Source organism: Emticicia sp. MM (assembly GCF_001649495.1).
Genome location: NZ_LXHX01000113.1, coordinates 57672 through 115342 on the forward strand (window position 1 = coordinate 57672; position 57671 = coordinate 115342).

47 protein-coding genes and 1 pseudogene (1 of these 48 only partly in view) are annotated in these 57671 nt (G+C 36.7%); 19 read left to right on the forward strand and 29 right to left on the reverse strand.

Going from position 1 to position 57671, the window contains the following annotated elements; all coding sequences use genetic code 11:
• The 3 genes from A6M55_RS15230 to ppk1 all read left to right on the forward strand — a co-directional run.
• Positions 1 to 1041 carry the 3' portion of a kelch repeat-containing protein gene (locus tag A6M55_RS15230; protein ID WP_064198383.1) on the forward strand. The gene continues 753 nt to the left of window position 1, outside the view, so 1041 of the gene's 1794 nt are visible here — the last part of the coding sequence; its start codon lies beyond the left edge, outside the window; its stop codon occupies positions 1039 to 1041.
• A 12-nt stretch (positions 1042 to 1053) separates the two neighbouring features.
• A complete protein-coding gene (locus A6M55_RS15235) occupies positions 1054 to 1872 on the forward strand; it encodes a leucine-rich repeat domain-containing protein (protein ID WP_156511081.1) in 819 nt (272 codons plus the stop codon).
• A 124-nt stretch (positions 1873 to 1996) separates the two neighbouring features.
• Positions 1997 to 4291 (forward strand): polyphosphate kinase 1, encoded by a 2295-nt coding sequence (gene ppk1, locus A6M55_RS15240; protein WP_064198385.1) that lies wholly within the window; start codon positions 1997 to 1999, stop codon positions 4289 to 4291.
• 67 nt (positions 4292 to 4358) lie between these two features.
• Here ppk1 and A6M55_RS15245 read toward each other — a convergent pair whose 3' ends face one another.
• Positions 4359 to 5369, reverse strand: a complete 1011-nt coding sequence (locus A6M55_RS15245; RefSeq protein WP_064198452.1) for a LacI family DNA-binding transcriptional regulator — start codon at positions 5367 to 5369, stop codon at positions 4359 to 4361.
• A gap of 407 nt (positions 5370 to 5776) precedes the next feature.
• Between A6M55_RS15245 and A6M55_RS15250 the strand changes: the two genes are divergently transcribed.
• The 6 genes from A6M55_RS15250 (at position 5777) to A6M55_RS15275 (ending at position 18213) form a co-directional block, all read left to right on the forward strand.
• Positions 5777 to 8968: a TonB-dependent receptor gene (locus tag A6M55_RS15250; protein ID WP_064198453.1), complete on the forward strand. Its 3192-nt coding sequence runs from the start codon at positions 5777 to 5779 to the stop codon at positions 8966 to 8968.
• An 11-nt stretch (positions 8969 to 8979) separates the two neighbouring features.
• Complete coding sequence (locus A6M55_RS15255) at positions 8980 to 10836, forward strand: RagB/SusD family nutrient uptake outer membrane protein (RefSeq protein ID WP_064198386.1); 1857 nt, start codon at positions 8980 to 8982, stop codon at positions 10834 to 10836.
• A gap of 179 nt (positions 10837 to 11015) precedes the next feature.
• On the forward strand, positions 11016 to 14360 hold the full coding sequence (locus A6M55_RS15260; RefSeq protein WP_064198387.1) for a VCBS repeat-containing protein: 3345 nt from the start codon (positions 11016 to 11018) through the stop codon (positions 14358 to 14360).
• 339 nt (positions 14361 to 14699) lie between these two features.
• Positions 14700 to 15875, forward strand: coding sequence for a galactokinase (locus A6M55_RS15265; RefSeq protein WP_064198388.1), 1176 nt, complete (start codon positions 14700 to 14702; stop codon positions 15873 to 15875).
• 470 nt (positions 15876 to 16345) lie between these two features.
• Positions 16346 to 16543: a Uma2 family endonuclease gene (locus A6M55_RS17605; protein WP_229235549.1), complete on the forward strand. Its 198-nt coding sequence runs from the start codon at positions 16346 to 16348 to the stop codon at positions 16541 to 16543.
• Between the two features lie 47 nt (positions 16544 to 16590).
• On the forward strand, positions 16591 to 18213 hold the full coding sequence (locus A6M55_RS15275) for a glycerol-3-phosphate dehydrogenase/oxidase (protein ID WP_064198389.1): 1623 nt from the start codon (positions 16591 to 16593) through the stop codon (positions 18211 to 18213).
• A gap of 215 nt (positions 18214 to 18428) precedes the next feature.
• Here A6M55_RS15275 and A6M55_RS15280 read toward each other — a convergent pair whose 3' ends face one another.
• Together A6M55_RS15280 and A6M55_RS15285 are read right to left on the reverse strand one after the other, a co-directional pair.
• Positions 18429 to 18944, reverse strand: coding sequence for a hypothetical protein (locus A6M55_RS15280; protein ID WP_064198390.1), 516 nt, complete (start codon positions 18942 to 18944; stop codon positions 18429 to 18431).
• A gap of 262 nt (positions 18945 to 19206) precedes the next feature.
• Positions 19207 to 21351 (reverse strand): 3-hydroxyacyl-CoA dehydrogenase NAD-binding domain-containing protein, encoded by a 2145-nt coding sequence (locus A6M55_RS15285; protein WP_064198391.1) that lies wholly within the window; start codon positions 21349 to 21351, stop codon positions 19207 to 19209.
• A 119-nt stretch (positions 21352 to 21470) separates the two neighbouring features.
• On the opposite strand from A6M55_RS15285, the gene A6M55_RS15290 reads away from it, so the two are divergent.
• Positions 21471 to 22082: a Uma2 family endonuclease gene (locus tag A6M55_RS15290; protein WP_082893052.1), complete on the forward strand. Its 612-nt coding sequence runs from the start codon at positions 21471 to 21473 to the stop codon at positions 22080 to 22082.
• 105 nt (positions 22083 to 22187) lie between these two features.
• On the opposite strand, the gene A6M55_RS15295 is transcribed toward A6M55_RS15290, so the two are convergent.
• The 10 genes from A6M55_RS15295 to nusB all read right to left on the reverse strand — a co-directional run bounded on the left by A6M55_RS15295 (position 22188) and on the right by nusB (position 29756).
• Positions 22188 to 23024, reverse strand: coding sequence for a pirin family protein (locus A6M55_RS15295; RefSeq protein ID WP_064198392.1), 837 nt, complete (start codon positions 23022 to 23024; stop codon positions 22188 to 22190).
• 92 nt (positions 23025 to 23116) lie between these two features.
• Positions 23117 to 23971, reverse strand: a complete 855-nt coding sequence (locus tag A6M55_RS15300; protein WP_064198393.1) for an AraC family transcriptional regulator — start codon at positions 23969 to 23971, stop codon at positions 23117 to 23119.
• Between the two features lie 110 nt (positions 23972 to 24081).
• Positions 24082 to 24999 carry an LD-carboxypeptidase gene (locus A6M55_RS15305; protein ID WP_064198394.1) on the reverse strand — a complete coding sequence of 306 codons (918 nt, stop codon included), beginning with the start codon at positions 24997 to 24999 and terminating at the stop codon, positions 24082 to 24084.
• A gap of 92 nt (positions 25000 to 25091) precedes the next feature.
• Positions 25092 to 26051, reverse strand: a complete 960-nt coding sequence (locus tag A6M55_RS15310) for an ion channel (RefSeq protein ID WP_064198395.1) — start codon at positions 26049 to 26051, stop codon at positions 25092 to 25094.
• A gap of 88 nt (positions 26052 to 26139) precedes the next feature.
• Positions 26140 to 26445: a DUF721 domain-containing protein gene (locus A6M55_RS15315; RefSeq protein WP_064198396.1), complete on the reverse strand. Its 306-nt coding sequence runs from the start codon at positions 26443 to 26445 to the stop codon at positions 26140 to 26142.
• A gap of 107 nt (positions 26446 to 26552) precedes the next feature.
• The gene (locus A6M55_RS15320) at positions 26553 to 27206 is read right to left on the reverse strand and encodes a hypothetical protein (RefSeq protein ID WP_064198397.1); all 654 of its coding nucleotides are present in this window, start codon (positions 27204 to 27206) and stop codon (positions 26553 to 26555) included.
• A gap of 82 nt (positions 27207 to 27288) precedes the next feature.
• Positions 27289 to 27567, reverse strand: coding sequence for a preprotein translocase subunit YajC (gene yajC / locus A6M55_RS15325; protein WP_064198398.1), 279 nt, complete (start codon positions 27565 to 27567; stop codon positions 27289 to 27291).
• A gap of 57 nt (positions 27568 to 27624) precedes the next feature.
• Positions 27625 to 28095 carry a DUF1573 domain-containing protein gene (locus tag A6M55_RS15330; protein ID WP_082893053.1) on the reverse strand — a complete coding sequence of 157 codons (471 nt, stop codon included), beginning with the start codon at positions 28093 to 28095 and terminating at the stop codon, positions 27625 to 27627.
• Positions 28096 to 28206: 111 nt separating this feature from the next.
• On the reverse strand, positions 28207 to 28527 hold the full coding sequence (locus tag A6M55_RS15335; protein ID WP_064198399.1) for a YtxH domain-containing protein: 321 nt from the start codon (positions 28525 to 28527) through the stop codon (positions 28207 to 28209).
• Positions 28528 to 28619: 92 nt separating this feature from the next.
• The gene (nusB, locus tag A6M55_RS15340; protein ID WP_082893054.1) at positions 28620 to 29756 is read right to left on the reverse strand and encodes a transcription antitermination factor NusB; all 1137 of its coding nucleotides are present in this window, start codon (positions 29754 to 29756) and stop codon (positions 28620 to 28622) included.
• A gap of 166 nt (positions 29757 to 29922) precedes the next feature.
• Between nusB and A6M55_RS15345 the strand changes: the two genes are divergently transcribed.
• Both A6M55_RS15345 and A6M55_RS15350 read left to right on the forward strand, forming a co-directional pair.
• A complete protein-coding gene (locus A6M55_RS15345) occupies positions 29923 to 31434 on the forward strand; it encodes a S41 family peptidase (protein WP_064198401.1) in 1512 nt (503 codons plus the stop codon).
• 100 nt (positions 31435 to 31534) lie between these two features.
• Complete coding sequence (locus tag A6M55_RS15350) at positions 31535 to 32992, forward strand: S41 family peptidase (RefSeq protein ID WP_064198402.1); 1458 nt, start codon at positions 31535 to 31537, stop codon at positions 32990 to 32992.
• A 45-nt stretch (positions 32993 to 33037) separates the two neighbouring features.
• Here the strand turns inward: A6M55_RS15350 and A6M55_RS15355 are convergent, their stop codons facing one another.
• Genes A6M55_RS15355 through A6M55_RS15370 form a run of 4 tightly spaced genes read right to left on the reverse strand, consistent with a single transcriptional unit; the run spans position 33038 to position 36021 of the window.
• Positions 33038 to 33397, reverse strand: coding sequence for a VanZ family protein (locus tag A6M55_RS15355; protein WP_064198403.1), 360 nt, complete (start codon positions 33395 to 33397; stop codon positions 33038 to 33040).
• Positions 33357 to 34778 carry an aminotransferase class I/II-fold pyridoxal phosphate-dependent enzyme gene (locus tag A6M55_RS15360; protein WP_064198404.1) on the reverse strand — a complete coding sequence of 474 codons (1422 nt, stop codon included), beginning with the start codon at positions 34776 to 34778 and terminating at the stop codon, positions 33357 to 33359. The genes A6M55_RS15355 and A6M55_RS15360 overlap by 41 nt, the downstream gene beginning before the upstream one ends.
• 3 nt (positions 34779 to 34781) lie before the next feature.
• Positions 34782 to 35528, reverse strand: a complete 747-nt coding sequence (locus tag A6M55_RS15365) for a hypothetical protein (protein WP_064198405.1) — start codon at positions 35526 to 35528, stop codon at positions 34782 to 34784.
• 55 nt (positions 35529 to 35583) lie between these two features.
• Positions 35584 to 36021 carry a GNAT family N-acetyltransferase gene (locus A6M55_RS15370; RefSeq protein WP_064198456.1) on the reverse strand — a complete coding sequence of 146 codons (438 nt, stop codon included), beginning with the start codon at positions 36019 to 36021 and terminating at the stop codon, positions 35584 to 35586.
• 110 nt (positions 36022 to 36131) lie between these two features.
• Between A6M55_RS15370 and A6M55_RS15375 the strand changes: the two genes are divergently transcribed.
• A complete protein-coding gene (locus A6M55_RS15375; protein WP_064198406.1) occupies positions 36132 to 37013 on the forward strand; it encodes a LysR family transcriptional regulator in 882 nt (293 codons plus the stop codon).
• Between the two features lie 25 nt (positions 37014 to 37038).
• Here the strand turns inward: A6M55_RS15375 and A6M55_RS15380 are convergent, their stop codons facing one another.
• Together A6M55_RS15380 and hisC are read right to left on the reverse strand one after the other, a co-directional pair.
• Complete coding sequence (locus A6M55_RS15380; protein ID WP_197491719.1) at positions 37039 to 40080, reverse strand: FG-GAP-like repeat-containing protein; 3042 nt, start codon at positions 40078 to 40080, stop codon at positions 37039 to 37041.
• 128 nt (positions 40081 to 40208) lie between these two features.
• Entirely contained in the window at positions 40209 to 41255 is a 1047-nt protein-coding gene (hisC, locus tag A6M55_RS15385; RefSeq protein WP_064198408.1) for a histidinol-phosphate transaminase, read from the reverse strand.
• A gap of 224 nt (positions 41256 to 41479) precedes the next feature.
• Here hisC and hemF point away from each other — a divergent pair, with 224 nt between their 5' ends.
• Positions 41480 to 42376 carry an oxygen-dependent coproporphyrinogen oxidase gene (gene hemF, locus A6M55_RS15390; RefSeq protein ID WP_064198409.1) on the forward strand — a complete coding sequence of 299 codons (897 nt, stop codon included), beginning with the start codon at positions 41480 to 41482 and terminating at the stop codon, positions 42374 to 42376.
• A gap of 78 nt (positions 42377 to 42454) precedes the next feature.
• Here the strand turns inward: hemF and A6M55_RS15395 are convergent, their stop codons facing one another.
• Genes A6M55_RS15395 through A6M55_RS15405 form a run of 3 tightly spaced genes read right to left on the reverse strand, consistent with a single transcriptional unit; the run spans position 42455 to position 46342 of the window.
• A complete protein-coding gene (locus A6M55_RS15395) occupies positions 42455 to 43324 on the reverse strand; it encodes a family 16 glycosylhydrolase (RefSeq protein WP_064198410.1) in 870 nt (289 codons plus the stop codon).
• 22 nt (positions 43325 to 43346) lie between these two features.
• Positions 43347 to 45230, reverse strand: a complete 1884-nt coding sequence (locus tag A6M55_RS15400) for a TlpA disulfide reductase family protein (RefSeq protein ID WP_064198411.1) — start codon at positions 45228 to 45230, stop codon at positions 43347 to 43349.
• Positions 45231 to 45286: 56 nt separating this feature from the next.
• Positions 45287 to 46342: a LacI family DNA-binding transcriptional regulator gene (locus A6M55_RS15405; RefSeq protein WP_229235550.1), complete on the reverse strand. Its 1056-nt coding sequence runs from the start codon at positions 46340 to 46342 to the stop codon at positions 45287 to 45289.
• Positions 46343 to 46467: 125 nt separating this feature from the next.
• Between A6M55_RS15405 and A6M55_RS15410 the strand changes: the two genes are divergently transcribed.
• Positions 46468 to 47511, forward strand: a complete 1044-nt coding sequence (locus A6M55_RS15410; RefSeq protein WP_064198412.1) for a DUF4249 domain-containing protein — start codon at positions 46468 to 46470, stop codon at positions 47509 to 47511.
• Positions 47512 to 47611: 100 nt separating this feature from the next.
• Here A6M55_RS15410 and A6M55_RS15415 read toward each other — a convergent pair whose 3' ends face one another.
• Positions 47612 to 48193, reverse strand: a complete 582-nt coding sequence (locus A6M55_RS15415; protein WP_064198413.1) for a hypothetical protein — start codon at positions 48191 to 48193, stop codon at positions 47612 to 47614.
• A gap of 331 nt (positions 48194 to 48524) precedes the next feature.
• Here A6M55_RS15415 and htpG point away from each other — a divergent pair, with 331 nt between their 5' ends.
• The gene (htpG, locus tag A6M55_RS15420) at positions 48525 to 50333 is read left to right on the forward strand and encodes a molecular chaperone HtpG (protein WP_064198414.1); all 1809 of its coding nucleotides are present in this window, start codon (positions 48525 to 48527) and stop codon (positions 50331 to 50333) included.
• Positions 50334 to 50624: 291 nt separating this feature from the next.
• Here the strand turns inward: htpG and A6M55_RS15425 are convergent, their stop codons facing one another.
• The 3 genes and pseudogenes from A6M55_RS15425 to A6M55_RS15435 form a co-directional block, all read right to left on the reverse strand.
• The gene (locus A6M55_RS15425; RefSeq protein ID WP_064198415.1) at positions 50625 to 51347 is read right to left on the reverse strand and encodes a hypothetical protein; all 723 of its coding nucleotides are present in this window, start codon (positions 51345 to 51347) and stop codon (positions 50625 to 50627) included.
• Positions 51348 to 51700: 353 nt separating this feature from the next.
• A pseudogene (locus A6M55_RS17715) lies at positions 51701 to 51850 on the reverse strand (IS3 family transposase); the annotation flags it as partial.
• A 153-nt stretch (positions 51851 to 52003) separates the two neighbouring features.
• Complete coding sequence (locus tag A6M55_RS15435) at positions 52004 to 52192, reverse strand: transposase (RefSeq protein ID WP_156511083.1); 189 nt, start codon at positions 52190 to 52192, stop codon at positions 52004 to 52006.
• 727 nt (positions 52193 to 52919) lie between these two features.
• On the opposite strand from A6M55_RS15435, the gene A6M55_RS15445 reads away from it, so the two are divergent.
• Positions 52920 to 54296: a site-specific integrase gene (locus A6M55_RS15445; RefSeq protein ID WP_064198418.1), complete on the forward strand. Its 1377-nt coding sequence runs from the start codon at positions 52920 to 52922 to the stop codon at positions 54294 to 54296.
• A 48-nt stretch (positions 54297 to 54344) separates the two neighbouring features.
• Here A6M55_RS15445 and A6M55_RS15450 read toward each other — a convergent pair whose 3' ends face one another.
• The 3 genes from A6M55_RS15450 to A6M55_RS15465 all read right to left on the reverse strand — a co-directional run bounded on the left by A6M55_RS15450 (position 54345) and on the right by A6M55_RS15465 (position 56884).
• Positions 54345 to 54887 carry an antirestriction protein ArdA gene (locus A6M55_RS15450; protein ID WP_064198419.1) on the reverse strand — a complete coding sequence of 181 codons (543 nt, stop codon included), beginning with the start codon at positions 54885 to 54887 and terminating at the stop codon, positions 54345 to 54347.
• 779 nt (positions 54888 to 55666) lie between these two features.
• Positions 55667 to 56392 (reverse strand): DUF6088 family protein, encoded by a 726-nt coding sequence (locus tag A6M55_RS15460; RefSeq protein ID WP_064198421.1) that lies wholly within the window; start codon positions 56390 to 56392, stop codon positions 55667 to 55669.
• A gap of 126 nt (positions 56393 to 56518) precedes the next feature.
• Positions 56519 to 56884: a helix-turn-helix domain-containing protein gene (locus tag A6M55_RS15465; RefSeq protein ID WP_064198422.1), complete on the reverse strand. Its 366-nt coding sequence runs from the start codon at positions 56882 to 56884 to the stop codon at positions 56519 to 56521.
• A gap of 173 nt (positions 56885 to 57057) precedes the next feature.
• On the opposite strand from A6M55_RS15465, the gene A6M55_RS15470 reads away from it, so the two are divergent.
• Entirely contained in the window at positions 57058 to 57339 is a 282-nt protein-coding gene (locus tag A6M55_RS15470; RefSeq protein ID WP_064198423.1) for a hypothetical protein, read from the forward strand.
• Between the two features lie 17 nt (positions 57340 to 57356).
• Positions 57357 to 57632: a helix-turn-helix domain-containing protein gene (locus tag A6M55_RS15475; protein WP_064198424.1), complete on the forward strand. Its 276-nt coding sequence runs from the start codon at positions 57357 to 57359 to the stop codon at positions 57630 to 57632.
• Positions 57633 to 57671: the final 39 nt, after the last annotated feature.

Genomic DNA, 57671 nt, shown 5'->3' on the forward strand with positions numbered 1-57671 from the left:
AATAGCGGTAATTTCTGGATTTATGGTGGCTATGCCGAATCTCATGGAGTAGATGAATACGGTGACCTCTGGAAGTTTAGCCCTACCACCAACGAATGGACGTTAATCTCAGGAAATGAAGCCTTAAATCCTCCACAAACTGCCACAAATCCTGGTTCGAGAAATGCACCTTATTGCTGGGTAGGGAGCGATAGTAAATTGTATATGACTGGTGGTCTAAGACAATACTCATCTTTTTTGAGAGATATTTGGCGAATAAACCCCACTACAGGCAATTGGGAGGCAGTAAAAGTAGATAATATGATTAATAATACTCCCGTATCAGCAGGACTTAAAGTCGAAAGTACAACTAATATACCTGGTGCATCGGTCAATACACTTAATCATATCACAACAGGCTCACATACATATATGTTTAGTGGTTATGGTATGGGGTCAAACAATCTTTTAGGCTTTACGGGTGCTATGTGGCGGTATTCTTTGGATGGGTACGATGCCAACTTAGTACCTATTGCCACCCCAGACTCACTCGTTTTACCTTATAGAGATTCTATTGCATGCAATGTTAAAGCAAATGATTTACCCAAAGCAGCTTTCAATAATTTAACTTTCGATTTAAACATAAATCTTGCGGGTATCCAGAGCAGCTACACAACTCCAAATGGAAAATTCTCGGTTGATAGTACTGGTATAATATGGTTTAAACCTACCTCTCAAAATTTTCTTGGAACCGACTCTCTAAAATACACTTATCAAAATTCGGCAAAGTATGTTTCAAATACAGCCCGATTAAAATTGAAAATCTATAAATGTAATACTACAGTCTTGAGTCTTACATCGCCAGATAATGATATTAGTAGTGGCATTTACCAATATAATAATAATGAATCAGCTAAATTATCCAACAAAATAAACCCTGTTGGAGAAAATCACACAACCATTAAAGTGAATGCTGCCACTTCGATTTTATTTCTCCCAGGTCTTTCAATCAATTCTAATAGTGGTTCAACTTTTGAAGCCATGATAAATGGCTGCAATTAAAATAGTATGACAATGAAAAAATATTTTTATTCTTGTTTGGTAGCCTTTGGCTTCGTGATGGCTTGTAGTTCTCGCACTATCAAAATCGACCCAAATATCATTCTTATCAAAGACAGCAATTTTGAGAAAGCATTAATTGCTCAAAAAATTGACTCTGATAGCACCATTAATGGACAAATAAAAAAAACAGACGCCGAAGACATTAAGGTTTTGAGTTTACCAAATCTTCAAATCAAATCTTTGATTGGCATTGAAGGCTTTAAATCATTGACATACTTAGATTGTTCACTAAATCAAATTGATAATCTTGATGTAACTCAAAATAGTGCCTTAGAATCGCTTGATTGCTCTTCTAACCTTCTAACAAGCATTGATTTGAGTCGAAACCTGAATTTAGCCGCTCTAAATTGTGTGAATAACCAATTAAAAGATTTAAGCATTCAAAGCAAACAATTATATGCACTTAATGCGAGCAATAATTTACTCGTTACGATTTCTGTTGATGCAGCTACAAGACTCTCAATACTTTATTTATCGAAAAACCAACTTAAATCACTTAATCTTGTGAATAACTTAGCCTTAATGGAATTAAAGTGCGACAATAATAAACTGACCAGCATTGATCTAAGTAAAAACACTAAATTACGCATTTTAGATGTTTCAAACAATACGCTATCAGCCCTTGATTTATGCAATAATTCTGAAATACTCAAGCTAACTTGTTCTTCAAACAACATTGCCAAGATTACGATTCCTAAAAGAATTCAGTCAATTTTCGTAAATAATACTGCTGTAATTGATAGCAAAACAACATACTCTACGTGCGATTAACGGATAATTTCAGCCACCATTAAAATACCATTAGAATTGATCGTCTAACGTTAAATTATTATTAAATTCTTGAATTTTACACCATTTTTGACTTACTTCGCAGAACACATTTTGTTGTCGAGCGATGGAAGAAAATATAAAAAACGCACCCAATGACAAAGGCTCGAAAAGTAGCCTTTTTTCATTTTTAAATGGGTTAGTACCCAGTAGTAAAAATAGCGAAACAAAAGGTATTGCCGAAGATTCAAAAATCAATCGCTATGCCGATAGTATTGAACAATCGAATTATTTGAGCCGTGATCTAAGTTGGCTGAAATTCAACGAGCGTGTACTTGACCAAACTCGTGAAAAAGACCTTAACTTATTTGAACGATTAAAATTTTTGGCCATTACAGCCTCAAATCTTGACGAGTTTTTTACGGTTCGATTGGGTAGCCTCTACAATTATCTTGATTTCAACAAAGAACGTATTGATTATTCTGGTTTACGTGAAATTCCTTTCCGAAAAGCCCTTATGCTTTCGGTGAAACAATTTTGCCAAGAACAAGACCGTATTTTTAAGGAAGAGCTAAAGCCATTATTTTCGGAATACAAGTTTAGGATTGTAAAAATCAGTGAACTTTCTCCGAACGAATTAGAAGAAACCATTGCGTATTTCGATAACACCGTTTATCCAATGCTTACGCCAATGCTCTTCGACCACACACACGCTTTTCCTGTTTTGATTGCCAAAACCTTGATTTTTGGCGTTGTGACCGATGCTAACCGCTCAACGCTTTTCCCTGATGATAGCGAAAATAAGAAAATTTCGTTTGTACAAATCCCGAGCAATCTACCGAGATTTTTTCCGATTGAGCGTGGTGAGGAAATTTTGTTTTTACCAATCGAAGAAATTGTTCGTCATGAGATAAAAAAACTTTATCGAAACATCGAAATTCAATCGGTCAATTTGTTCCGAATTGTACGGAACGGAGATTTTACGCTCGAAGAGTCCGATGATATTGAAGCCGATTTTGTGGACGAAATCAAGCAAAAAATCAAAAGTCGTCGATTGGGCCGAGTGGTTCACATGGAAATTGAACCAAATCCAAACGAATGGATGCTTACGATGCTCCAAAAACGCTTCGAAATTGACAAGTATAACATCTTTTTCGATGAATGTTTGATAGACTACACTTGTTTGTGGCAAATTATCCGCCATCCCGAATTTCAAGAAGACATCAAGCCCGTGCATCCCCCAATTACACATCCAAGATTAAGAGATAAAAACGCTGACATTTTTGAGATAATTCGTGAAAAAGACTTGTTGTTGCACCATCCGTATAACAATTTTGAGCCTGTGCTTCAACTCATCGAAAAAGCAGCCGAAGACCCTGATGTTCTGGCTATTAAATTAACGATTTACAGACTTGCCAAGAAATCTCGTGTTACTCAGGCCCTTCTGAAAGCGGCCGAAAATGGTAAACACGTATCAGTTTTGTTTGAAATCAAAGCACGTTTTGATGAAGAAAATAATATTCGTGAAGCTGATCGACTTCAACGTGCGGGCTGCTTCGTAATTTATGGCATTGGTTGGTATAAAACCCACACCAAACTCATGCTTATTGTACGAAAAGAAGGTAATAAAGTAACCCAATACGCTCACTTGGCCAGTGGAAATTATAATGAAGACACGGCAAGACTCTACACAGACATTGGCTTGCTAACGAGCAATCCTACTTATACGAAAGATATTTCGGAGTTTTTTAATGTAATCACAGGACATTCACAACCCGCCGATTATCATAATCTGATTACATCGCCTCGTGATATGCGTAATAAACTCATTGAAATGATACGCAATGAGGCAACCAATGCCCAAAATGGCTTACCGAGTGGCATTTGTATCAAACTCAATTCGTTGGAAGACCAGTACGTAATCAATGAACTTTACAAGGCGTCACAAGCTGGAGTAAAAATCAAACTGATTGTGCGTGGAATCTGCTGTTTACGCCCTGGACGTAAGGGCTTGAGCGAAAATATTACGGTACGCTCAATCGTTGGTCTTTTCCTCGAACACGCTCGCATTTTCTATTTTCATAATAATACTCATCCGAAACTGTACGGTGGCAGTGCTGATATTATGGTAAGAAGTTTTGATAAACGTATCGAATCATTGTTTGAAATTGTTGATGAAGATGTTAAACGTCAAGTCATGCACATTTTGGATTTTAACCTCAGAGACAACGTAAATGCCTATGAACTTCAAGAAGATGGAACTTACAAAAGAGTAGTATGTTCACTTTCTTCCGAAGAATCAGCATTTGATATTCACCAACGATTCTTCGAAATAACGGAGCAGCAATATGAGCCTATATCGTTATTTTCTAATGAAGTGGAAGTTATTGAAGAAACATCCGAGATTGAATTAGAAAGTTAATCGCATGAAATAATTTTCGATAACTAAGCACATGTATTAAAAAAGGTTGAGTTTTATTCAACCTTTTTTAATGCACTATCAATTTTGTATTCATCAAAATCTCCCTATAAGGTGGCATTTCTTCTGCTGGATTTTCGATGATATTTATTAATAACTCAGTGGCCTTTATACCCATATTGTAAGCAAACTGCTCGACCGACGCCAGTGGAGGATTATCTAAGTAAAATGTCATCGGTAGATTAGCAAAACTTACAAACAAAATATCTTTATTAGGCACAATACCCTTCTGTTTGCATACCTGCATAGCATAAAGTGCTACATAATCATTAAAAGTCAGAATTGCTTCGGGTGGTTCGTCCAAAGCCAATAATTCTTCCATTTTTACAATACTATCATCTTTTGATAAATCAGTAGCTTTGATGTATTTGGGCGATGTTTCCAGATTAAATTTCTTGATTGCTGTCAGATAACCATTTAAACGCTCATCGCATACTTCTAGATTCGATGGACCATTCATTAAAGCAATTCGCTTGACGCCTTTACTTATCAAAAATTCAATGGCTTCAAAAGCTCCATCCGTGATACTACAACGTACTTTATTGGCATTAAGGTTTCGAGGCACACGATCGAAAAACACCAATGGTGTACCAAAGTTTTCGACTTCCTTGAAGTGGCTATAATTATTGGTTTCAGCAGCTACTGAAGCAATTACGCCATCAACTCGGCTACTTAGAAACGATTTCAGTGCTTTTTCTTCTCTCTCAAACTTATCTCTTGACTGGCTCACCACTACATTGTAGCCTTTCTCCAAAGCCACATCTTCAATACCTGAAATCGCCATTGAAAAAAACTCTTCTTGTAGGTAAGGCAGTAAAACTCCGATAGTATATGTGCGATTCTTTTTCAGAAAAATAGCGGCTGGATTCGGCACGTAGTGCATTGATTTTGCCAATTCCCAAACTCTTTCTCTCGTTCTTAAGCCGATACGAGTATTATTTTGTAAAGCTCTCGAAACAGTCGAAATAGAAACGCCCAATTTTTGGGCAATTTCCTTGATTGTAGCTTGATGTCTTTGCATTGTATAGATTTTAATAGGTTGAGTATATTCTCGCAAGTTAAATAAAAAAGTGATTTTAAAAAATTTTAAAATCATTCCCTTCAAAACCTAATGACGTATATAGATTGCACAACTTACTAATGTTAACATTGAAAAGAATTGTTTCAAATGGGTCATTATAATCAGAAACCTAAATAGCATTCTTTATGCTAAGAATAAGGCAAATAATCAACGGAATATTATCATTTTGTGCAAACGATTGCAAAATATGAATAATATAGATATGAGTCTTTAATAAGCATTTTTCTTAGAAAAATACATCTTTCTCTACATAAAACATTATTTTACCTATACTTATTAAAAGATTTTAATTTAACTTTAGGCGATGTTTAATCAAAATGTTTATTAACCTTAATCAAAAAATTTCTATGAAAAAATTTACTCTGCGGGCATTAGTAGTACTACTTCTCGGAGCGGTAGGAGCATTGTCTGCTCCGAATGCTTTTGCCAAAGCTGGTTCGGGCAAATTTCTTGAGCAAAAAGTTTCGGGAAAAGTAACCGATGCTGAAAAAGGAGAAGCTCTTCCAGGAGTAAGCATTCTCATCAAAGGCACTCAAAAAGGTACAACAACTGATGCGAATGGTGAGTATTCTATTGCGGTGGCTGATAGTAAAGCGGTGTTAGTGTTTAGCATCGTTGGCTATGAGCCTCAAGAAATTGTCGTTGGAAATCGTGCAACAATCAATGTGGGTATGGCAACTGACACAAAAACGCTCGGTGAAGTTGTTGTGGTAGGTTATGGTGTACAGAAAAAAGAAACCATTACTGGTTCGGTAGCATCGGTAAAAGGTTCGGAGCTAATCAAGTCACCAACAGTAAACTTGAGTAACTCAATCGCAGGTCGTATGGCGGGCGTTGTGGCAGTAAACCGTAGTGGTGAGCCAGGTGCTGACGGTTCGGCAATCCGTATTCGTGGTTCGAACACACTCAACAATGGTGATGCCCTTATTGTAGTTGATGGAATTCCGAATCGTGCAGGTGGACTTGACCGTATCAATCCAAATGACATCGAAAGTGTTTCAGTTTTGAAAGATGCTTCGGCGGCCATTTATGGTTCTCGTGCGGCGAATGGTGTAATCTTGATTACTACCAAACGTGGAAAAACTGGTAAACCAGTAGTTTCATACTCAGCAAACCAAGGTTTTTCCCAACCAACAGTAATCCCTAAATTGACAGATGCAGCTCAGTATGTGAGTATGCTTAATGACCTTGATATTTATGGTTTACCCGTAAGCGAATGGTCAGCAGCTAATGCGGCTTACAAATCGACTGGTTCTTTTACACGTCCTAATGGAACAATTAGAAAAGCTCCGTTTTCACCAACAGATATTCAAAAATATTCTGATGGTTCTGACCCTTGGCTATACCCGAATACAGATTGGTATAAAGCCACTTTGAAAACTTGGTCACCACAAACGCAACATAACTTACAGATTTCAGGCGGAACTGAAAACGTAAAATACTTAGCATCACTTGGTTACCAAAATCAAGATGGTTTCTATAAAAATTCGGCTACTGCTTACCAACAATATGATATTCGTTTGAATTTAGATGCTAAAATTAACAAGTATATCAACTTAAATGTTGGTATTTTAGGTCGTGAAGAAGCACGTAACTATCCTACTCGTTCGGCAGGTGCTATCTTCAGAATGCAGATGCGTGGAAAACCACAACAACAAGCCTACTGGCCAAATGGTCTTCCAGGCCCTGACATCGAAAATGGTGAAAACCCAGTTGTAATCACTACTGACTTGTCTGGTTATGACCGTCAAAAACAAGATTATATTCAAACAAATGGCTCACTTGATATTCAAATTCCTTGGGTGAAAGGCTTGAAAATTACAGGAACAGCAGCGATTGACAAAAGACTCGGCACAAGAAAATTATGGCAAATTCCATGGACACTTTACCAACAAGGTTCTGGATTTGAAGCAGATGGCACAACCCCTAAGCTTGTTGCAAGTAAAAGAGGTCCAGCCGAACCAAACTTGAACCAATCTTATGACGACCAATTGAATATCTTGTTGGGTACTGTTGCTACTTACGAACGTACATTCGGCAATCATGGTCTTACTGTGTTAGCAGGAACAAATACTGAAACTATCGAAGGAAATAACTTTAATGCTTTCCGTCGTTATTTCATCTCACCAGCTCTCGACCAAATGTTTGCAGGTGGTGACTTGGAGAGAAACAACGGTGGTGGTGGTTATGAAACTGCTCGTATCAACTATTTTGGTCGTGTGGCTTATAACTTCAAAGAGAAATATTTAGCTGAGTTTTTGTGGAGATACGATGGCTCTGACCGTTTCCCTAAAGCAACACGCTATGGTTTCTTCCCTGGTGTAATGGCAGGTTGGGTAATGTCAGAAGAGAAATTCATGAAAAGCCTTTCATTTATTAGCTTCTTGAAATTGAGAGGTTCGTGGGGACAATTGGGTAATGACCAAGTAAACCTTCCTAACTCTAATACGCCTGCTACTTATCAGTATTTGTCAACTTACGGTTTCCGTAGCTATATCTTGGGTGATGCCGAGCAAAAAACGTTGTTTGAAACTCGTCTTCCAAACGAAAACATTACTTGGGAGGTTGCCTCTAATTCAAACTTTGGTTTAGAAGGACAATTATTCAACGGTAAAATCAGTTTTGAAATGGACTATTTTGTGAATAAGCGTTCAAAAATCCTTTGGTTCAAAAATGCTTCAGTGCCGCAATCAACTGGTATTACGCTTCCTGCACAAAACTTTGGTGAAGTATCTAACCGTGGTTTCGACTTTAATGTTGGCTACCGTGGCCAAACTGGTGAATTTAAGTATAATGTAAGCGTAAACGGTGGTTATGCTAAAAACAGAATTGATTTCTGGGATGAAGCTCCTGGTGCTCCTGAATGGCAACGTACTACTGGTCGCCCAATGAATACTTTCATGGCTTACCTTTACGATGGTGTATTTAAAGACCAAGCAGCTATTGATGCTCGTGGCATTGACTACTCAGCAATCGTAAAAGAACTTCGCCCTGGAGATATGAAGTACAAAGATTATAATGGCGATGGTAAAATCACTCCAGATGACCAAGTAAGAACCGATAATACAACGCTTCCTCTCTTCCAAGGTGGTATCAACTTGGGTGGTCAATACAAAAACTTCGACTTAACAATCTTGATTCAGGGTGCTGCTGGTGCAAAACAATACGTAAGTGCAGGTGAAATGGGTAATATCGGTAACTATTTACTTGATATTTATCAAAACCGTTGGACAATTGACAATCCAAGTGATGTACACCCACGTATCGCTAACCGCTCTGACCAATACTATTCAAATAATAACACTTATTGGTTAAGAAGTTCAGATTATATGCGTCTGAAAAACTTTGAGTTAGGTTATACAATTCCTGAGTCAATTGGCAAAAAAGTTGGTTTTAGCAGTATGAGAATTTATACAAGTGGTGTCAACTTGTTTACGATTGACAAATTGAAAGTATTTGACCCAGAAACAGCAAGTACAACTGGTCAGTACTATCCTCAATCAAGAGTTATAAACTTAGGCTTAAATGTTAAATTTTAATTAATAGAAAAATGAAAATGTATAAAAAATTAATTTTGTCATTCTTTGCAGTTTCGTTTTTTACGATTAGTTGTAATGATGACTTTGTAGATACCAAACCACTCGACCAGTTATCTGAAAATGTAGTTTGGGGCGATGCGGCTTTAGCAGAAGCTTTTGTAAGCGAACTTTATGGTGGCCTAGGAGTTGGTGGTTTTAATGAGCAAATGCTCGCTTCACTAACTGATGAAACTATTTTCACACACCCTGGTAGAGGTATAACAACCATTACCGAAGGTAGAACTAATCCTGCTGACCCAGGTTGGATTAATGGTACTTTGAGTTGGGTAAATATGTATTCACGTATCAGAGCCTGTAATCTTGCATTGAGAAATTTAGCAAACCCACAATTCCCAAATACCAACAAGATTGTTGAACGTTTGCAGGGAGAAGCTAAATTTATGAGAGCTTATTACTACCACCAATTAGTTCGCTACTACGGTGGTGTACCAATCGTAGATAAGGCATTCTCTCTATCAGATACAGATTTCTTGTCTGCCCGTAATACTTTTGAAGAGTGTTTAAACTTTATCGTGAAAGACCTCGACGAAGCGGCAGTATTGCTTGATGGAAAATCACTTCAAAAAGGCCGTGCAACGAAGGCATCTGCTTTGGCTCTAAAATCTCGTATGTTGATTTATGCTGCCAGTGATTTGTATGATGTACCAACTGCCAAAGCAAAATCGAAAGCAATGGCTGCTTTCGGAAAACCAGAATTGATGGGTTTTCCAAGTGGCAACCGCACTGAACGTTGGCAAAAAGCTAAAGCTGCCGCAAAAGCAGTGTTAGATTTACCAGGATTTGGATTCCAATTAGGACTTACTGCTCCTGTTTCAGCCGATGTTGCAGCAACCAACTATATGAATCAATCTTTGGCAAGAAATGGTGGGCAAAACGAAATCATCTTTGGACGCTACTTTATCCAAAGTAAAAACGAAGATGGTGGACGTGTTGGTCTTTTCAACGGACCAAATGGTTATAACAACTGGGCTGGAAATACGCCAATCCAAGAGTTGATTGATGATTATGAAATGATGGATGGCTCGAAATTCGACTGGAACAAGCCTGAACACGCAAAAGCTCCTTACGATAACCGTGACCCACGTATGAAATCAACTATCTTGTATGAAGGTTCACCTTGGAAACCACGTTCGGCAAGTGCAGCCCCACTTGACCCTGCCAACCAAATCCAAACTGGTGAATATGAAGTTGTTTCTGGTGGTGCTAAAAAAGTTCACTTCGGTTTAGATACTCGTAAAAGTAGCATCGAAGACTGGAATGGTAGCTACACTGGCTATTATATGCGTAAGTTTACAGACCCAAATCCAGGTTTAGTTGACCAAAACTCTTGGCAACAAATTCCTTGGCCGTTTTTACGCTATACTGAGGCAATTTTCAACTACGTTGAGGCTTGTATCGAACTTGGCGAAGACCTTGAGGCTCAAAAATGGTTAAATCAAATTCGTTTCCGTGCAGGTATGCCAGCAATTACAGAAACTGGCGACGCTCTACGCCAACGTTACCGCAACGAACGTCGTATCGAAATGGTATTTGAAGAACAACGCTACCACGATGCTCGTCGTTGGATGATTGCACCAACAACACTCGGACGAAAAGCAAGTATTATTGTAGTGAAAGGTACATTAAAAGCAGGTAAAAACGTTTCCACTTACAAATACGACCCAACTAACTACGATTATTCTTATACTGTCGGTAAAATTGACCCAGGTAAAGAAAATCGTAACTGGGATGATAAAATTTATTTCTTACCAATTCATCGTGACGAAATGAACCGTAACAGCAAATTAATCCAAAACCCTGGATACTAATCTTTTGTTATAAGACAATCGGGTAGTCAGAAGTATTAAAACTTTTGGCTACCCTTTTTTTATTCAAATAACTTCCCTAAAGTTTAAAACTTTCGGGAAGTTATGCACAACTTTGTATATTTGTTCTATAATCTCAAGCTTACATATTTTTATCTCAATCGGAGATTTATAACCTAAAAATGAAAATTTCTACCATCACATACCTATTATCAATAAGTCTATTCTTTTCTTCCTGTAAAAACTCTCCATCTGAAGAAAATACAAACGAAGAACAAGATAAACAAGAACCAATCTTTACCCTACTTTTCCCAGATAAAACTAATATTGACTTTCAGAATGTCATTAACGAAGGCCTAAATACCAATGTATTGATGTACGAATATTTCTATAATGGTGGCGGAGTAGCAGTTGGTGATGTAAACGGTGATGGACTTGAAGACCTTTACTTTACAAGTAATATGCAGCAAAATAAATTGTATCTGAATAAAGGGACGATGCAATTTCAAGATATTACCACTAAAGCAGGTGTAGCAGGTAGAGAAGGCCCATGGAAAACTGGCACAACGATGGCAGATATTAATGCCGATGGGAAACTGGATATTTATGTGTGTCATTCAGGAAATCTACAATCCGAAAAGAAAGCAAACGAACTGTTCATCAATCAAGGTAACGATGCCCATGGAATTCCAACTTTTGTAGAACAAGCAGCAAAATTTGGACTTGATAGCCCTGCCTCAAGCACAAACGCCTATTTCTTCGATGCCGATAAAGATGGAGACTTAGATATGTTCTTGCTCAATCATAACATAAAATCCCTGCCAGTTCTTGATGAAACCCGTACGGCAGCCCTCACTAAAGTTGACGATGCAGTGAGTGGTTCGAGGTTTTACCGCAATGATAATGGATTTTTCAAAGATATAACTCGCCAAGCAGGCATTCAAAGTTCGGCACTATCTTATGGTTTGGGAGCAGGAATTGCTGATATTAACCAAGATGGCTGGCCAGATATTTATGTAAGTAATGATTATGCTGTGCCTGACCGCCTGTACATCAATAATCAAAAAGGAGGATTCAGAGAAGTAAGCCACGAACAAATCGGACATACTTCTAATTTTTCGATGGGAAATGATGTTGCCGATATAAACAACGACCAACTACCTGATATTTTTACGCTTGATATGCTTCCCGAAGATAATCGTCGTCAGAAATTATTGATGTCGCCTGATAATTATGATAAATTTGATTTGGGCGTAAGGTCTGGTTTTCATTACCAGTATATGCGAAATATGCTCCAACTCAACAACGGAAATGGCACTTTTAGCGAAATTGGACAGGTTTCAGGAATTTCGAACACCGACTGGAGCTGGGCGGCACTTTTTGCCGATTATGACAACGATGGTTGGAAAGACCTATACATCACCAACGGCTATCTGCACGACTATACGAATCTTGATTTCTTGAAATACATGGATGACTTCATGGCAACCAAACAAGGTGGTTTTCAACGAACCGATGTACTTGAATTAGTGCAAAAAATGCCTTCATCGAATGTAAAAAACTATATTTTCAGAAATAATGGGAAGCTAAACTTTAAAGACCAAACCACAAATTGGGGAATGGGTGAGCAATCGAATAGTAGTGGGGCGGCTTATGCTGATTTAGATAATGATGGAGATTTAGATTTGGTTGTAAATAACATCAATTCGCCCGCATTTATTTATCAAAATGAAGCGAATACCAAGCTTGGCAATCAGTTTTTGAAGGTAAAACTCAATGGTGAAAACGGCAACAAAATGGGAATTGGAGCAAAAGTTTATCTTTATGCCCAAGGAAATACTCAATACCAAGAACAAATGCCTACTCGTGGTTATCAGTCAAATGTGAGTTTTGTGATGAATTTTGGTTTGGGCAAAAATACCAAAATAGATTCGGTAAAAGTAGTTTGGAATTCGGATAAAAGTCAAGTTTTGAAAAACGTTCAGGCGAATCAAACTTTGGTTTTGGAAGAAAAAAATACTTCTGCAAAACTAAATCCAAACATTCACAACAACACGTTTTTTGCAGAAATAACTTCACCAATCGTTTCAGTTCAAAACAAAACCACGCATAATGACTTTAAAAGACAACCTCTATTGACTAATTCTCAGTCATTTATTAGTCCAATTATGGTCAAAGGTGATGTAAATAAAGATGGCCTCGAAGATATATTTATAGGCGGAAGCTACGGAAAAGGTAGCGAACTTTACATTCAATCGAATGGTACTTCTTTACAATTCATAAAGAAACCTTTCCCTTCTAACCCCAATGCAGATGTAAGTGATGCTGTTTTCTTCGATGCAAATGGCGACGGTTTCCAAGATATTTATGTGGCTTATGGTGGCTACGGAAATTTCACCGAAAGCGACCCTAATTTACAAGACCAATTATTTTTGAATAACGGAAAAGGCGATTTTCAACTTAGCCCTTCTGCCCTACCCGCTATGCTCACAAGTACTGGTTGTGTACGAGTAGCCGACATCAACGGAGACTCAAAACCAGACCTTTTTGTGGGCGGGCGAGTTTCTATCGGTAAATATCCAAACATTCCTCGCAGTTATGTGTTGATTAATGAAGGCAAAGGGAACGGGGCGTCGCCACTATTTAAAGAAAACACACCCGAAAATATAAAAAATATCGGCATGGTTACGGATGCTGCTTTTGTTGATTTAAACAAAGATAAAAAGCAAGAATTGATAATAGTTGGCGAATGGATGCCTATAACGGTTTTTGAAAATGAAAATGGAAAACTAACTGATAAAACCGAAAATTATTTTGACCGAAAACTATCTGGCTGGTGGAATAAACTTGTAGTAGAAGACCTCAACAGCGATGGTGCACCCGATTTATTGGTCGGAAATTTAGGTTTAAATAGCCAAGCCAAAGCAAGCGATAAACAGCCTGTAGAACTATATTATAAAGATTTTGATGATAATGGTAGCATCGACCCTATTTTGTGTACATATATTCAAGCACAAAGCTATCCGTATCTAACTCGTGACGAATTATTAGAGCAAGTGCCAACCAAACGCCCCAAATTTACGTCTTACGATAGTTATTCAAATGCAACTTTAACCGATATTTTCGGTGAAGACGAACTAAAAGACGCTAAAAAACTCGAAGCTAATTATCTAAAAACAGCACTTTTAGTTCAAAATCAAGCAGGACAGTTTGAAGAAAAACCCTTGCCAATCGAAGCACAATTTGCTCCAATATTTACGATAACAATCTTAGATTACGACAAAGATGGAAACAAAGACCTTATTTTAGCTGGTAATTTGAATAAATCACGCTTAAAATTTGGCAAGTATGATGCCAACTATGGCCTATTGCTGAGAGGGGATGGTAAAGGAGAGTTTGCAAGCATTCCGCAACGTCGATCGGGCTTTAATTTACAAGGAGATGTACGCTCATCATTATCAATAAAAAACAATATATTTTTTGGTATCAACCAGCAAAACATTCGAGCATTTAAAATAAATTATTAAGATTCAACAAAAACATCATACATTTTCTTGAAATCATACAAAAACAAATTATGTGCAATGCTTTGCAATGTTATGAATTAATCAAAATATTGATAGTCAAACGATTGCACACCAAAGGCTATACGTGATATCTAAAACTATTTATACAGAACATTAAAAAAAACACTATTTTTGATAACAGTAGAAAAAAAGTGATTAAGTTAACAAAACATTCGTAGAAGCCCCTAAGTTTCTTGGGGCTTTCTTTTTTCCAAACGTTTGAAAGGTTAGTATTTTGGAGTATTTTTCATAAAATTCTAAACCTTTGAATCAAACTGCCATTATCTCTATTATAACATTATGACAAACGCTATTTTAACCAAAAAATTTAAAGAATATTTCAACACAAACCCTACACTTTCAGTTAGAGCTCCAGGCCGCATTAATCTCATAGGTGAACATACGGATTATAATAATGGATTCGTGTTGCCTGCTGCAATCGACAAAGCCATTTATTTTGCTATTTCACCTCGAAACGACCAAAAATGTGTAGTTTATGCTTATGATTTAGATGATTTGTACGAATTTTCATTAGATAATCTCCAAAAATCAGAAAAAGGATGGGCTAATTTTTTAATTGGAGTTTTGGCAGAAATCACCTCTAAAGGCAAACAAATCAATACAGGATTTAACGTGGTCTTTGGTGGAGATGTTCCACTTGGTGCTGGCTTGTCATCATCTGCAGCAGTTGAAAGTGGCATTGGTTTTGCCCTCAATGAGCTATATAATTTAGAATTTTCTAAACTTGATTTGGCACTAATTGCCCAACAAGCCGAACATAAATACGCAGGCGTAAATTGTGGAATAATGGACATGTTTGCTTCGATTCATGGCAAAGAAAATGCAGTAATCAAACTTGACTGTCAAGACCTTAGTTTTGAATATTTCCCATTCGATTTCCCCGATTACACCCTTGTTTTATGCAACACAGGAGTAAAACACAACCTCGGTGACAGTGAATATAATCAACGCCGAGCCGAATGTGAAGAAGGTATAAAAATACTTCAAAGTGCGTTTCCTCAGGTCGATAGTCTGCGAGATGTAACGATGCAAATGCTAAGTAGTCAAGCCGATAAACTGTCGCCGATAGTTTACAAACGTTGCAAGTATGTTGTTGAAGAAATTGAACGAGTAAGTATTGCCTGTAAAGCTCTCGAAAATGGTAATTTAAGCATCTTTGGGCAAAAAATGTTCGAAACTCACGAAGGATTAAGCAAAGAATATGAAGTCAGCTGTCCCGAATTAGACTTTTTGGTTGAGCAAAGCCAAGATTTTGAAGCAGTGGTAGGAGCAAGAATGATGGGTGGTGGCTTTGGTGGTTGTACTATAAATTTAATAAAGGCCGATGCAGTTGATGAATTCATTAAAAAAATGAGTTTTGCATATCATCAAGCTTTTAATATTCAGCTACAAACATACATTGTAAATATCTCAAATGGTGTTGAAGCCATAGAAAAAGAGCTGGTGATGAATTAATTTTTTGAGAGAAAAATGCTTAAATTGCAAAATATAATGAAATTAAGATACTCGTAAATCATAATTTCAAAAGCTAAACGCAATAAAACTATGACTCTCGAACAAATTGATTTAAACAAAACATATACTTATGCCGATTACTCAAATGGAATTTTAAGGTAAGTGGTATTCCGCAACGTATAGAATTGATAAAAGGAAAAATCTTCAAGATGTCGCCCGCACCAGCACGGAATCATCACGAAAGTCTTCGATTTATTTTCAGTAAATTAGATAGATTTTGGGATAAGAGTCCTTGCCGATTGATGTTCGTCTGACGCCTCGCAAAGACGCTAAACGCAATAAAGTTCATACTATCGTTCAGCCCGACTTATGTGTGATTTGTGATTTAGACAAATTATTATGATGATGGCTGTGTTGGAGTTCCTGACCTAATCGTAGAAATTCTTTCGCCAGGCAATAGCCGCAAAAAAATGAAAGAAAAATTTGAAGTATATGAAGAAAACGGCGGAAAAGAATACTGGCTCATCTATCCTTTCGATGAATACGTAATGGTTCATACTTTAAACAAAAAAGTTAAATTTATTGGCAGCAAACTTTTGGTTGAAGGTAAACTTATCCAATCTACTGTACTGCCAGGCATTGAAATTGAAGAAGTTTTTAAATACTAACTTTCGCTAAAATCCGCTTTTCATAAAAATACTTACAAAATTATTGCATGAACAGAGTAAAAAACCTCGAAAAATTACAAAACGAAGAATTTGATATTTGCATCATTGGTGGGGGTGCGAGCGGTGCAGGCTGTGCCTTAGACGCAGTTCTACGAGGCTTCAAAGTAGCTCTGATTGAAAAACAAGATTTTGCTGCTGAAACTTCGTCTAAATCAACTAAACTGATTCATGGCGGTGTACGATACTTAGAACAAGCGTTCAAAAACCTTGATTTTGCTCAACTCCGTCAGGTAAAACATGGTCTCGAAGAACGCCACACAGTTATCCGAAATGCCCCACATTTGGCTCATCCTTTGGCGTTGATTACCCCTGTCTTTAGTTGGTTTGAGGGTTTTTACTTCAAAATTGGACTTACAATCTATGGTTTTTTCGCAAAAAATGATTCAATGCCCAAAGCTGAATGGCTCAATAAAAAAGAAACATTTGAGCATATTCCTACGCTAACACCCAAACTCCATAGCTCGGTTATGTACTACGATGGCCAGCTTGATGATGCTCGCTATTGTTTGGCTCTCGCCCACTCAGCCGACGAAGCAGGAGCAGTTGTAGTCAATCATGCCTCAATTACAGGTTTTGAAAAAGATACTCAAGGAAAACTGAAAACAGCTATCGTTACAGATAATTTATCTGAAAAAAATATCACTGTAAAAGCCAAGCTGTTCATCAATTGCACTGGCCCACACGGAGATAGCATCAGACTTTTGGCAAATCCTGACCAAGAAAAACGCTTACGTCCAAGCAAAGGTGTACATATTATGCTTCCGCACGAAGTTTTACGTAGCCAAGATGCAATGTTGATTCCAAAAACCAAAGATGGACGAGTAATTTTTGTGATTCCGTTTGAAAGAGAAGTAATGGTAGGAACAACCGATGACGAATACCGTGATTTAGAAAAAGAGCCTATCTTAGTTGAACAAGAAATCGACTTTTTACTCGATACGCTTCGCCCATATTTGGCTAAAGTTCCCGAAAAATCAGCAATAAAATCAGGCTTTGGTGGTTTACGTCCGCTCATTGCTTCTTCTGGCTCTAAAGCTACCAAAAAACTCGTGCGTGACCATGAAGTGGAATATGACGAAAAATCTAACTTATTGAGTTTACTGGGTGGAAAATGGACGACCTACCGCTTAATGGCAAAAGATACCATTGACGAGGCCTGTAAACTTTTGAATAACGAAACTGAATGTAGAACTGAGCAACACTACTTGATTGGCGGAGAAAATTATACTTTTGAAGAATGGAAAAATATTCAGGAAAAGTATAAGCTCGACGAAGATATTTGTCAGCATTTAGTGAAAAAATATGGGACTAAGGCTAATGATGTGCTGGAAAACTCCAATCAAACTGACCGAATTCATCAAAACTATCCTTTCATCAAAGCCGAAGTTATTTATACAATCCGAGAAGAAATGGTAGGTAGTTTGAGAGATTTTTTTGCTCGCCGTACTCGAATGGAATTAATGGATTGGCAGGCAACATTTAGTTCGGTTGATAACGTTGCCGAAATCATGGCTGTTGAATTAGCTTGGTCAGAAACTCAAAAACAAGTAAACATTACTGAATACAAAAAGCTTCTGAAAAATTTTATGCAAACGGCAAATATTCATTAAAAGTAGTTGAATATCAAATCGAATGTCCTAAACTCAACCCTGCCCCAAATCTGAAATGATTTTCGACATATATTGGTGTCAAATGAATTTTATAGAAAAAACATCCGACTTCCCCACTTAACAAACTGCTTTCTAATTCCATGAATGGGAGTAAGATAAATTTTCCGTTTCACTCAAAATCAGTTGGGTGGTTCGTAATTACAAATATAGGAATCTTAAAGAGAAACCCCCAAGCTAACACCTCCACGAAGTTCATATTTACCGAATGAATAAGAAGGAGTTACATTTACCCTCAAAAAAACTACTCTGGGGTGTGGAGGAATATCAAAAATAACTTGTTGTCGCAACCCCAAAATCCCAAATATGTAGCTACGAGTTTCAGCACTTCTATACGCAACGGGCGTTAAGCCAGTACCCATTTCAACAAACCATTCTGCCGCAATTTTCGATGGTGCTGATTTGCACCTTACACTCACTCTTTTGTTGATACCTTTACGAAGATTATTAATCAAATAATTATAGGTAACCGACGTTGGAATCGAAACACCTCCACCATTGGCAACCTGACCAACCCCAGTAGATTGGCCACCGGGCAAAAAACCAATTCCTGTACGTAATGCTAAAAAACTGTTTTGCCACCTAACCGGCAGATATTCTACATTTATCGAGCCCAATGGACTAATCGCAAAAGACTCCGCCATGATAGCTGTACGATATCGTGTACGATACATTATCTGAGCATTAGTTGTCTCGAACAATGTGATTAAAATAATGAGGGTTAGAAAATACTTCACTCGATTATAGGATTACGTCAATTAAAGTAAGATAAAAACGTGCCAAAATATATACATTGAAATAATATTTTTGTGTTTTTCTAACCATTAGAATGCTTTAAAAACGAATTTTAAGTGTAAAAAATTACAAATTCAAATCATTATACATAAAAAAGACGGGACAGCCCGTCTTTTTTATGTATAATGTATCAAAAGTTTCTTACAAATTCTTCACCAATTCCTTTTGTTTTGCAGTTAATCTAAACCTTTCGCCATAAGTATCTGCCAAGCGTTCTACCTCATTCAAAAAAGTTTCTGTTCCTACAAAATCAGGAAAATTGAGCGTTCCACCCGCATATGGAGGAAATCCCCAGGCCAAAATCGAACCGATATTGCCATCTAATTTTGTCATTAAAACACCTTCATCCATACAACGAATCGACTCAACCACTTGGCGGTAGAGTAAGCGTTTTTTTACTTCCTCAACATCAGGTTGAATTTCTGAAACTGGAAAATATTCAGCCAAGCCTTCCCACAAATGCTTCTTCCCTCCTTCTGGATACTCGTAAAAACCTTTCTTGTTTTTCTTACCAAAACGCCCTAAATCTTCAACCATCATTCGGGTCACTTGATATGCTCCATCTTCTTCAGTCAGTGCTCCATCGGCAATACTTTGCTTCGATATTTTCAAGGCTAAATCTAAAGCCACTTCATCCGAAACTGCCAAAGCACCGACTGGCATTCCTGCATTTTTTCCTGCGTTCTCGATCAAAACAGGGTCAACACCATCTTTTAATAAGGCAATTCCTTCGGTGGTGTAAGTACTAAAACAACGAGAAGTGTAAAACCCACGAGAATCATTGACCACAATTGGCGTTTTGCGAATTTTCTTCACGAAATCAACCGCTAAAGCCACTGCATAATCAGATGTTTCTTTGCCACGAATCAGCTCAACGAGCATCATTTTATCAACTGGAGAGAAGAAGTGAATACCGATAAAATTTTCTGGTTTTGCCGAAGCCTTTGCCAAACCTGTAATCGGAATTGTGGAAGTATTTGAGCCAAACACACCGCTCTCAATTAACATTGGCTCTGCTTCTTTGGTAACTGTTGCTTTCAAATCACGGTTTTCAAAAACAGCCTCAATAATCAAATCACAACCTTTCAAATCGGCCACATCGGCCGTTGGCTTTATCAAACTCAATAGTTTTTCACCTTTATCAGCTGTGGTTTTACCTCTTTCAATACCTTTCTGCACCAAGCCTCTCGAATAATCTTTCCCTTTTTCGGCCGCTTCGATACTTACATCCTTCAAAACAACTTCAATCCCCGCCATTGCCGATACATACGCAATACCTGCACCCATAAATCCAGCACCCAAAATACCAAGTTTTTTGACATCAGTAACAGGTATATTTTTGGGACGACTGGCACCTTTATCGGCTTCGTTTTTGCCCAAAAACATTACTCCGATTAAATTCTTAGCTTCACGAGAAGTAGCAACTTTTACAAAATAGCGAGCCTCAATTGGAATCGCTCTATCCATATTTACTTGTAAGCCTTCATAAACGCACGAAAGAATCGCAATCGGTGCAGGATAATTTCCTTTAGTTTTATCCATAATCATGGCCGTTCCGCCCGCAAAGGTTCTCATTCCTGTTGGCGACTGAACGTTTCCGCCTGGTACTTTATAATTTTCACGAGCCTTGATTGCTCCTGTTTTCTTATCAAATTCATCCCACGGTTGAATAGCTTTCGGGTTAGCCAAAATCCATTTCATGGCTTTTTCCATCATTTCTTCACGAGTAACCGCAATATCATTGACCATGCCGTAGCCCAATGCTTCTTTTGGCGAAATACGTTTTCCTTCAACCATCAACATCAAGGCAGCTTCCATACCAATAATACGTGGCAAACGTTGAGTTCCGCCGCCCCCAGGAAGCAAACCAAGCTGCACTTCGGGCAAGCCAATAACAGCTTTGGGATTATCAAGAGCAATGCGGTAATGACACGACAAACAAACTTCGTAACCTCCGCCCAATGCCGTTCCATTCATGGCTGCTACCACTGGCTTTCCACAAGTTTCGAGTTTACGAAAAATAGCATTAAAATCAAGCGAAAACTTGTGCATTTCGCTTTGGTCTTTGCTATTATTACGCAAAATCATCTTTACATCAGCTCCTGCTATAAACTCATTTTTTTCGGAAGTGATGATAATTCCTCTTACTTCGGGGTCAGCGTAAGCAGTTTCGAGATGCCCCTCAAATTCAGGAATCGAAATATCGTTCATAACGTTCATCGGCGAAGTGGTCATGTTCCAACTGATAATCGCCACGTTGTTTTCTACTTTATAGTTAATTTCCATTAGATGGTTGAATATTACTGTTTCAAAATACCGTATGCTTGCATACTATTTGCAAATATAAAAAATATGTTTAATTTTATTTTGTTATTTTTGTTAAATAATCAGTTAATCTGGAAACCATGACATTGCATCCAACGAAAGCAGATACAGTCAAAAAGGTGATTGGCTCTCCACTGAGTAGTACAAATTTAAACGACGACGAATTCTATGATTTTTGCCAAGAAAACGACAGTTTGAAATTTGAAAGAGACGAGAAGGGAAATGTTATTGTTATGCCAAACACAGGAGGAAAAACAGGAATTAAAAATTCAGAAATTACGACTGAATTAACAATTTGGAATAGAATCAAACGAAGTGGAAAAGTTTTCGATTCTTCTACAGCTTTTCGATTAGCTACTTCGGCAGTGCGTTCGCCTGATGCTTCATGGGTTTCTAATGAACGCTGGAATAGTTTGACGGATAACGAAAAAACAAAATTCCCTCCGCTTTGCCCTGAATTTGTAGTTGAACTAATGTCTGAAAATGATAATCTGAAAGATGCTCGCACTAAAATGCAAGAACAATGGATAGAAAATGGTTGTAAATTGGGTTGGCTGATAAACCCTGCCACCGAAACAGTATATATTTATCGTGAAAATGGCGAGGTACAAATCGTAGAAGGATTTGACAAAAAACTTTCTGGTGAAAATGTTTTACAAGGTTTTGAACTGGATTTGAAAGTTTTGAAATAGTTATTCGGTGGTTGAATAAAACCACCGAATAACTATTGAAACCAAATCCTAATTTTTACCTAAAATTTGAGTAATAAAAGATAAAAACGTTATTTATTAAGCCAATTATCCTCTATAAGGCAACAGTTCTCCCATTTCACCACGACCATAGCGGCGTTTTGTGTCGGCCATTTGTTCGGGAGTAGTCATTACAAAAGGCCCTCCGTAAGTAATGGGTTCTTTCAAAGGAACAGCCGTTCCGAACATAAATTCAAGCCCTTCTTCACCCGCAGTAATCACAACTTGATTTCCTTCAGTCGAGAAATTGACCATACTTTGGGCTAAAACTTCCTGATTTTCTATGTTACCATTTCCATTCAGTGTATAAATAAAAGCCATTTCTTGAGCATCTAAGGCAATTGTTTTTCCAGCATTTAGATAAACATGAAACAGATTCACGTTCGTAACCATCTGATAATCAGAACGTTGATCATTATATTCACCATGCACAATTCTTAGTTTATAATCTTCCATGCTTATCTCTGCGATTTCGTTGGCACTCGCATGAATAGCTTTGGGTTCAACCAAACGGTCTTTATCGGCATGATTAATCCAAATCTGAAAACCATGGGCTTCAACTCCAGTTACCTTCGGAAATTCATCGTGTTGCAAACCTCGTCCAGCCTGACTAATATGCAATCCTCCTGGCTCAATTTCGCTGAAATCACCTAAACTATCACGGTTAATAAAACTATTTTTACTATCGGGTAGCATATAGGTCATCACCGAAATTCCTGCGTGTGGATGAGGACCAAAAACAGGTCTATCCATCAGGTATTCAGTAAAAACCAAAACAGGTTCAATTGGATATTGACTCGCAAACATATCTACGCCTTTGAGTCCTGGGAATGCTGGTTTGAAATGTAATTTTGTGTGTTTGATTATTTGCTTATTCGCTTTCATTTCTTTATTAAATTTTGATAAGACAAAGATAATGCGTCTATAAAGCAAAATTCAAGGTAAAAAAGGTAGTATAAATGGTAGTTTTTTCGGTATTATTTATTTCTATACTCAAATGGAGTCATTTGTTCGGAAGTCTTAAACGCTTTAGTGAAATAAGAGGGGTCATCAAAGCCAAGCCAAAAACTGATTTCTTTGATATTCATTTCGGTTTGCTTCAAAAGACTTTTTGCTTCTTCCATGAGCAATTGCTCAATTAAATTTTTAGGACTTTTACCCGTTTGCTCTTTGATTACTTCACTAAGATATTTTGGTGTAATATTGAGTTTATCGGCATAAAACAACACATCTTTATTTTCGAGATAATGGGTATTTATCAAACTACAAAAAGCCTTTGCCAATTGTTGTTTTCGAGAAAACTTTTTGCTATCTAATTGATTATCAATATATAATATTTCAATTTTCTCAATAACCGCCATTATCAAGGGAGCAACAATTTTGGGATATTTTTGATGATTATTTATATTTTGAAAAATATTATCAAAGAAGCCAAAATCGGTATCGCTTAATGAAATAACGTGCTGAATTCCTGCCCTAAATACCCGAGATTCGTTGAGAAAAGCAGCATTAATTGATGTTTGAAAAATATCAGATGTAAAAAAGAGAGCGGTATGTTTCAAATCCCAATGATTATCGAGCCAATGTCTGATAATACTTGGCCCAATAACTAATAAATCTTTGGCTTTGAGTTGATAATCTTCAATACCAATTCTTAACGAACGCTCGCCTTCATAAACCAAACCGATTCCGTAAAAATAACTCCGAAAAGGATAATCAGGTGCACTTTCAGTAAATAGACTTTGATTGGCAATAAAAAATGATTCATTGGTTTGAGTACGTAAAATTCCTTCTACAAAACGGTGAAATTCAAAGGTTTTTGGCGTTCTCATGATTAGAAAAACAAATGTCTTTTTGAATAACTTCGACTATAACTGAATCTTTTTTGTTTATTTGGGTAAATAAAAGCGTTCGTTTGGCTTCCAAAATCTGAGGTGATAATTCAAAGTACTATTGCATCAAATTCCAGCCTAACCACCTCATTATAAATACTTAAAGAAGCAAACCTACCACAAGGAATTGTCCAATTTATCGCTTCGTGACCAACTGGAAAATCATAGCAGATTGGATAATTATACTCGGCCGTATGCTCAGCAATAATTTCATAGAAAGTTTTGCCAAAAGGTTCGTCGTTTTCTTTTACATCCGAAAAATCTCCAACAATCAGGCCTGCTAAGTTTTTAAGTTTTCCTGCTCGTTTTAGTTGTACCATCATGCGGTCAATGTTGTAGAGATATTCCGAAATATCTTCGATAAACAAGATTTTACCATCAGTATCGACTTCTGATTGCGAGCCAAGCAAATGAGCAAAAATACAAAGATTTCCACCTACAATTTGCCCTGCTCCTACTCCTTGTTTGTTGAAGGGTTTTGATGGAATTGTATAATTTATATCTTTACCAAAAAGAAATGCTTCGAGTTTTTGAACTGAATCATAATCTCTTGTGAACGTTTTGGGCATTGGTGCATGAAGGCTTTGGAAACCCATCACTTGTAGCTGTCCATGCACGGCCGTGATATCAGAAAAACCGATAATCCATTTAGGGTTTTCCTTGAATTTCGTAAAATCAACGGCATCAATGATTCTTGAACTTCCGTAGCCACCTCTGGCCGAAAATACCGCTTTAACCTCTTGATTATCAAGTTGTTGTTGAAAATCTCGCAAGCGAATTTCGTCTGTTCCTGCAAAACCGTAATATGTAGCACTTACTGATTCTCCTACTATTACTTCAACTCCCCAGTTTTCTTGCATGATATTAATCGCCGACTGAATATCGGCAGGGTTTAGCTTGCTGGCAAGGGCTACAATGGCCACTTTATCGCCTTTCTTTAGGAATGGAGGAGAAATTAATGAGTTCATTTTTCGCAATAAGCATTATGCTCTAAGCTATATGCTTTTTATAAATTTTAATTTGCTTAAAGCGTATTGCCAAAAGCCTACTGCATAAATTGTCAAGGATTCAAAGATACGAGGTCGAAATCATGAATTTTACGTAAGTCTAAAATATACCTTTCATCGCCATCGTTTTCGAGCATTGGTTTAAACTTTGCACCCCAAACCAATTCATCATTGAAATATGAATGACGTTTATGAACTGCATCGGCAAAGGTATCATCAATCCCCTCGACGGCAATCATAAATTCAGCATCGGCTTCGGCCAGCGACTCAGGAGTTTCGCCATAAAGTGGACTATCTTCGGTAATGGCGTGAACGATTGTCCAGTTAGTTGGAAAAAAATTCACTTTTGAGCGTTCAAGCGTAAGTCCATAATATTGTCTATTTCTAACGCCATTTTTTTCTTCTACTTTCGAGAAAACCAAACTCACACTCAAATTGATAATTTGATTGCTTTTCTCATTGACCATTCTAAACATAAAAGCGTTAGTATCGAGATACGGAGCAATGATAGCATTTCTACTAAACAAAATTCGAGGATTTGGGCGAGAAAAACGTCCATAAAGCAAACCTGTAATGATAGCAAACATCATTAGACCACTAAGGGCTTCGATACCTGCTACAAAACTGGCAGCAAAACCAACTGGAGCTATACGCCCATAACCAACCGTAGTAAGTGATTGTGCCGAAAAAAAGAAGGCATCCCAGAACTGAGAATGTATATTGGTCATATCAACACCCGCCAAGTGTTCCATGCCAATTAGATAATACAAACTTGCAAAAATGAGATTTAGAACCAAATAAACGCATAGGACGAGAACAAAAAAGGTACTCCAACGAACTGTAATAAGGCGGTTGTATAGATTAAGCCAAGCTTCGAATGATTGACCTACTCGCGTTACATTAAATTGTCCAGAACCAGTGATTAGTCGAGTTTGGCGGTCGGTCATTTTTGTACCGAAGCCTAAATCTTGACGATTACGTTCTTTTTCTACAAGTGAATCTTTTTTCTTCATAAATCTATTGTGTTGCAAATCATGGGCATCGACCGCATTCTGTTAGCTAAGTTTTAAACAGAAACACAATTTTACTATAAAAAAGTTTTCAAAGAAACACAACATCATCAACAACGGACTCACCAACATCTTTATTGATGAGGTCGAGAAGCTTAGTTTTTGCCATGAAAAGCTCTTGACGAAGTGGCGAGGAGTCGATTCGGAGATATAATATTCGGTTTTTAACGTAGATTTCTTTGGTTCGAGAAGCAATAGTTGGCCCCATCATTCGCCCCCAAAATGCTATCAAATAGGTTTCGTTAAAACGAGTTTTTAAGTCAAAAGTTTTTAAAAATGCTTCGATGGCATCTTTCATCGGAGTAGCTTGCGAACGACGGGTGGTTTCTGATGCCATGATTGAAAGATTTAGCGTTAGATGTAAGGAATTATTAGGTCTGAGAGTTAGAAATATATGTAAAAACATTTCATAAATTCTAATTCATGAAACCTAAATCCTGTAATTTATTTCAATAATTCTGCAACTTCAAAACTTACCAAAACCTTTTCGACGTTCGATTTTACAAAAGTATTTGGTGGTAAAGCTATGATTACTTTATCATCAAAGTTTGTAGCTAAACGCTTAGCTGGTACTTTGAGATAAATCACCTTTTCATACTCTTTTAATGCCGACTCTGGACCATCTAAAACAATCTCATTTGGTGATATATTTATTAGACTCGACACCACAAAGTTTTTCTGTAAATCAATACCCAAACTATCCACTTTCAACTTGACTGTTTTCTTTTGTCTTCGCTCAAAATGCAAAGTTGTGGTATCGGCCAAAATATAATTTAACTTAGGTCTTTGTAGTAGATTTGTTAACGACTCAAGTAATGATGCATTGTCTAATCTATTGATTTTCAAAGGGTTGTCAATTTCATAAACCAGTGGTGTTGCATTTGAAAACAGATTATATTTCAATAAATCCCAACCTGTACTCGACATACTTACATTCAACTGCTTGGGTAAAGGTTTGGTCGAAATGTAAAGAGAATCGTTATATTTGATGGTGAGGGGATAGTTGATTTTAGCCGAATATCCCGATTTGTTTAGAGAGTTTAGCAACCAAATTACGAAGGCAGCTAAAAAGCACAGTACTAAGGTTCGTAGATTCATTTTTAGTCGATGGACGACGGTCAATAGACCATCGTTCAAAAAGTTTTTTCAATTGACTATGGTCTATCGACCATCGACTAATTTATTTTTTTCTTGCGATGGATGTTTTATCGAAAGTCAATCTTGCACCGCCACCTGCTGAAACTGTTACAGTTGATTCGTCTTTTGAAACGATTTTACCATGCATTCCACCGAAAGTTACGATTTCATCTCCTTCTTTCAATTCTTCAACCATTTTCTTTTGGTCGCTTGCCTTTTTTTGTTGTGGGCGAATCATGAAGAAGTAAAATACTGCTATCATTCCGACCATCATCACTATCGAAAACATACCATTTCCACTCTGTGCTTGTAAAAGAATCATTATTTTAATTTTTTTGGTTAGATTATGTGCTGAAAACTCTTATTTCTGTAATTTTTACTACTGTGGCTTTACTGTATTTGCTATATCTTTTCCTTGTACAACTGCCGTAAAAGACAAAACTGTTTGCGGAGGGTTGGCATTAGAAAAAATTGTTACAAATTTCTTGTTTGTTCCTACTTTTCCTTGGCTATTAAAACGCACCGTAATTTGGTCAGACTGCCCAACACCAATCGGATGATCAGGTTTTGAAGCAACCGTACAACCGCACTGTACTTGTACGTCGGTAATTGTCAAAGCACTTTTACCAACGTTTTTAAACTTAAATACGTGCGAAACCGTATCACCTTCGGTGAGTGTGCCGAAATCAACTACTTCTTTATCAAACTCCATGATTGGAGCATTTGCCAACGCCACTAATGAGTCTTCTTTACTCATTCCCGTCTGGTTTTTTGAATCAATTAGGTTGCAAGAAAAATTCATTCCTGCCAAAATAATCGTTGAAGTAAGAGCTAAAAATACTTTTTTCATTTTGTATTTTAATAAATTATATATTAGAAATTAATTATGCTTCGTTTTGAGAACCTTTGTAAATGCCATGGTTCCCAAAATTTTATCAATCTTAAAATCTTCTAAATCCTGTTAGTTTTTCGATTTAATTTGGCTCATCAAAGACTCTACGTCTTCGAGTAATTTTTCGGCTTTTTGGCGTGCTTCGCTCACTACTTTTTGTCCTTCTGCTTTGGCCGAACTATCGCCACCAACTACTTCCATCGCTACTTCATCGCCTCGTTCGATGAGGTCGTTGATGAATTTTTGTAATTGTTCACGATATTTCGATAAACGGAACGACAGTTTATCACGAGTTACTTCGCCTTTATCGGGTGCATATAAAATACCGATGGCTGCTCCTGTGGCTACTCCAGCCAAAAATGCAATGAAAGTTCTTGATGAATTGCTCATAAAATTCAATGAGTGAATGTTTGAATGTTTGAATGAGTGAGTAAATTTCCCACTAAAACTACTTTTTATTTATAGAGAACTCTTTTTTAGACTTATTTATTATCCAACATACCTCTACCGCTTTTGCGAAGTTTGCCTGATTCTTTGAGGTCTTTCGATACGCCATCTAAAATACCATTGACAAACTGTCCACTTTTTGGTGTACTATAATCTTTAGCGATTTCGATGATTTCGTTTATCGTAACCTTTACTGGAATACTCGGATAATTGAGCATTTCAACTACTGCCATTTTCAATAAAATATGGTCAGTGATGGCAATACGCTCTATTTCCCAGTTTTTGAGCTTTGGAATCAGAATTTCTTCTAAATCTTTGGTTTCAAGAATACTTTTCTGATACAAAGTTTGCAAAAATTCTTTTCTTTCGTCCCATTCGTCGTCTAAGGTAGCCAATTTTAATTTGCCTTCTTCAACTAATGCTTGAAAAGTATGCGTAACGGCCGCTCTGAGAGTTTCGATGTCATCAATCCAGTACAAATCTTGTTTCTCGAAAAACTCCCAAGCAATTTCATGCTTCAATATTACGTTTTTGAGTAGATATTTCAAAATCGCAAAATCTTCTTCAAGCGTATGATTGGTTTTCGATGTATATTCTTTGTAGCGGTCATTGGCACGAATTACTTCACGGTATAATTTAGCCACAAATACTTGCTCATTGAGCATACTAATACTTCGACGGCTACATAGTATTTCGAGTGATTTTTCTTGACGTAAAGCCTTTATAACCTGATTATCAATGAGTTTTGATTTTGCATCGCCATTGCTATCTTGATTGGCACGATTACCGAGTTCGATAAAAAGTAATAAGATTTGTAGATACAATTCATAAACTCTTTCCGCCTCGATTACCATACGGCTGGCATAGTGCTGAACGTCTTTTTTGTTTTTGAGAAGATAAAATTCTTTTGCTTTTTCGACCATTCTCAACACTTCGTCGGGTGCGTCAAATTTTTCAGCTTCCTGTCGAGAAAAAGCTTCTTGAAAAAGATTTTGACCTAATTTTTTTAATCCTTCGAGTTTCTCTTTATCTTGATACTCCATCGAGTTCAAATCTGGAGAGAAGTGGTCGGCAATTAAGTCTAAAGCTAATTGGAAATTCGCACCCTCAGCTTGTTTATAAGCAAAAAGGGCTTGCATCGCACGAATCCGTATGAGGCGTCTGTTAAGCATAGGCGTTCAAAGAACTGAAGTTTTATTATGGTGCAAAATTAGTAAAAAAAATTCACAACCCCAAACGGCAGCGGCCGACCGTCACCAATGCGGAATTTGTGTTTAATAGATAGATTATTTTGTGGCTGGTACTAAAAAATAGTTATTTTAGAGTAGATTTGAGTTTATGAAAAAAGCTAAAATGAATATAAAAGCAAGATATATTTTCTTTATACTACTGCTGATCAATCAGTTGAATGGTTTTTCGCAGACTTACACGGCTGAACAGATAAAAGAAGACCTCGTGAATCTGAAAAACGAGATTGAGAAATATCATCCAGACCCCTACAAATATATTTCCAAAGAAAGATTTACTTTCTTGCAAGACTCTTTGCTACAAAGAGTTTCGGGAAAATATTCGCTTCGAGAGGCTTACTTTACATTTTTACCGCTGGTGCAGGCGGTGGGTTGTGGACATACACACATGTCTCCCGATCGTAGGTTGCTTTCTAAAAGTAATTCGTTTACCGAACGCCCGAAGTTCTTTCCGTTTAGTGTGCGGTATATCAATAATCAGTTGTTGGTTTCTCGTAATTATTCGGCTGATAAAAAGATTACTCGTGGCACCGAAATCTTAGAAATTGATGGACAGCCTGTCAAGAAAATCTTAGAGCATCTCGAAAAGATTTCTTACTACAATGGCGATGGAATAAACCCAAATGCAAGAAAATATTATGCGATTCGAGAATTCAGGAAATTGTATTATTTATGGAAAGGCGAAGAAGAAAGTTTTTTAGTAACTTATCAAAAACAAGGGCAAAGCAAGCCCAAAACGAGCAAAATAGAAGGCCAAAGTATAGACTTTATGGAGAAAATGCTCGAAACTCGCTACCCCGATGTTGATGAAGATACCACAGGAATTGTATCTTATCGAGTAATTGATTCAAGCCAAAAAGTGGCGATGGTTGATATTCGTTCGTTTATGTATGGCATGAAAGACTACGGACGTGGCACTAATTTTGAAGGTGAAACTCGTAAGATTTTCAGAAAACTGGAAGAAAATAAAATTGAAAATTTGATTTTGGATTTAAGAGGAAATTCGGGTGGCATCATTGACTATTCGATTTTCTTTTTGCGTTATTTCGCCAATCAACCATTCGATGCATACAAAATAGGTTTCAGAGATGAAGGCTTACAGCGACTCAAACAAGATTATAAAAAATACGACGCGTATTTGGCCAAAGAGGCAGCTTCGAGGCTCAATAAAGAGTTTACTGTACGAGACGCTGAAGGTTATTTAGAAAGTAAATACCAACAAAAACAACGCCCTCACGATGAGTTTAGGTTTAATAAAAACGTGTATGTGCTGATGAACGGCGGTACGTTTTCAGCAGCGGCTTTGTTGGTTTCAAAATTGCATAATATGGGCGTTGGTACTTATATAGGCATGACTTGTGGAGGTGCTTATGATGGTTGTTCGGCTGCCCAGTTTTCTTCAATCAAATTACCCAATACCGAATTAGAGATTTCCCTGCCTCTGGGTAGGATTTTGTATAATATTGACACAAAAAAATACAATAAACCGATTCTCCAACCTGATTTTGAAGTAAATTCAACGCTTGAAGATTTTCTAAATAATGAAGATACGGTGCTGAAATACACCCTAAATTTGATTAAAAATAAAGTTAAAATTAGATAGTTTTTTAGTCAATAGTCAACAGACCAACGTAAAAAATTACATCAACGATTTTCCAGTAACTAATAACCAGTATCCTAAATTTCCAGTACACCACTAAACTATGCAAAAGATTTTCATTCTTTTACTGCTCCCACTCTTTCTAAACGCTCAAAACTCAAAAGATTCTTTTACACCAGAAGAGGTTCGGGCAGATATGGCATTTCTGAAAAAACGTTTTGAAAAAATCCATCCTGGAATGTATTATTATATGAGCAAAGAAGAATATAACAAGAAGTACGATTCGCTCTATAATACTATCAATCAACCACTTAGCTATCTCGAAACGTTTCGAGTTCTATCTCGATTAGTGACAAATGTAAAAGACGGACACACAAATTTACGATACGATAAAAAACGATTTAATAAAAAAAATGCCAAGTTTGTACCTTTCTATCTCCGTAAAATTGACAAAAACTATTATTTAGCCTTGAATTATTCCGCCGACTCAACCATCATTCGAGGGGCTGAGGTTTTGGCCTTTAATAATGAACCTGTTGAACAATTAATTCAAAAACTAAAAGTGTTTGTTTCGAGCGATAATGGAAGCGAACACGTAAAAGACTACTACACGGTCAGTGCGTTTCCGACTTATTACAAAAGATATTTTGGAGAAGTAGATTCGATTAAAATCTCCTATCGCTTACCAAAAAACGATAGTATTTTCAATAAAAAAGTAGCTTGTCAAACCAACAGTGAAATTCTAAAAATCGATAAAAAACGCTATAAAAACCTCAATCGTCCGAACCTTTCGCTCAAAATTATGGATAGCGTCAATCATATCGCAAAACTTGACATTACCTCTTTTTCGATGTCAGGCAAGTTTTTAGATGTAAGCGAGCAAAAATTCAAACGGGTTTTACGAGCCAGATTCAAAACAATCAAACAACTCAAAGTTGAGCATTTGATTGTTGATTTTAGAGCAAATGGTGGTGGATTTATTCCTAATGTTTCACGTTTGTTGAAATATCTTTCACCAAAACCCTTTACTTTAGTCGATACGGTGGCTTTTAAGAAAAAGGCCTATTTTGTTATTTTCAAGCCTTACTATTTTGGTCCACCAGTCACGATGTGGCTGGGTTTTATGAAGCGTAATGGTGAATTTATGTATCGAGTAAACAAACGAAACGACAGACATAAACCCGAAAAAACACTGGCTTATAGAGGAAAAACCTATTTCATCACTGATCCTGGGTGTTACTCGGCAACTACTTTTACACTCAATTTAGCTAAAGATTTAGGAATCCCCGAAAAAATAATTGGTCAACAAGTAGGTGGTGCTACTTGGGGAAGTTTTGCAGTGAATTGGCAAGATTTCAAGTTACCCAACACAAAATTTATAGTGCATACACCACTAATGAAAATTAACCATAATTTACCCAATAAAGTAAATAAAGATTTTTTCGTTCAACCTGATTATGAAGTAAACCGTAACCGAGAAGAATTATTGAAAAATAATACAAGTGTCATTGATTTTACGGTAGATATGATTCGACAGAGTAAGGCTATGAGAGAAAGGTAACGTTTTTTTCAATAGTTTCAGCTAAAAAATTGCACACTTTTTTAGCTACCGTCTTTTGAAAACTGTTGATAGACAAAATACAAACAGACCAATTATAACTCCAATAGCATCAGCCAGTGCATCATACCAATCAAAACTTCGATGAAAAGATGCTGGTAATGAACCTTGCCAAAACTCAATAAGAATTCCATAGAGAATACCGACAATTAGCGTTCTTGCATAATTTTTAAAGGCAAATTGCCAACAAAAAGCCCATCCTGCAAAAGTTACAAAATGGGCAGTTTTGTCATTACCTTTGGGCAATTGCTCACTTGGCATTGTACAAAGCACAAAAATGACAAGCGTAATTCCAAAAGCTAAGTATTTATTTCCCAAAAATCTGATTGCCAATTCTTTCAATTTCATCTAAAAGTGCATTTAGGTCGGTTGCAGTCGTAAGAGGATTCATCAACGACACACGAAGATAAACGTTTTCTTTTAAAGTTGTCTGGACAATATAAAAACTTCCTTCTTGCAAAAGCTGCTTTCTGATGCTTGAGTTGAGGTCATTTAAGTTGGTGTCTAACGAAACTAATCTAAAACATACAATATTGCTTTCAGGCTCAATAGCCAACTCAAAGTTTTGTCGGGCTTTAACTAAACTGGCAAATTTTTCAGCTAAACCGTGCAAATACTCCACATTTTCGGTAAAAATCTGTTCACCGTGAGCCTTCAAAATTGAATAGATTTTTAGACTCATCATCAATTTTGTGCATTCAAAAGTACGTTTTCCTGAATTAAACCAATCTTTTGAGTGCTGATTTGCCCACAAATATTGTGCTTTTTGTTGAAATGTCTTGAAAGCATCTTCATCTCGCTTGAAAATCAATGCAGTTGCCAGTGCGGGTGTCATGAGCATTTTGTGCCAGTCAATTACCACTGAGTCTGCTTGTGCTATGCCTCTGACTTTATGTTTGTATTTCTCGGAGAAAATAACCGCTCCACCATGAGCTCCATCGGCATGGAACCAAAGTTGGTGTTTTTGAGCGAAATCGCCTATTTCTTCTAAATTATCATAGCTTCCAGTCGAGGTTGAGCAAGCACTACCTACAATACAAATCACCTTAAAACCCTTTTCAATAGCTTCGTTGTAGTATTTTTCTAATAAATCGGTTCGGATTTGTAACTTCTCATTTGTCGGAACTTTTATGATTCCTTCGCTGCCCATTCCCATAATTCGGGCGGCACGGTCGATGCAATAGTGAGCTTCTTCCGAAACCATGACCGCCAACTTTTCACTTGTTCCTTCTTCCCAAACATCAGTTTTAGCGGCACGTGCAGCCAAAAGTGCCGTAAGATTTGCCAAAGTTCCGCCCGAAGTTAGTAAGCCACTGGCATTTTTATCAAATCCTATTTTGTTAGCCAATAATTCTGATAAAATTCTCTCCAAAGGATTCGACACTAAACCCATTTCATAAACAGCCATCCCATTATTGAGCAAGCCCGAAAACATACTGGCAATTGCCGTAATGGGCAGCGGTGGCGTAACCTGATGCCCCATGTAGCGTGGGTGGTGCAAATGGGTAGATTTATCTATAACATTCTTGAAAAAATCTTCAACGTTTCCTGCTCCTTGCTCATAATCTGCTTGCCAATAAGTCAATGCGTCATCGGGTTCTTGATAGGGAATCACACTTTTAAGCGTCTGATTTTGAGCTAATTCAAGATAATCGGCCAATAAATCGACTAAAGTATGAGCATTTTGACGAAAAGAATCGGGCGAAAAAGCCTTTTGAAGAGTTGTCATTTTTTAGAAATCAAAATTTAAACCAATGTTCCAATTAAAATCATTTTTGGGTGTCACGATGAGCGGTTTTACGGCTTGCATCGACACCGAAAATGGTAAGTTTTTATACGACCAAACTGCAATTCCAGAAGCAAATAATCCTTTAAACGGAATGCTATTATCAATATAAAATAAGTTTGGTTTGAGTGCTAACTTTACCGAATTTGAGATACGAATTTTACTAATATTTGCCGAAAGGCTGTAAAAAAGTCCGTATTTTACAGCATCTATATCAATACCTTTCGTGTACCAACAAAGTGCCTGAATACTTGAGTTTTCGGAAATTTGGTACGTTGTTGCTCCCTCAAATTCTAAATATTTATTGGCTCGTTGAACCTCAAAAGTCTGTGCATTTTCGGTTACGCTGGTTCGTTTGAAAAACAACGACCAGTTTACACCCGTACGAAAGGTGAATTTCTTGTGCGGAACCTGAAACCTCAACCAACTATTCGATACCCAAGGCTTGCCATCAATGCCGTAATTGAAAGCAGGCGAAAACGAAAAATTGCCTTTTCTGATAGAAAAACCAGTCATAAGGGCTGGTTTTCCAAGTGCAAATGCAGGAACTGGCGAAATACCATTATTGGTAAGCTGCACATTTCCCGAAAATTGAATCGGTGATTTCTGGGTTTGAATCGAATCTTTCTTTTCCTCCGAAAAGGCTTCAAAAGTAATAAAACAAGTTAGAAAAGTAAATAATAGTGATTTCATTTGTTTGTTGAGAAAGTGTAATGAAGTAATTTTAGTCAATCAGTTATGGGATTTTCTACGCTTGCCAGTAGTAGTAAAAGTTTTCTTCACGCTTCCAACCGAGGCTTTCGTAGAGTTTTTGGGCTTTGGTATTATCGGGAGTTGTTTCCAAAAGCAAGCCTTTATAGCCTAAATTCTTCACAAACTCTTGGGCAGTTAGCAAAATAGCCTTTCCAATGCCTAAGTTTTGGACATCGGCCTTTACGAATAAATCATTGAGTATCCATTGGCGTTTCATCGATACCGACGAAAATGCTGGATAGAGCTGCGTAAAGCCAAGTGCCTCACTACCTTCAAGAGCTACAAAAATCACAGATTCGTTCTGTTGTATTCGCTCCAATAAGAATTTCTTTGCACCTTCTAAGTCGGCATCTTGACCATAATATTGGCGATATGAATCAAATAAAGGTGCTACATATTCAATATGCTCAATGCTGGCTTGCAGAACTTCCATGACTGATTGATTTTTCTGTGAAAGGGTGTTTTCTTTTGCAAAATAATTGCTTATTTTTGATAACAAAAAATACTTAATTTTTATTATTTGATGCTAAAAATGAATCAATAATGGATTTTAGAACGATTGAACACTTTTTGAAACTTTCTGAAACGCTGAATTTCCGAAAAGCAGCCGAAGAAATTTACATTGCTCAACCAGCTCTCAGCCGACAAATAATGGCTTTGGAAGAAGAATTGGGCGTAGTATTATTTGATAGAAATAAGCGAAATGTGGCTCTGACAACCGCTGGAGAATACTTTAAGGAAGAATGTGAGCGAATTTTGGAAGATTTTGAGCGGGTAAAACAGCGAACTTTTCAGATTCATAAAGGTGAAGGAGGCGAAATAAAAATTGCTCATTCGAGTTCGTCGATGCAGTTTTTATTACCAAATATTTTGGCGAAAATTCAAGCCGAAATGCCTTTGATGAAAACAAATTTGAACGAAACAACCAACCTCTATGGCATCAATGCTTTAATAAACCGTACGATTGATGTGGCGTTTGGGCCAAACATGATTGTGCCGAAAGAGCTAAACGCTCGCACGATTTATGTAGAAAACTTTGTGATAATTCTGCCACAGAACCATCATTTAGATGCAACAAACTTTGAGTCGTTGGCACAATTAGCCGATGAAAATTTTATTTTACCTCCACGAAACGAAAGTTCGGGTTATGTAGAAAGCCTTGAGGCCTTGTGCCAATCGTATGGTTTTATTCCGAAAGTGGCTTATCAATCGGGCAATTCAAATACAGTTTTGCGGTTGGTGGAGGCTGGCTTAGGAATCTCGATTGAGCCAAAGTCGGCATTAAGCGGACAAAACATGAATGTGAAGTTTATTGAGCTAAACAATATTTCTTTGAAAGCTTCCATGTTAATGCTTTGGCTGCGTGGCAGAGAGAAAGAACTAAAACCGTTCTTTGAGATTGTGGAGAAAGTAATGAGTTCGTAGTGATTCACTCATTACTTTCAATATATTATTGACAACCAATAATATTCGCTATAAATATGCTCTGACTATCGGCCGAAAATCCACTATTTAGTGTAATTGATTTTCCTGCACGGTATTCAATTTGGCTCGTAGCGGCCAGTTTTTGGGTACTGGTAACTTGTGTTGCATGATAAACTTGGGTTGTTCCGCCAGAGACATTTCCTCCGAGTGTTATGGGTGAGCTTTGAACACTCAATGTAATGGCATTGGTTTCAATAGCACTACAAGCACCAGTTATCAAACATTTATATTTATAGTTGTTGAGTGCTGCATTAGCAAGAATTATGAGGTTATCTGAGCTGATTCCAGTGTACGGGGTAGTATTTGGTACATTATTATAAGTTTGACCACTATCGCTACTAAATTGCCATTGGTAAGTTAAGCCCAGACCTGTTACAGCAATCGGAATGTTTATTTGTGTAGCATCGCAAGTGGTTTTATTGGTTGGCGGTGTACTTATTATTGGCCCCGAAACGATGTTTATGCTCAAAGTAGCAGTTGAGGTTTTATTGAAATTATCAGTAACCGAAATCGAGAAAGTTGTGTTAGTTGCCGAGCAGCTTGCTGCAACATCGGCCATTATTTCTCCATTGGAATTTACAGAAAGATTTGAGATGGTGATGCCATTTTGAGTGGCCGATGTAGTACCGTTTACTTTCGCAATCAAAGTATTGACTGTTTGATTGCCATCAAATGCTGTCAGAATTTTAGTATTTGTTGAAACACCAATACCGTGATTTAAACTAAAATTAGTAGCTACTGGAGGGCAATTATTAAGTAGAATTGATAAACTTCCAGTATTTCCGTTGCTACCGATATTAGCAGAAATAAAATCTAAAGAGCCATCTTGATTAAAATCGCCCGAAATTAATGAACCAGGTTGCAAACCAACCGAAAAATAATCAGTGCCTAAGGCGGTTGGAGTTATAAACGAACCACTGCCATTATTGTAGAGTAAATAGGCATAAGATTGGGTATTGGCTGGAGAAATAATTTGTTGGGACGTGGCCAAAATATCATAAAAACCATCGGCATTGAAATCATTGACGGTGACACCATTCATTTTTGCCGCAACAGTTTTTGCCGTTACACCAAAAACACCATTGCCATTATTGGTTAAAATTGAAAGAGTACTTTCGCCGTAATTAGCTGTTACTAAATCAAAATCTCCGTCATTATCAAAATCGCCAGTGGCAATATCTCGGCAATTTAGTCCAACTACATATTCAGTCGCTACCGAAAAAGACCCTGTTCCTGTACCGAATGCCACACTTACATTATTGGTAGTATAATTGGCAGTGGCAATATCCAAAAAATCGTCAGTATTAAATTTCCCCAAAACTATACTGCGAGGCAAAAGGTCGGTATTGACCGCTACCAGATTACTAAAACTTACGACACCCCCAACTGTGGTGTTCAAGAAAATCTGTACACGATTGCTAACGGCCATCGTGATAGCTACGTCAGGTTTTCCATCTTGATTGAAATCGCCAGTAGCTGCCGAAGTTGGCGTACGAATAGTATTATATGTAGTTGTACTGACCGTAAAATTTCCTAAGCCATCATTGATTAAAATAATTAAATCGCCAAAATCAGACTCGGCCATGATGACATCTTTATCGCCATCATTATCAAAATCGGCAGCAACTACTGGAATATTATTGCCCAGCGAAGCTCGTGTTGAAATGGGCGTTCCGCCCGTGAAGCCACCGTTTCCATTGCCTAAGAATAAACTGTAAGCAGCCGTTGTACCGTTTTTTGAAGGAATGATAATATCTAAAATCCCATCATTATTGAAATCGGCGGTAGCTAAATGGTAGTCACCTGCTGCCGATTGTGGCGTAAATGCCTGTGGCACACTTCCCGTTGCAATTGGCGAAGCACTTGATGGGTCAAAATGTCTGCCTAAACAATTATTTCCTGCAATTTTTAAAACTATTTCTTTACTTTTCGAGCAAGCAATACCGTTTTTGGCGACAACAGTAAAATTGAAAATTCCTGCTTCGCTTGGTGTGCCGCTTATTTGCCCAGTGGATGTATTCAAGATTAAGCCTTTGGGCAATTGACCGATTGGGATAGAAAAAGTATAAGCATCAGCAGGCGAAATGCTAACTGTTTGATTATAAGCAATATTCATTGTGCCGTTTGAGATGCCGCCCAATGTTATGATTGGACAAACGGTAGTGCTAAGACTCGTTGAAAAACTACTTAGTTGGTTTACACTTCCGCTGTAAGTAGCAAAAACTGTGTGTACGCCAACCGCAAAATTTGTTATCGTCAGCGTTGCTACCCCAACATTATTCACGGTCACTGCTGTTTGTTCAATTCCATCAATCGTAAAAACAACACTTCCAGTTGCCACACAGGTTTTATTTGAGTTGATAGATGCACTATAAGTAACCGATTGACCGACTAAAATATTGGCATTTGTTTGAGTAAGTACAACTGAAGTTGGTGATTTATCGACAAGTAGAGAGCCATTTACGTATGTTATCGTATAATTCGGACTGCTTAATGTGCTGGTATTGAGGTTATTTACATAACTTCCAGCAGGTGCAGGGGCGGTTGTTCCGTAGTCACAAATCAGTGTGCCAGTGAGCGAACCCGCATTGTCATTGTTTTTAAAACCGCTATAACTTGCCGCACAAACAGGAAATGCGTCGCAATAAGTGATGGTTTTATTTTGTCCAGTAATTGTCAGCGGAGCTTTACTGATAGTAAGTGTAAAACTAGCATCGGTTGACCCCGAATTATCAGTTGCTCGGTTTGTAATCGTATAAACACCAGCAGGAGCAGTCGATTCTACGTTAATATCGCCATTATTGATATTGACAGAAATGTGTCCGACCAAAGCCGAAGGTATATTTTGAAGGGCATAAGTGCTATTCTGGCTCGTTGCCGTTGCCCTGATTCTTGTTACATCACCATAAACTATACTGGTATTTTGGTAGCTCAGGGTAGGCAGAAACGCAAAAGAATATAGCGGAACTAAAAGTGTAATAAATAAATAGGTTAGTTTAGTTTTCATTTTATAGTTTGGTAAATAATAGAGGATAAAGCGAATACGTAGAATGGGGTTAGAAGGTTGTGTATAAAAAAAAATCTCTAACCCCATAATGATATTGAGTTAGAGATTTATCAGATAAGATGTTTACCTTAATACTTCTTCAAAGCCTTCAAAAGTATCTCATTTTCTTTTTTAGTACCAATCGAAATACGAATGCAGTTATCGCATAAAAGTACGTTTGAACGAAGTCGAGTAATGATTTTTTGGTCAATCAGATAATGAAAGACAGCATTTGCATCAGTAAATTTTACCAAAAGTTGGTTAGAATCTGATGGGTAAATGTGCTGAACGATGCTCAATTCTGATAATTTTTTGTGCAGGTGTTTACGCTCTTTCAGAATCTGTTTTACATATTTATCTTTTTTCTCTTCTTTCCCCAAAGCGGCATAAAGCAGTTTTTGAGTCACGCCGTTGAGGTTATAAGGATATTTGATTTTATTGATAATCTTAATCAAATCTTCCGAAGCAAAAGCCATTCCGAGTCGTAAAGCTGCTAAGCCCCAAGCCTTCGAGAATGTCTGCATTACCACCAAATTTGGGTATTTATCCAATAATTGCGTAAACGATTCTTCAGTGGCAAAATCAATGTAGGCTTCATCAACCACCACTAAACCAGTGGTAAAATTATCTAAAATATGTAAAATAGAAGCTCGTTCGATGATATTGCCCGATGGATTATTGGGTGAACAAATCCAGATAATTTTTGTATTTGCATCGGCCGTTTCGAGTACTTTTTTCGTATCTACTTGAAAGTCGGGCGTGAGTGGCACTTGTTTTACGGCAACGTTTTGCACATCGGCACAAACTTTATACATTCCGTAGGTTGGTGGCAAAATCAAGATATTATCTTGCTGAGGCTCACAAGTGGCACGAATCACCAAATCAATGGCTTCGTCTGAGCCATTTCCTAAGAAAATTTGACTTGGACGTACTTTTTTTATCGTTGCCAGTTTTTCCTTCACAACCGACTGGTAAGGGTCTGGATAACGATTGTAGTTTCCCGAAATTACCGAACCAAAAGGATTTTCGTTGGCATCGAGAAATGTACCTTCACTGCCCGAATATTCATCACGAGCCGAAGAATATGGAGCAAGTGTAAGTATGTGCGGACGAATAACTTTATTTAATGAAAACATGAATTAAATGACGATTTTAGAATGAAGAATGACGAATATCGAAAAAAGATATTCGCTCATTCACTGCTTTGTTTTAAATATAAAATGCTTATTTAATAGTTAAAGTATTGATTTTTAGGATTTTATAAAATCCGTAATTCGTAATTTGCAATTCGTAATTACATTATTCTTGTAAACCTGACTAATCTTGACCTAACTTTGTTACAAAATTTCAAAAGAATCTTATGTTATCCAAAGAAAATATTGCCGAATACTTCAAAACCCTCCAAGATAATATTTGCCAAGACCTCGAAGCTACCGATGGAAAAGGCAAATTTCAAGAAGATAATTGGCAGCATCATAGTGGTGGTGGAGGCCGAACTCGTGTAATCACCAACGGAAATATCATAGAAAAAGGTGGAGTAAACTTTTCGGTCGTTACGGGTGAAACTTCTGATGCTTTGCAAAAACAGCTAAAACTCGACGAAAAGGCAGATTATTTTGCCACGGGCGTAAGTATCGTGCAGCACCCTGTAAGTCCGATGGTGCCGATTATTCACATGAATGTTCGTTACTTCGAGATGTCAAATGGTATTTCTTGGTTTGGTGGTGGCATTGACCTTACACCACATTATGTGGTTGATGAAGATGCTCGTTGGTTTCATGAACAACTCAAAAATGCTTGTGATAAACACGATGCCGATGCCTACAAAAAATATAAAGAATGGGCCGATAATTATTTTTATATTCCACACCGCCAAGAAACTCGTGGAGTAGGAGGAATTTTCTTTGATTATCTGAAACCCAAAGATACAGATGAGAAATCTAAAACTTTTGATTTCGTAAAATCAGTTGGCGAATCGTTTGCTCCGATTTATACGCATTTGATGGCAAAAAATGCTCAGATACCTTATGGAGAAGAAGAAAAAACGTGGCAAATGCTACGTCGAGGGCGTTATGTAGAGTTTAATTTGGCTTGGGATAGAGGCACAAAATTTGGTCTTGAAACCAATGGTCGTACCGAGTCGATTTTGATGAGTTTGCCGCCTGTGGCCAATTGGGTTTATGATTACAAACCACAAGCCAATAGCCCCGAAGAACGTACGTTGAGCTTATTGAAAAAAGGTATTGATTGGATATAGGTAATGTTTAATTGTTAATGATTAATGTGGAATGTTATAAAAATGTCATCCGAAAATCTTTTCGGATGACATTTTTATTTATTTCGCCGCCTGATAAACTCTCACGTAGTCAACTTCCATTCGTTGTGGGAAAATGCTATCGTCGATGCCTTGTTGACCGCCCCAACTACCGCCAACCGCAATATTGAGTAGAATGTGAAATTTCTTATCAAAAGGCCATTCCTGCCAAAGTTTACTTGGGCGATTGAATGTAAAATACGGTTTTCCATCCAGTTCAATTGTTATTTTATCTGGTAGCCATTCGCAGGCATATATATGAAAATTATCTGATACATCGCTTTCTGCCACTACATTATTGCCTTTATTGGTCCCAATCGAATGATTGAAGGCTTTCGTATGAATATTTCCATGAACACGATTTTGGTCAAAACCAACGTGTTCGATGATGTCGATTTCTCCATTATCGGGCCAGTATTGCGTTCCGTAGTTTTGCTCAGTAGCCAGCATCCAAGCGGCAGGCCATGTGCCACGCCCTTTAGGTAGTTTAGCTTTTATTTCAATTCTACCGTACAAAAAATCGCCTTTTCCTTTACTTACCAAGCGAGCCGAAGAATAATTACGGCCTTCATACCTTTCTTTAATGGCTTCAATAATTAACTTCCCATCTTCGACACGAGCATTTTTTAATTCTTTTGAGTAATATTGACTTTCTTGATTTCCCCAACCATCGCCACCAATGTCATAGCCCCATTTTTTTGAATCAGGTAAGCCCTTATACTCAAATTCATCGGCCCAAACGGGTGCCGATTTATCAATTTTGTATTCCACTTCTACCGTTGGTATCGTGGGCGTACTGACAGGTATTGGTGCTTCGTTTGGTGTTTTCTGACAAGCCACATATAGCAGCAATACTGCCGTAGATGTGAAAATTAAGATTTGTTTTTGCATTATTTTGTTTTTAGGTTGAATTTTATTTTTGACTTAATAAAGTATCAATCATTAAAGAAAGTTCGTTTACCAAATTTTCTTTGTTGCCGCTGTAACCAACACTTTTGAAACGAATTTTTCCATTGGAGTCAATTACGAATTTAGTTGGAATTCCCTCTACTTTATATTTAGCTACTAATTTACTATCAACATCTAAAAGTACGGTCAAATCATCATATTTTTTATCAGAAATTAGTTTCTTGACCTTCGATAAATAATCTTCATTATCTTCCAATGTGTCAATAAATAAGAATTTTACCTTTGGGTTATCTTTATATTTTTGTTGCACTTCTTGCATTCCTGGCATTGATGCAAGGCAAGGCCCGCACCAAGTAGCCCAAAAATCAAGAATTACAATTTTATCTTTTAGAGAAGTTAAGCTAACCATATTGTCCATGAGGTCTTTAAGTTCAAATTGTGCTGCATCTGTTTCAATCATGGTTGCCATTATGTCTTTATTCTGTTTGGCTTTCATAATGGTTTCAAGCGATGAAATGTAGTTATTTAGCCCCTTTTTGCCATTTTTCTTGATGTAGATTTCTTTTAAAATTTCTTTTATTTTTTCGGTTGATTTTGCCTCTTTCATGAAAAGTTCTCCCATTCTTTGTGCCTCTTCCAAATGTTTAGTTTGATAAGCAGATAGAATGAATCTTTCATTTACTTCAAATTGTGTATTTTCTATTTCTGCGGGTATTGCTTTTTTAAAAGCTTCGTAGGCTTCCTGCTTTTTTTCGAGTTTATCTAAAATATAACCATTGGTGTCATAGTACGAATGAAGTGCTGTGGAAGTTTGTTTTGTATCATTTTGTTGTTTTTCTATGAGTTGTAGTTCTATTGCTTTATCGGAAAACTCTTTAGCAACGTTTAATTCCCAGTTGGCTTCTGCCATTTTCCATGCAATTGAGTTGTAGGTATCGGCTTTCGATGCTATTGGGGCTGGTGCAGGAATAACATATTTTTCAATACCATTTTTTAGTTTATTAATTTCTTTTGTATCGATATAAGCATGTATGACTGAATACCCTAATTCTGGAAAAAAAGTAGAGTTTGGCATCGCTATTTCAAAATCTTCAAATAGTCTCATTCGCTTTCCAGCATCAGGCTCTTGCCAAATTTGAGTATATTTTTCAAATTGAGCAAATTCTCCCTTAGGTGATTTTTCAATCAAAGCCTTAGCTATTGGCATGGCTTTATCTTTTTTCCCAATTTGTCGATAAAGATGGATGACGCTGCTCATTTCCGTTTCGCTGAGTGTTTGAGAATTCCCCAAACGACTATCTAATCCTCTTTCAATCAACTCTTTATCTCCTTCTTTATTTCGTCCACTGATTGTCCAATAGTAGGGTATCCAAGTTTTTTCTTGCAAGTCAGGAAATCTTGCAAAGTCTTTTTCATAAAGTTCAACCTGCTCAGAATAATCATTTTTTAGGTTAAAAGATAGATTATAGTAGCCAATATTTTTAGCTATTGCCAACCCAACATAAGCTCCTTTTGTAGGAGAATCATTTGTATCATAGACTAATACAGCATAGCCATTTTTATCATTATTATCCATTTCACTAGAATTTGGGTCAAGGAGGGTCATCAAAATGCCCAGTTTGTCTTCTTCTAATGTTAGGCTTCCTTTCCAAATGTTTTCTTCTTGAGTTAAATCAATCGAGAAGGGTTTTGATTTCATTGGAGAGTTTGACTCTAAAAGAATGACTTGAGCTTTAATCAACTTCGATTTTGAAAGATTGACTGATGGCTTGTAGATAAACTGAATAGTTTCACCAGATTTGGGTTTTTCGTTTGAGAAGGTAACTTGTGCGTTTGAGCAAAGCGATAACAGGAATACCGCCAAGAGTAAGCCGATGGATTTTTTCATTAGTGAATTGAAATTAAGTGGAAGTTATTTAATAGCCAGTTTGCAGGAGAATACCTCTATCTTTTTGAAGACTCCCGAATAACGAGTTTTGAAGATAAAACTTTACTATCCAGCACTTTATTGTTTAACTGCCCCAAAAGAAGTTCTGAAGCTGCTAAACCAATTTGCCGACTTTGACGCTGTACAGAACTCAATGGCGGAGAAAAATATTGGGCAATGGGTGAATCATCGAAACCAACAAGTGCAATTTCCTGCGGAATATGCAGATTACGCTCTCTGATAACCGACATCGCTCCGATACAAACATGGTCGTTTACACCAAAAATGGCATCGGGTCTTTCGGGTAAATCCAATAGATATTTGGTAGGTTCTATGGCACTTTCCACTTCAAAATTAGTTGTGCAAACTAAAGTTTCATCTATTGGTAAATTATGTTTCAGCAAACAATCTCGGTAGCCATTAAATCTATACTCTGAAACCGTTAAACCTTTTGGGCCACGCAAATGAGCAATTCGGCGGCAACCAATTTCTATTAAATGTTGAGTAGCCATAAATGCACCGTCGTAATCATCAACGATTACGCCATTGGCCAAAGCGGCATCGTATTTTCGGTCGATATACACCAACGGAATATCTCTTCTAATAACTTTTTCGATATGTTCATAATGCCCGCCATCGTAAGTTTCTTGTGAAATTGACAGAAAAATACCATCTACTCGATTGGCCAGAAGACGTTCGATGTATTGTTTTTCGAGTTCGTAACTTTCGTTGGTTACACAAATATTGAGCAAATATCCGAGTGGCTGAAAAGTAGATTGTAGTCCTTCGAGCATCGAAGATTCATGAAAATGATTAATATTCGGCAGAATTACGCCCAATGTTTTTGACGATTTATTGAGTAAACTCAACGAAATGATGTTTCGCTGATAGCCCATTCTTTCGGCGTATTCCTGAATCGTCTTTCGGGTTTCTTCATTAATCACGGGGTTATCGTTCAATGCCCTTGAAACTGTTGAAGGCGAGCATTTAAACTTTCTTGCTATGTCTTTAATCGTGATTATTTGAGAGTTATCTTTCACAGCGGCCAAAATCCTTGTTAATCTTATTCGCAAAGGTATATTTTTGATTCAAATTTTTATGTTTTTTCGTAAAAATTTGCGTAGAACTTCAATAATTCGGTTAAAATCTCTCTAATTTTGTTTATACTTAAATTACTGATTTATAGCCTACTAAACCAATGTCTAAGCACAAACAAATACTTTTTACTCTACTGACCGTTTGGGCTTGTGCTTGTGTCGAACCTTTTGAAACACTCTCCGAAAACTCACTCAATAAGTTGGTAGTTGATGCCACTCTTACTGACGAAGACATTCAGCAAAAAATTAGTATTTATCAATCGATTGCTAAAGAGGATGTTGCTTTTCGTGAGCCAGTTATTAACCTGAAAGTCGATATTTTGGTCAATCGAAAAGAAATGATTTCGCTGACCCATCAAGGAGAAGGCATTTATGCTTTGCCCGAAAGTTTTAGAGCGAAAAATGGAAATTCGTACAAAATTATTTTTCAGAAACCAGATGGCACAAAATACGAATCAACTGAGCAAATAATGCCAAAAGGTATAAAAGTTGACAGACTTCATGACGAATTTGTGACAGATGGGATTATTAAAGAATCTGGTAAAGTTCCAAGCAATAATCTATACGTCGATTTTCAAGATCCTGCCAACGAACAAAATTATTATACTTGGTCCTGGATACTTTGGGAACGTCAGTTTATATGTCATACAGAATTTTCGGTTGATTATTATTGCCGCCAAAACTGCTGGGAAATTTTACGTAACGACACTTGGAATATTTTTAGTGATATCTATTCCAATGGAAAAACCGTTTATAATAAACTCGTAGCCCAAATTCCTTATTATAATTACGATGGTGCTTTGGTTGAAATCAAACAACTGGCTATTTCAGAAGAAGCATATAGATTCTTAAAAATACTTTCTGAACAAACTGAACGAACAGGAACATTGGTCGATACTCCACCTGCTGCCATCATCGGAAATGTACGAAACCTAACAAAAACTGATGAACCAGTAGCAGGTTTTTTCATGGTAGGAAGTGCCAATACAATAAAATATTGGCTGAGTCGAGAAAATGCACAGGGAAAAATAACTCCAATTGGTTTATTGGGACGCAAACCCAACCCCAATCATTTTGGAGCTACATCTGAATGTATAGAAGGTCCAACTCGAACGCCACAAAAACCTTTTTGGTGGAAGGAATAATAAATGTGGCACATCCTTTAAGATGTGCCACATTTCGCTCGCAAAAAGAAGAAAACCAATAACAAATAACCGCACGGGTGGCCCCGCAGTTCACCAATAACTATTCCTGTCTCAAACCACCTCCAAAGAAAATTCCCATCTTGATAGTGAGGTGATTTTGATTAAGGTCAATTTTTTGTCCGTCAATTAGATTTCTTTGACCAAAAATAAAATTATAATCAGCCGAAAATCTGAAATGCCATAAATCAATGCCTATACGTGGCGAAACCCCAAATTTGCTACCACGAGCCAAATCAGGATACATTTCGCCTTGACTATACGATGCTGCCGTTGGGCGGAAAAGTCCAGCACCAAGTCCAACTGTCGGTCGGAAATGACCTTCGCCGATATGGTAATCTGAAATGGCCAGAAGCGAACTTACCCAGCCCAATGAGCCTCCGTTGTCTGATGAAGCATTTACTTTTAAACGTCCCAATACAGTTCCTTCCAAACGCAAGCCTACTGATAAATTATCATTGACTAAATATTTTGGTTCGGTATAAATTCCCAAGCCAAAACCATAGTTCTTAGGGCGAGCGTAGTGCATACCAATATCCCATCTGAACGGCGTATGGTATTCGGCTTGAGCAAAAGATTCTGAAACAATAGCAAGAAATGAACAAATAATAAGAAATTTTTTCACGGTTGTTTTTGTGGTTGGTTTTAATAAAACTAATTAACCGAATAAACATTATTTTGAGCAAAATTAGTATAAAACCTTACATAATTATTTTTAGTCAGTTTGTAGAAAATATTTAGACGATGAACGATGTTTAGCGAGTTAATCAGCCTTAAACTATACTTTTCAAGCAGTCTATGGTGGACTATTGACTGCCGACTGTTAACTTATATCTGACAATCTGTCAGTTTTTTGTGCTTTGGAACAGCCTTTGATGAGATAGGTTTCGCTGACTTTTTCATGTAAAAACGTCTGTTTTGCATTATTCACTTTACATTATACATTAAAACATATTATGGTAGCTGAAAAAGGTACAATTTCGATTAACACGGAAAATATTTTTCCAATCATTAAAAAGTTTCTTTATTCTGACCACGAGATTTTCTTACGTGAGTTGGTTTCAAATGCCGTTGATGCCACACAAAAATTAAAAAAATTGTCTTCAATGGGCGAATTCGATGGCGAGTTGGGCGATTTGACTATCAAAGTTTCGGTTGATAAAGAAGCAAAAACAATTACTATTTCTGACAAAGGAATTGGTTTGAGTGCCGAAGACATCAAGAAATACATCAATCAAATTGCATTTTCAGGAGCGAAAGAATTCTTAGAAAAATACAAAGATACGCCAGATACTAACCAAATCATAGGTCAGTTTGGTTTAGGTTTTTACTCGGCATTTATGGTGTCCGAAAACGTAGAAATTATCTCAAAATCATTCCGTGATGATGCTCCCGCACGTTGGATTTGTGATGGTAGCACCGAGTTTGAAATTACCGAAGCCGAAAAAGCAGAACGTGGAACTGACATCATCTTACACATTGCGGCCGACTCAGAAGAGTTCTTAGATAATTTCAGAATCAGCGGAATTCTTGAAAAATATGCTAAATTCTTACCAGTCGAAATAGAATTTGATGGAAAAGTAATCAATAATCCAAATCCAATTTGGACAAAATCTCCGTCAGAATTAACCGATGAAGATTACAAGGCGTTCTACAAAGAATTATATCCATTTGGCGAAGACCCACTTTTCTGGATTCACCTCAACGTTGATTATCCGTTCAATTTGACGGGTGTTTTATATTTTCCGAAAATCAAAAAAGACTTCCAGCTTAATCGTGATAAAGTACAATTATACAGCCGTCAGGTATTTATCACTGATGATGTGAAAGATGTTGTACCAGAATTCTTGCAGATGCTTCACGGGGTGATTGACTCACCAGATATTCCGCTTAACGTTTCTCGAAGCTATTTGCAAGCCGACGGTAATGTGAAGAAAATTAATTCACACATCACGAAGAAAGTGGCCGATAAGCTACAAGAAATCTTCCGTAATGACCGTGTAGGTTTTGAAGAAAAATGGGAAAGTGTGGGTGTATTCGTGAAATACGGAATCGTATCGGACGATAAATTCTACGACCGTGCCAAAGAATTTATCTTACTGAAAAGCACTGATAATAAGCACTTTACACTTGATGAATACCGTGAGAAAGTACAGGCAGTTCAAACCAACAAAGATGAAAGTGTGGTGTTCTTATATGCCAATGATGTAAACCAACAAGATGCATTTATTGCATCGGCCAAAAAGCGTGAATATGATGTTTTAGTGATGGATTCACCTTTGGATGCCCACTTTATCAATGCTTTAGAATCGAAACTCGAAAAAACAACTTTCAAGCGTGTTGACTCTGATAGCATCGACAAATTGATTGATAAAGGATTGAACCTCGAAAGTGTCTTGAGCGATGATGAAAAGAAAAAGGTAGAAGAGCTATTTAAAGAAGTGGCAGGAGCTAATACGATTCAGTTAGAATCTTTGTCGGCCGATGAAGTTCCTGTAACAATCGTACAGCCAGAATTTATGCGTCGTTGGAAAGATATGCAACGCATCAGCGGCCAAGGTGATATGTTTGGCTCAATGCCAATGCCGAATAATGTGGTAATTAATTCAAACCACAGTTTGATCGCTAAATTGCTAAAAACAGAAGATGCAGGTGTTCAAAAAGCTCTAACGAAGCAATTATACGATTTAGGATTATTAGCTCAAGGAATGTTGACTGGTGCTGATTTGACTAAGTTTGTAGAGCGTACGGTAGCGGCTTTGTAAAACAACAAATAAAAATTTTCTATTTAAGAGACTGTCTCGAAAAGGACAGTCTCTTTTTTTTAGTATCATACAAGTCAGGAATAAACTTGGCCAATTTATTGCAAATGTATTTTTGTTTCAGAATTGTATGTAGTAAACATGTAATGGAGATAAAGAACCAAATTTTATTTGATAAGAAGATTAACTAACGAAAATTGGAATTATTCAAAACTCTTTTATTCAAGTCTGATAGTGTTCAAATAAAGAGGCCTAAAAAAATATACCTTTAGGCATTTACTAATTGCAGATCCACTAATTATTTTTCATAATTGTAAAAGGTACACAAATAGACTTCTTACAACATTCATAAGGTGCCAGAGATATTTGTAAATCACCTTTGATTGTTGCAGTTCCACCATGTGTGTTTGCATTATCAAACCACAGACCAGTACCTAAAGTTGGTTGCCACGTATTTGCCCCTTGACCAATTTGAAAGGTATGACCATTACTCTGGGGCGAATTAAACTCAAATAATTGTCCTGCGTTTGCATTTTTACCAGTGAGCCTCATTAAAAAACGGTTATAAAACACCCATCCTTCAGTGTTTATACTTGCACAATAATTTTGAGCAGGTGTCAAGCCAACTTCAGGTATATTTATACTTTTTACAGACCCAGACATTTCAATCAGATACTCTTTCGTTATATCTGATTTCATCACTACTGTTAGTTCCAACCTAAAAGTTTCATCAGTGTATTCAACCAAAATCGGTTTAGAGTTAGGTTTTAAAATGTAATATCCCGTACTAACATCTTGCCCTTCAATTGAAAACACGAATCCATTTATATTGGGGTCAGAACATAAAAATTGGGGGCTACTAATGTTATAACTTTTTAGAACATTAGCAGCACATGGGTCTATTTCTCTAATAATTTTGTTCGTATTTGCAAAAGACAGTTCTGCAAAGATGGCAAAATACAGAAATAGTATTAAATGTATTTTAATAAATTGGGGGATAAGTTTTCTTGATGACATGAACAGTACATTTTAAAGCGTTTATACTCAAATAATACTATATCAATAAAAAGACCAAAAATTTATTAAAAGGAAATAATTGGTGACAAATGAACATTTAGGGTTGTGTATAGCTCGTATTTGCTAAAATTTTTGAATCAATGATTGACGTGTACCCTATTGTTTAGACAGTAATTATTACTTTTATAGTTGTAAAGTCTTCTTTTTTTTGTCAGTAAGTGTGGAAAACTCATGCGGCTTGATGATATACCTTGTCAAGTGTTTGATAGTCTAAACTTTGATGAAATCTTCTTTGGTTGTAAAAATCAAAGAATTCCTTTAAACCCTTCTGTAAATCTGAACCATTCTGGTAAGACCGCATCCTTTGCCATTGGAATATAGGTAATATCGGTTGCCCATACCTGATTAGGTCGAATAATTTTCAGCCCTCTTAGCAAATAAGGATAAATTTCATACTCTTTATTAGGTTTTGATGTGTTTGGCTTGCGATAAATCGCATTGATGACTAAGACTAATTGATGGATGCTCTCTTTCAACTAACTTAACCCGTGCCAACGAGGGTTTCTCTATAACTTTTTTTTAAGAAATTCTATATCCACTTTCAGGCGACCTATCTGCTCATATAAAACCGATACATCTTCTTGTTGCTCTTTTCGTTAATTAACATCCGTACTAAATATTTGGCTTGCTCCCTCTAAAAAAAGTTGTTTCCACTCTCTAATTTGGTTAGGGTGTAGCTCGTAATTATCGGCTAATTCTGAAAGCGTTTGAGTTTCTTTGATAGCTTCTATCGCTATTTTTGCCTTAAATTCGGCACCGAAGTTTCTGCGTTTGTTTTTGCTCATAATTCCGTAAATTTAAACAAGTTTGCAATTATCGCAACTGTCTAAATTTTGGGGTACAGCACAACATGGCAAATAGTTTTGAACCGAGACCCATTTTCAATATTGGTAGTAAATGCCAAAGGAGAGCTAAAACGAGTGTATTATCCATTTTTGGCAAGATGTATGATTTCAAAAGATGAGTTAATTAAAAATCAAATTTATTCTGTGGAAATGGTGAAGACTGAACTTACAGAAGAAATCTTTTTTATTATCAGAGGGAAGATTTACTCACACCACAGATTGGTATTAGTGTTGTAGCTACATTGAGGTTATATTGTATTTTGTTGTCCACATCTTTTGAGACTGTTTACCTCAACCAAAAACTACTGAAAATGTATGTGGAAAATTTAGATTATTTATACTTAAAACCAGTAAAACAATTAGGGTGTTGTGCATTTTGTTGTGCAACAAAAAAAAATAGAGAATTCCAATAAATGAAATTCTCTATATAAAACACTGATTATCAGATATTTCCAAGTGTGGGCCCACTTGGAATCGAACCAAGCACCTACTGATTATGAGTCAGAGCGTTTTATATTACATACACTCCTTTTTTCTACGTTTTGCCTATGTTTTTACTAAAAAATGGCATTTTTCACTACTTTTCTTCTATTGTTTAGGCTTGTCTAAGGTTGTTTTAGTACCTTTGTATTGCATATTGTATTGCATATTTTTGACTAAAAATAACATGATATTAGCAACGGTTAAACTGTTTTTGGATACTCGACAAATGAAAATTGAAGGTACAGGAATTATCAAAATTCTAATCACTTTCAAGCGTGAACAAAAGCTATATACAACAGGAATTAAGATTTTATCCACCGATTGGGCAAAGCTGCAAAGGAATGTAGATGAAAATGGTCTGTCTTCAAAATTGAGAGATAGTAAATTCATTGAACTCTATAATCAGTTATATGATGAAAATAGCTCCTTGAAACGAGCCAAAGCAATTATTGAAAAACTGGGTGAGTCTTTTACCTTTGAAGATTTTAAGTACCTATTTAGCAAGCCTACAATTAGTGTAGAAATTACTAAAAAAGATACAAATAACATTTTCATTGCCCTTGAAAATAAATCTCAAACTATGCTAAAAAATGATAGAATTGGTAGTGCAGACCTCTATCGTACAGTGGCTGGTTCGCTGAGTAGATTTCTTTTTTCGTTGAATAACGACGAAAGGTATGAATTGAATTTGCCTATTTTAAATAAAAAAAGTACGGATAAAGCATTTTTGGAATTTGCTCAAATTACGCCAATACTTTTGCAGAAGTATGAAAAATGGATGTTGAAATTTGGTAAATCAGCACAAAAGAAAAACGGTATTGCAACACCTGCCAGTTCAACCACGGTGGGCATTTATTTACGTCAATTACGAACAGTTTATAATGATGCCATCGGGCAAGGCATTGTCAATCGTGACTTATATCCATTCACTCAAAAAGGCTTCGTAATACCTTCTGGACGAAATGAGAAAAAGGCTCTGACGAAGGAAGAAGTAAAAAAAATAATGACTTACGAAGCTTCGCCAAATAACTTTGAGGAAAGAAGTCGTGATTTATGGATTTTTAGTTACTTGTCAAACGGCATGAATTTTTCGGATATTTGTCGCCTCACTTGGGGAGATGTAAATGGTAATCAAGTAAAATTTGTTCGTAAAAAAACAGCTAATACGAAAAAATCGGACTTAAAGAAAATCACAATTACCCTTTTTCCAGAAAGCTTTGCAATTATTGAGCGTTGGGGAAATAAAGATAAAAATGCAGCGGCTTATCTTTTTCCATTTATCAACGAAACAATGAATGAGAGAGCAAAGAAGGAAACGATAAGACAGCTTATAAAAATTACAAATAAATGGGTTAATCGTATTGCCGAAAAGCTGGGTATCGAAGGTGATGTAAATACTTACCACGCTCGACACTCTTTTGCTACCATCTTATTAAGAAGTGATGCTCCTATTCCATTTATCAGCCAATCGCTCGGACATTCAAATATTGCCACGACCGAAGCGTATTTAGGTTCATTTGAAGATGAACAAGTACAAGGATATTTGAAGGCTCTGATTTAACTATTTTGGGCAGATTGAACAAAAAGGGGGGATTTCTCCCCTTCCCTACTATCTTCTGAAAACGTGGCCATCATACTCTACAAAGTCTTCAATGAATAAGTCATTGGCATAAGCCTTATAGTCAAAGTAGTTTTGTAGATACTTTGGAATTTCATTCAAAATGCCATGTTCTTCGATGTATTTGTAGGCAAACTCAATTTCTGTTCCTTCTGAGCCATCGTAATAGCCTTGATACTCATCTCTGAAATCTTGCATCAATTCATCAAAATTCGTATCTTTATTGATGTCTTTATCTCCGATGAATAAGCTTAATGCCTCAATTGTTTCGTCTTCCATATCCTTGATGGTCTCAATGTAATCGAATAGCTTTTCGCTCACTGAGCATTCAGAAATCAACTTTTTAGGAATATTCTCATAATCTTGAAACATAAACTCAGCATCGTCTTCATCGCTATGTAGCTCTTTGCAATATTCAAAGAAAGAATCTTTTGTATCGTAAATTTCTAAATCGACCCATTCGCCTGCGATAGAGCCGTTGTTGTATTTAGCGTAAGTTCCAACATAAATTTGAGGTGTTTGTGAAGTTTTCATTGTAATAAATGATTAAAATTTAGTAGCCCGGCACTCGCACGAGCAATCGCCGATTACCACACGAGAATAGAATGACAGGGCGTAGCCCCCAGACTGCAAGCCCATTTGATGGTTTACGGTGCGTTGGGTTTGTGAAGAGCTAAAAAATCAAATGACGTGGTGAAGGCTTGCAGTTGTCAGGCTATTTCTCGTAATTTTCGATGCAAAGTGTGAAAAAATGTGCGTGGGGAAAACGTAATGCAGACCGCTTCCCGCTGGAGCGTTGAAGAAAGGCTCTTTGACAGTTTGCTTTTTCTGCAAGCTGGCAATGTGCCTTTTTGTGCGGGGCGGCTTAATGATTTTTGAATTTGGAGAGAGTAACTTTTACTTAGGTGGGAGGATTTTAGCTTTTCTAAAATCACTCTACCTAAGTAATTGTTACGTTTTAATTCTGATGAAAGAACGTATAATATAAAGTTAAAACTTAATCTCCCATTCAATAGAATAAAGTATATCTTTTATCCTTTTAAGGGTCAATAAAATTTGTTCATCTTTTGGGAAGTTACCAAAGACCAGGTTGCGAAAAGAACCATTATAAGTTCTTTTCAAACCATTCAATAAAGAATCAATTTCGGTAAATATTAGTGCATTTTGAGGTGGATGTTGAAGCCACGAATTGTTATTTTTAAAGCTTGCTACATCATCGTTAGCAATTTTCAATAGTATCAGATTGAAAAAAAAGCTCTGTTTTCTTTATAATAGGTTATAAACTCTGAATTGTTATTTGTAGAGATGTAGTATCATTTTATATTCCATTTTTCAGCGTTAGACAATACTTTTTCTATCCCTGAAAGTCTATATTGGGTAATAGGGTTTAGTGATTTTTTTAAGGTTATAGTCAAAGAATTTTCTCCTACTTCTTCTAATAATGCTCCTAATAAAGCCCTCGTAGCTGGCGAATATTTTTGAGCCAACCTCACCAAAGTAGATTTATCTTCATTAGTCAAAGTGTTGAGAATAGAAACAAACTGTTTGCATACTTGTGTGGTACTCGAATCAGGAATTTTCTTGATGTAACGAATCGCATCAAGTATTTGTAACAGTGGAATATTCTCTTTTGTGTTAGTATTTTTTTGTTTGATAAATGTAATAGTGTAGTATTCTCGATTAAAAGTAGGACGTATGTCATTTTTGGCAATTTGTATGGTATTGCTAACTTGTGTGGTCAATACTAATTTATTAAAAATACTATATACAGTAAGATAACCTATTGTTTTTCCTTCGCTTTCTAATAAATCTTTTACAATTTGGTCTTGATTAGGTTGTAGTTTGCCAAATACTGTATTCTCAGGTTTATAATACTTCCCTTTCGATAATTTGGCTATTTTACCCGAAATAACCATACGATTAAGGGCTTTAATAATGGCTTCTTTATTATTCAGTGCGGATAAAAAGTCCTTATAGGTAAACACATAGCCTTTGGGTAGTCTCTCAATCTTTTGGCCTATATACTCAGTCGTTTTCATATTATTTCATTTACAACACAAATACAGCCAAATGTCCAGTTTATTTGCAAAAAAACTGGACAAAACTCAAAAGTTATTGAAATAATGAATGAGTCGGAGTTATTGATTATTTGATGAAAGCTATACCTACTTAACCTCAATTTTAGAAAAGTTCTTATTCAAATTAATTACCAACAATTCATCTTGCAATTGAATGATTTTATCTTTCAAAGCATTGCTTTTCTCCAATAAGTCATAATACTTATCTTTAAAAGCATCGGGAGCAAACGCCTGAATTTGTTTTGTTTCTGAGCGTCCTTGTAGCCAATCCATTGAGCAATTAAATTCCTCACAAATCCTCAGAGCTAAATCCCAACTTGGATTCTGCTTACCTTTCTCAATCTGTGAAATTGTAACAGCCACAACACCGAATTTCTCAGCAAATGCCGCTTGTGTCAGCTCACCTCTCAACTCTTTAAGGCGGTCTTTTACGTTTGTGTTATTTGGAATCATTCTAAATATAGGGTTTTTATGTAACTAATTGGGTTTTTATTATTCTTAATAACGTAATAAATAATATATTTATAAAAATTAAATATATACGTAATATAATTACGTAATAAATATTACAGCGTAATATTACGTATATAACGATTATAAATCAAATTTTCCTACTAAAAAAATCTATGCTATCATCGTCAATTGCCCAAATCCGTCAAAAAGAAAAAGAAGAAGTAAAAACTCGTAAAATGGTCATTCACACGCTACTGAAAAAACTTAGTAAAAACAGAGGTTGGAAAAAAGCCTTTCTTGCGAGTAATCCAATGTTTAATAATAACGTTGGCATCACCATGATTACCAATGCTCATACGGGTCGGGTTTCTGACCCACATTTTTTGAAAGCTCTCGAAGCATTCGATAAATCTGTACAAATTGAGCGTCCAGATTGGTATAAAATTACACAATAAAACACAGCTATTTATCAATGGGAACAACTGTATTAATTCAAATAACGCTCAACGATTTGCAAGATATGCTTCAAAACGCCATTAAGTCAGGTGTCAACGAAGCACTCCAATCTAAGCAGGTGGTGGTTGCTCGAACCAAAATTTCTCGGCATGAAGTAGCAGCTATGTTGGATGTTAGTCCTGATTATGTATATCAACTGACAAGCAACAAAGAAATTCCTTTTCATAAACCTGGAAAAGCAGTAATTTTTTACAGAGAAGAGATTGAAGAATATATCTCAAACAAGAAATAGAAACTTAAAAAATAGCGAAACTATGAAAGTTAATTATGG

Coding starts and splice junctions, on each gene's coding strand:
- A6M55_RS15290 (WP_082893052.1), top strand. CDS start 21,471: ATGACATTGCATCCAACGAAAGCAGATACAGTCAAAAAGGTGATTGGC.
- A6M55_RS15425 (WP_064198415.1), bottom strand. CDS start 51,347: ATGTCATCAAGAAAACTTATCCCCCAATTTATTAAAATACATTTAATA.
- A6M55_RS15435 (WP_156511083.1), bottom strand. CDS start 52,192: ATGAGCAAAAACAAACGCAGAAACTTCGGTGCCGAATTTAAGGCAAAA.
- A6M55_RS15375 (WP_064198406.1), top strand. CDS start 36,132: ATGGATTTTAGAACGATTGAACACTTTTTGAAACTTTCTGAAACGCTG.
- A6M55_RS15310 (WP_064198395.1), bottom strand. CDS start 26,051: ATGAAGAAAAAAGATTCACTTGTAGAAAAAGAACGTAATCGTCAAGAT.
- A6M55_RS15300 (WP_064198393.1), bottom strand. CDS start 23,971: ATGAGAACGCCAAAAACCTTTGAATTTCACCGTTTTGTAGAAGGAATT.
- A6M55_RS15355 (WP_064198403.1), bottom strand. CDS start 33,397: ATGAAATTGAAAGAATTGGCAATCAGATTTTTGGGAAATAAATACTTA.
- A6M55_RS15255 (WP_064198386.1), top strand. CDS start 8,980: ATGAAAATGTATAAAAAATTAATTTTGTCATTCTTTGCAGTTTCGTTT.
- A6M55_RS15470 (WP_064198423.1), top strand. CDS start 57,058: ATGCTATCATCGTCAATTGCCCAAATCCGTCAAAAAGAAAAAGAAGAA.
- A6M55_RS15410 (WP_064198412.1), top strand. CDS start 46,468: ATGTCTAAGCACAAACAAATACTTTTTACTCTACTGACCGTTTGGGCT.
- A6M55_RS15345 (WP_064198401.1), top strand. CDS start 29,923: ATGAAAAAAGCTAAAATGAATATAAAAGCAAGATATATTTTCTTTATA.
- A6M55_RS15365 (WP_064198405.1), bottom strand. CDS start 35,528: ATGAAATCACTATTATTTACTTTTCTAACTTGTTTTATTACTTTTGAA.
- A6M55_RS15450 (WP_064198419.1), bottom strand. CDS start 54,887: ATGAAAACTTCACAAACACCTCAAATTTATGTTGGAACTTACGCTAAA.
- A6M55_RS15275 (WP_064198389.1), top strand. CDS start 16,591: ATGAACAGAGTAAAAAACCTCGAAAAATTACAAAACGAAGAATTTGAT.
- htpG (WP_064198414.1), top strand. CDS start 48,525: ATGGTAGCTGAAAAAGGTACAATTTCGATTAACACGGAAAATATTTTT.
- hisC (WP_064198408.1), bottom strand. CDS start 41,255: ATGTTTTCATTAAATAAAGTTATTCGTCCGCACATACTTACACTTGCT.
- ppk1 (WP_064198385.1), top strand. CDS start 1,997: ATGGAAGAAAATATAAAAAACGCACCCAATGACAAAGGCTCGAAAAGT.
- hemF (WP_064198409.1), top strand. CDS start 41,480: ATGTTATCCAAAGAAAATATTGCCGAATACTTCAAAACCCTCCAAGAT.
- A6M55_RS15250 (WP_064198453.1), top strand. CDS start 5,777: ATGAAAAAATTTACTCTGCGGGCATTAGTAGTACTACTTCTCGGAGCG.
- A6M55_RS15335 (WP_064198399.1), bottom strand. CDS start 28,527: ATGAGCAATTCATCAAGAACTTTCATTGCATTTTTGGCTGGAGTAGCC.
- A6M55_RS15315 (WP_064198396.1), bottom strand. CDS start 26,445: ATGGCATCAGAAACCACCCGTCGTTCGCAAGCTACTCCGATGAAAGAT.
- A6M55_RS15265 (WP_064198388.1), top strand. CDS start 14,700: ATGACAAACGCTATTTTAACCAAAAAATTTAAAGAATATTTCAACACA.
- A6M55_RS15280 (WP_064198390.1), bottom strand. CDS start 18,944: ATGTATCGTACACGATATCGTACAGCTATCATGGCGGAGTCTTTTGCG.
- A6M55_RS17605 (WP_229235549.1), top strand. CDS start 16,346: ATGAAAGAAAAATTTGAAGTATATGAAGAAAACGGCGGAAAAGAATAC.
- A6M55_RS15235 (WP_156511081.1), top strand. CDS start 1,054: ATGAAAAAATATTTTTATTCTTGTTTGGTAGCCTTTGGCTTCGTGATG.
- A6M55_RS15465 (WP_064198422.1), bottom strand. CDS start 56,884: ATGATTCCAAATAACACAAACGTAAAAGACCGCCTTAAAGAGTTGAGA.
- A6M55_RS15330 (WP_082893053.1), bottom strand. CDS start 28,095: ATGAAAAAAGTATTTTTAGCTCTTACTTCAACGATTATTTTGGCAGGA.
- A6M55_RS15380 (WP_197491719.1), bottom strand. CDS start 40,080: ATGAAAACTAAACTAACCTATTTATTTATTACACTTTTAGTTCCGCTA.
- A6M55_RS15395 (WP_064198410.1), bottom strand. CDS start 43,324: ATGCAAAAACAAATCTTAATTTTCACATCTACGGCAGTATTGCTGCTA.
- A6M55_RS15475 (WP_064198424.1), top strand. CDS start 57,357: ATGGGAACAACTGTATTAATTCAAATAACGCTCAACGATTTGCAAGAT.
- A6M55_RS15400 (WP_064198411.1), bottom strand. CDS start 45,230: ATGAAAAAATCCATCGGCTTACTCTTGGCGGTATTCCTGTTATCGCTT.
- A6M55_RS15460 (WP_064198421.1), bottom strand. CDS start 56,392: ATGAAAACGACTGAGTATATAGGCCAAAAGATTGAGAGACTACCCAAA.
- A6M55_RS15370 (WP_064198456.1), bottom strand. CDS start 36,021: ATGGAAGTTCTGCAAGCCAGCATTGAGCATATTGAATATGTAGCACCT.
- nusB (WP_082893054.1), bottom strand. CDS start 29,756: ATGCTTAACAGACGCCTCATACGGATTCGTGCGATGCAAGCCCTTTTT.
- A6M55_RS15350 (WP_064198402.1), top strand. CDS start 31,535: ATGCAAAAGATTTTCATTCTTTTACTGCTCCCACTCTTTCTAAACGCT.
- A6M55_RS15305 (WP_064198394.1), bottom strand. CDS start 24,999: ATGAACTCATTAATTTCTCCTCCATTCCTAAAGAAAGGCGATAAAGTG.
- A6M55_RS15295 (WP_064198392.1), bottom strand. CDS start 23,024: ATGAAAGCGAATAAGCAAATAATCAAACACACAAAATTACATTTCAAA.
- A6M55_RS15360 (WP_064198404.1), bottom strand. CDS start 34,778: ATGACAACTCTTCAAAAGGCTTTTTCGCCCGATTCTTTTCGTCAAAAT.
- yajC (WP_064198398.1), bottom strand. CDS start 27,567: ATGATTCTTTTACAAGCACAGAGTGGAAATGGTATGTTTTCGATAGTG.
- A6M55_RS15445 (WP_064198418.1), top strand. CDS start 52,920: ATGATATTAGCAACGGTTAAACTGTTTTTGGATACTCGACAAATGAAA.
- A6M55_RS15320 (WP_064198397.1), bottom strand. CDS start 27,206: ATGAATCTACGAACCTTAGTACTGTGCTTTTTAGCTGCCTTCGTAATT.
- A6M55_RS15260 (WP_064198387.1), top strand. CDS start 11,016: ATGAAAATTTCTACCATCACATACCTATTATCAATAAGTCTATTCTTT.
- A6M55_RS15245 (WP_064198452.1), bottom strand. CDS start 5,369: ATGCAAAGACATCAAGCTACAATCAAGGAAATTGCCCAAAAATTGGGC.
- A6M55_RS15285 (WP_064198391.1), bottom strand. CDS start 21,351: ATGGAAATTAACTATAAAGTAGAAAACAACGTGGCGATTATCAGTTGG.